The following is a 49,794-nucleotide window of genomic DNA, read 5'->3' as shown; positions in this document are numbered from 1 at the left end:
CAGGCCGTCCGCGAAGCCGTCGACGCCATCAACCACGCCCTCGACAACGCCGACCACACCGCCCTGTACGGCCACCGCGCCACCCGGATCCCCCGCAGCCCGCACACACCCCGGCTGACCACCCGCCAGACACAGAAGGCAACACAGCGTCGCCAGAAATCAACCAAGCCGACCCGCCGGGACCACACTGCGACCACCAGATGACGGAACAACAGAAAGGCCGCCCCCACCTCTCGGTGGAAACGACCTCCGACCTGCGTAAACGCTGGTCGGGACGACAGGATTTGAACCTGCGACCCCTTGACCCCCAGTCAAGTGCGCTACCAAGCTGCGCCACGTCCCGTGGTCTCGGTGCCCGGTAGCGGGGCCTGGGGGGCTCTGCTGTGGGCTTCTCGACCTTGTCTCCGGTTGTCCCGGCGACGTGGAAAACAATACAGCACGTGGAGGGGTGCTCGCTGCCGGGTTGGGCGTGGGTGGGTCGGGGGCGGGTCGGGGTGGGTCAGGGGGTGGGGTGGCGGGCGTCGTAGGTGAGGAAGGCGGGGCGGCGGGCGGCGAGGAGGAGGACGGCGGCGACGCAGGCGAGGCCGCCGGTGATCACGGAGGTGGCGGGGTTGGTGAGGGCGGCGACGGCACCGGACTCGAAGTCGCCGAGGCGGGGCCCGCCGGCGACGACGACGATGAAGATGCCCTGGAGGCGGCCGCGCATCTCGTCGGGGGCGGCGACCTGCATCATCGTGTTGCGGAAGATCATGCTGACGGTGTCGGCGCAGCCGGCGACCGCGAGCAGGAGGAGACCGAGCCAGAGGTTGTGGAGGGCGCCGAAGGCGGCGATGGCGAGGCCCCAGGCGGCGACGGCGACGAGGACGGCGGCGCCCTGGCGGTGGATGCGGCCGACCCAGCCGGAGAAGAGGGCGCCGGTGAGGGCGCCGACGGCGGGGGCGGCGACCAGGAGGCCGACGGTGCGGGCGTCGCCGCCGTAGAAGGTGACCGCGATGGCGGGGAAGAGGGCGCGCGGCATGCCGAAGATCATCGCGGCCAGGTCGGCGAGGAAGCTGGTGCGCAGGTTGGGCTGCTCGCGCAGGAAGCGGAGGCCGTCGAGGACGGAGGCGCGGCCCTTGCGGTCGCCGAGCGGGCGCATGGCGGGCAGGCGCCACATCGCGTAGAGGGTGCCGGCGAAGGCGACGGTGTCGACCAGGTAGGCGGCCTGGGTGCCGTAGGCGCCGATGAGGACGCCGCCGAGCATCGGTCCGATGGTGAGGCCGAGGTTCATGCTGACGGTGTTCAGCGCGTTCGCCGCGGGGAGCTGGTGGCTGGGGACCAGCCTGGGGATCATCGCGGAGCGGGCGGGCGAGCTGAGGGCGAAGAAGCCGGCCTGGGCGGCGACGGCGGCGTAGAGGACGGCGACCTGGCCGAGGCCGGCCAGGGCCTGTACGGCGAGGACGGCGGAGACGGCGGCGAGCCCGGCCGAACCGATCAGGCCGAGCTTGCGCCGGTCGACGGTGTCGGCGATCGCGCCGCCGTAGAGGCCGAAGGCGACGAGCGGGAAGAAGGAGAAGAGGCCGACCAGGCCGGTCGCGAAGGCGGAGCCGGTCTCGTCGTAGACCTGGACGGAGACGGCGACGGCCGTCATCTGCTGGCCTATGGAGGAGACCGCCTGCCCGAACCAGACCCGGCGGTAGTCGGGGTGGTCGCGCAGCGGGCTGAGGTCGGCGAAGGCCCGCCGGTACCAGGGGAGGGCCTCGGTTCCGGCCGGCGGGGAGGAGGCGTCGGAGGGTGGCTCCTCCGCCGAAGAGGCGGCAGCGGCCTCGGCGGCATCGGGCGCCGGGGCAGGGGCAGGCGTCGGGGCGGGGTCGGACGCCGGGGCTGGATTGGCAGGATGATTGGTCGACACAACCCTCCATGGTCCGCCCCGGCCTCCCCGCTCCCCGCACCGGGGCCGGGCAGCGGCCCGTCCTACCTGGTCAGGACCTGCTTCTCCCCCGCCTCCACCGCGAAGTCGAGCCGGTTGCCCGGCGGCGGGAACGGGCAGATGAAGTGGTCCGCGAAGGCGCACGGCGGCAGGTAGGCCCGGTTGAGGTCGAGGACGGTGCGGCCGTCCGCGTCCGGTGCGGGGAGGGTGATGAAGCGGAACCGGTAGGTGTCGGTGCCGCTGGTCGCGTCCGCGATGACGCCGGTGAGGCGGTCGCCGGAGCGGGTGACGGTCAGCGTGCGGTGCTCGCCGGCGACGGTGAAGGCGATCTGCCCGGTGACGGCGAGCGGGCGCTCCTTGCCGTCCGCGTTGGGGACGAGCACGGACTGGGCGCCGTCCTCCTCGAACGGGGTGAAGACGGCGGGGACGGCCCACTCCGGCGAGTACGGGTAGGCGGAGATGCCCGCGAAGGCCGTCCGGCGCGGCGCGGCCGGGTCGAAGACCCGCAGGGCGAGCTCGCCCTCGCGCTCGATCGGGACGAGCAGGACGTCGCCGAGGGTGGCGGTGTCGGCGGCCGGATCGGTGTCGGGGCGGAGCAGCGCCTCGCCGTCGACCGGGCCGTCGGCGCCGCCGACGGTGATGCCGTCCGCGGCCACCGCCCGGACCCGGACGCCCTCGGCGTCGGCCCACCAGCGCCCGGGCAGGCCGACGATCTCGGCGGGCTCGGGCTCCAACCAGTGCGTGCCGGTGAGTGCGAGCTGGCCGTGTGGCGCGCTCACCGACGCCGCCCGGCCGTCACTCCAGTGCTTCCAGTCCTCCGCGGCCGTCGCCGTCATCGGTACACCCTCCCACTGCGGTTCTCGGACGGCTCGCTGTTCGGGCCGTCCCACTCGGTCACCCACCACAACGCCGCACGCCCGGACGGATCATTCCCGCCTGCCGGAACCGCCACGGAGCGGCCACAGGACGGCAACACGGCGTCACGACGGCAACACCACGGACACGACGCCCGCCCTGTCAGCTGCCGCCGCCCAGCGGCCGGAACAGCCCCTCCTGCATCACGGACACCACCAGCCGTCCGCTCCGGTCGAAGATCTGCCCGCGCGCGAGGCCGCGCCCGCCGTGGGCGATCGGGGACTCCTGCTGGTACAGCAGCCAGTCGTCCGTACGGAACGGGCGGTGGAACCACATCGCGTGGTCCAGCGAGGCCATGTCGAAGTGCCGGGTGCCCCAGAGCGGCTCGACGGGGGCGCGGACGGCGTCGAGCAGCGTCATGTCGCTGGCGTAGGTGAGGGCACAGACGTGGATCAGCGGGTCGTCCGGCAGCGGGCCGTCCGTCCGCAGCCAGACGCCGCTGCGCGCCTCGACCCCGGCCAGCTCCTCCTTCGTCCAGCGCAGCCGGTCGACGTAGCGGATGTCGAAGGGCTGGCGGCGGCTGATGAACGGGGGGAGTTCGCCGAGCCGGGAGCCGACCTCCTCCAGCGCGCTGGGCAGGTCCTCGGGCGCGGGGACGTCCGGTATGGGGTGCTGGTGCTCGATGCCGCCCTCTTCGGGGCGGTGGAAGTCGGCGGTGAGGGCGAAGATCGGCCGACCGCCCTGGATGGCGAGCACCCGGCGCGTGGTGAAGGAGCGGCCGTCGCGGATCCGGTCGACCTGGTAGACGATCGGCACGCCGGGCACCCCGGGGCGCAGGAAGTAGGCGTGCAGCGAGTGGACCGGGCGGTCGCCGTCCACCGTGCGCCCGGCCGCGACCAGCGCCTGCCCGGCGACCTGGCCGCCGAACGTCCGCTGCAGCGCCTCCTCGGGACTGCGCCCGCGGAAGATGTTCAGTTCGATCTGCTCCAGGTCGAGCAGGTCGACAAGGTCGTCGACGGGGGTACCCATGCGTGCGCTTCCTCTCCAGGCCCACGGCCCCGGCGGAGGTCTTCCGCCCGGCTCCGGCGCCCGTCCTGATCGAATTCTCCAACCCACTCGAATTCTCCGGCGACCGGGGTCATTCCCACTCACCGGGCCGAAGGAGCCGATTCACTCGAACGAGTAAGCGATCGGCGATCGAGCAGTAACGGAGAGGAGCGGTCACCAGGCGGACGAACGCCCGCCCGGGCTCAGGCCTCCCCCGCCGCCAGCCCCGACTGCCGCACGGTGATGTTGAGCCGGCCGACCAGACCCAGCGCCGGATCCGCCGTGCCGGGCAGCGTGCGCACCACACCGTGGTACGCGAACCGGGCCGGGCCGCCGAACACCAGCAGGTCTCCGCTGCGCAGCTCCAGGTCGGTCCACGGGCGGGTCCGGGTCTCGGTGTTCCCGAGCCGGAACACGCAGGCGTCGCCGAGCGAGAGCGAGACCACGGGCGCGTCGGTCCGCTCGTCGCGGTCCTGGTGGAGGCCCATCTTCGCGCCGTGCGGGTAGTGGTTGACGAGCGCGATGTCGGGTTCGTACGACGCGGCACCGGCGATCTGCCGGGCGTCCGTCCCGTAGGCGTCGGCGACGGCCCGGCGGGCGAGGAGGTCGAGTTCGGGCGGGAACGGCTTGACGGGCGTGCCGTCCTCCGCGTCCCTCCGATAACCGTACGGATACCAGTGCCATCCGAGACTGACCATCCGTACGGACATCATCCCGCCGGTGGGCATCCGCACGGCGTGCAGACCGGCCGGTGGGCGGGCCCACTCCCGGCAGGCGGCGACCAGGCGCAGCTGGGCATCGGCGTCCAGCCAGCCGGGGAGGAGGACGGCACCGGGGGCGGGCTCCACGCGCCCGCGCGCGGCAGCGGACCCCGACCGGCCGCCCGGGGCGGCACCGGGCAGGTCACCGAACAGTTCGCCCTGGATCACCCCACCATCCTCCCGCACCGCCACGGCCGAAGCCCGGCCGGCCTCAGGAACCCGGACCGCCCCCGGAGGTCGGACGGCCACCGGAGGTCGGGCTGCCACCGGGGCTCGGGCTGCCACCAGGGGCCGGCGATCCGCCGATCAACCCCAGCTCCCGCGCGCAGTCCGGCCACGCCTCCCAGCCCTGCCGTCGGAGGATCTCCTCGCCGACCGTCGTCTGCTCCCCGCGGCTCGCGTGGTCCGGCCGGTCGGCGAAGCGCAAGCCGCCCGCGAGCTCCCAGGTGGGCGGCCAGATCTGCAGGCCGCCGTAGTAGCCGTTGCCGGTGTCGGCCTGCCAGTCGCCGCCGCTCTCGCACTCGGCGAGGCCGTCCCACACGACGTCCGCGACCCGGACCGCCGCACCGGCCCGCTCCCAGGGGATCGCCGCCGACCCCGCCAGCAGCACCACGGCGACGCCCAGCCGAAGTACGACCCGGCACATACGCTCATCACACGGAGGCGGCACAGCAGCCGACCCTAGGCCGGCCGCCGCATGACCCTCCCCAACGACACTCCGAACGCGCCGAACGGGCCAGAATCACCAGAACGCCAGAAACGCCAGAAGCACCGGAAACGCCAACGGCCGCTCCCCCGCACAGCGGAGAAGCGGCCGTGGTACCAGCACAGCGCCGGGGCCGGGAGGCCCGCTGAACCGACCTCAGGCCGGGGACCTCGGACAGCCGACATCAGGCGGCAGACCCCGGAGAGCCGGTGTCAAACCCTCAGCTGCCCGAACACTCAGCGACTCAGAGGCTCAGCTGCTCAGAGGCTCAACTGATCAGACGCTCAGGGTCTGGCCCGGGAGGATCAGGTCGGGGTTGCCACCGATGACCTTGGCGTTGTTCTTGTACAGGTCGTGCCAGTCCAGGCCCTGCGCGGCGGCGATCGAGCTCAGGGTGTCACCGGACTTGACGGTGTAGCTGTCGCCCTTGGCCGGCTTGGCGTCGTTCGAGCCGTTCCAGCCCTTGGCGCCCTTGGCGGCGTCGTTCTTCGGCGCGGCCTTCGGCGCGACGTCAGCCTTCGGCGCAGCGGCGGCCTTCGGGGCGGCGGCCTTCGGCGCGACATCGGCCTTCGGCGCAGCGGCGGCCTTCGGGGCCTGGGTCTGCGCCGGCTTGGCGGCCGGGGCAGCCGGCTTGGCGGCGGTCGAACCGGCAGCCGAACCGGCCGAGGTGTCGACGGCCGCCGGGGCGCCGCCCTTGGTCAGGCCGGCCTTGACGGAGCACACGGGCCAGGCGCCCGGGCCCTGCGAGGCGAGGACCTTCTCGGCAACGGCGATCTGCTGCGCCTTGGTGGCCTGGTTGGCCTGCGAGGCGTAGGCGGTGCCGCCGAAGGCGGCCCAGGTGCTGGAGGTGAACTGCAGTCCGCCGTAGAAACCGTTGCCGGTGTTGATGGCCCAGTTGCCGCCGCTCTCGCACTGGGCGACGGAGTCCCAGGTGGAGACGGAGGCGGCGGAGGCCGAGGTGGCCGTGACGAGGCCGGCCACCGGCAGGGCCGCGACAGCGGCGCCCGCCACGACGGCCATCCGGACGCGGTTGCGCTTGGTGGCCGTGGAGGTGGTGGCAGCGGCGGTCTCGTGACGGAAGGTCATGGGGTTCCTCTCGAAAGCCCCGGGCGGGCATGCGGAACCAGGCCCTGGAGAGGGCCGCGTTCACTTGCCGCGTCCGTCGGGCGACCGTGCACGTGTCGGACGTGCCGCTTGCCGCCCCGGCCACCCAGCCGCTCACCGGCGACCTGTTCGAGCGATCGCATCGGCGGGCACCTGCCGCATCCGGCGGGAAACCGGAGGGGCGGTGCGTCGGGGGTGAACCCGGGTGGCGCTCGTTGCGCCGCCAATGAAGCTACGAGCCGGTCGGCGGGGAAACCAAAACTCCACCGGTCTGCCCAGCTCAGCCAAGGGTTACCGGCGGTAATGACCACACAATCCCGCCCGAAATGCCCGTTTTAGCCATCGATTCGTAGATCAAACATCACGGCGGCGTGACTCACCTCACCGTTTCATTCCGGCAGGCCTGCCACCGACATCGACACATTGCGACCACGAGAACACGCGGCGCGGTCGGATCAGAGGCAATTCCCGTCAGCCTCGTCGACCACCCGTGACGCCTGACACAAGGGCCCGTTGGTCATGGCGACCTCCCCGTATCCGCCCCCCGACCGCCAACCGCACCCACCAAGAGGAGAACCCGTGCCGCGCATGCTCGACGTCAGCGACGAGGTCCGGTCCGAGATCGGCGACGACGAGGCGGACCGCCTCCTCGGCGGCGACCGCGCACCCGACAGCTACGAATGCACCTCCTGCCGCACCTCCGGCGACACCCACGCGGAGCCCACCAGCACCGTCCTGTTCGTCGGCGAGGAGACCGCCGTACTCGCCTTCGCCCACGCCCGCTGCATCCCGTCCCAGGTGGTGCCGGTGGCCGAGGAGCAGTTGGTCGGCGCCGTCCGCAGCATCAGCCAGGCCCAGACCAGCGCCCCGGCCGGCGCCCCGGCCGCGCCCGCGCACCCGCTGGTGCCCATTCCCGCGCCGACCCCGGCGACCGCCCCCACCGCCCAGCCCAGCGCACCGGGCCAGGCCGCCATCCTCGGCATCACCTGCGGGCTGGTGCTGCACGGCAAGGTCGGGCACGCCTCGCTGGTCGTCGAGCCGACCGGCCCGGTCGGGCGCCCCGGCAGCACCTCGGGCGAGGACGAGTTCCTCGACCTGCTCCAGGACGCCGGCTTCCAGGCCGTCACCGACCTCGACGAGACCCCGGACCAACTGGGCGGCTGGTCGGTCCTGGTGGCGATGGGCAAGCTGCACGCGATCCTGCAGCCCGCCGCCGCCGGCGGCAGCACCGGCTGGTGGCAGGCGCACCAGCCGCTCCAGGTCACCGACGCCTGGCGGATGGCCGCGAGCCAGCTCTCCGAGGTCACCATGTACGCCGTCCCGGCCGGGATGGTGGGCCGTCAGCCGCGCGAGGACCTGCTCCGCCAGGCGCTGGAGCGGGCGGTGGCACTGGGCCAGGTGGTCGCCGCCTCCCTCCCCCTCGCCGGCACCTGAGCCCCTCCGCACCCAGCCCCAGCCCCAGCCCCAGCCCCAGCGGCGCGCGCCCGACCCAGCCGCGCCCCCGCCCCCGCAGCACCCAGCCTCAGCCCCGCCCCAACCCATCGGCACCCAGCCCCAAGCCGCGCCCGACCCGCCGGCCCCCGGGCTCCACGCCCCGGCTCCGCACCCGCCGGAAGGCGGCCTCCCCCTCGGCACAAGCCGCCTTCCGGCCGGGCCCCGGCACCCCGCATCCCCCTGCCCCCTCACTCGTTGGCCCCTGTGTGTACAGCTACGACGTCTCCGCGTCCCCCGGCCGGTCCACCACCGCCCCCCGCTCGATCCCCGGCATGCGCCCGTCGTACGACGCGGAGCACCCGCACTCGACGACGCCGATCTACGACGAGCTGTACTCCGAGTACCGACGGCTGTTCCGCGCGCTCCCGGGCGACCGCTCGGGCGAGGAGGACCTGAAGTTCACCGGCTTCGCGGTCCGCGACGGCTACCCGGTGCTCGGCGAACCGCGCCCGTACCCGCCCCAGCACCAGGCCTTCCACAGCTACGGGGGCCAGGCGCCCGGCCTGCCGCAGTACATGCCGAACCAGCAGCACGGCCACTCCTCAGGGCACACCGCCAACCACACCACCAACCACGGCGCCACCGGCCACACCCACCACAACGCCGTCGGCCACACCCACCACGGCGTGATGGGACACACCGGCCACAACGCCCCTCAGCCTCAGCCCCACCCCCACGCCGAGCCCGCCGCCCCGACCAGCGACGGCTTCGGCCAGGCCACCTCAGCGGCCACCACCCCTCAGCACACCCCGCCCCCGCCGCCCCAGTTCACCAACGGCCAGGGCTGGGTGGCCGCCGGCTACCTCGGCCCGCTCCCGCACACGATGCCCGCGCCGCCCCCGGCCCCCGCCCCGGCCATGGGCACCGCCACCGGCGTCGCCACCGCCGCGCCCACCGGCGGCCGCCACCGCCAGATGCTCTCCCTCCCCCCGGGCCGCAACGGCGACCACCACTGAACCGCCCGCCGCGCACCACCCGCAGGGCGCCCGCACGCCCCCGTACACGCGCCTCCGTACACACGACGAGGGCCCCGCCACCACCGTGACGGGGCCCTCGCCCACACCTGCTGCCGGCACCCACCGACTACTGCCGGTGGATCACGACGTCCTACTTCCGCTTGCGCTTCTCCCGGACCCGCACCGAGATCGAGATCGGCGTCCCGACGAAACCGAACTCCTCACGCAGCCGGCGCTCGATGAAGCGCCGGTAGCCGGCCTCCAGGAAGCCCGAGGCGAACAGCACGAACCGCGGCGGACGGATGCCCGCCTGGGTGCCGAACAGGACGCGCGGCTGCTTGCCACCGCGGATCGGGTGCGGGTGGGCGGCCACCAGCTCGCCGAGGAAGGCGTTCAGCCGCGCGGTCGGGATGCGGGTCTCCCAGCCCTCCAGCGCGGTCTCGATCGCCGGGACGAGCTTCTCCATGTGCCGGCCGGTCTTGGCCGAGACGTTGACCCGGGGGGCCCACTGCACCTGGACGAGGTCGCGCTCGATCTCGCGCTCCAGGTAGAAGCGGCGCTCCTCGTCCATCTGGTCCCACTTGTTGTAGGCGATGACGACGGCGCGCCCGGCCTCGACGGCCATCGAGATGATCCGGGTGTCCTGCTCGGCGAGGGTCTCGCTGGCGTCGACCAGGACGACCGCGACCTCGGCCTTCTCCAGCGCGGAGGAGGTGCGCAGCGAGGCGTAGAAGTCGGCGCCGGCGGTCAGGTGGACGCGACGGCGGATGCCGGCGGTGTCGACGAACTTCCAGGTCTTGCCGGCGAGTTCGATCATCTCGTCGACCGGGTCACGGGTGGTGCCGGCCAGCTCGTTGACGACCACCCGCTCCTCGCCGGCGACCTTGTTCAGCAGGCTGGACTTGCCGACGTTCGGGCGGCCGATCAGCGCGATGCGGCGCGGGCCGCCGGGGGCGGCGTCGCCGAAGGTCTGCGGCGGGGCCTCGGGCAGCGCGTCCATGACGGCGTCGAGCAGGTCGCCCGAGCCTCGGCCGTGCAGCGCGGAGACGGGGAACGGCTCGCCCAGGCCCAGCGACCACAGGTAGGCGGCCTCGGCCTCGGTGGACGGGCCGTCGACCTTGTTGGCGCACAGCACGGTCGGCTTGCCGGCCCGGCGGATGAGCTTGATCAGGGCTTCGTCGGTGTCGGTGGCGCCGACGGTGGCGTCGACCACGAACAGCACCGCGTCGGCCTGCTCGATGCCGAGCTCGGCCTGCGCGGCCACCATCGCGTCGATGCCGAGGACGTCGATCTCCCAGCCGCCGGTGTCGACGACCTTGAAGCGGCGGCCGTTCCAGCTGGCCTCGTAGGTGACCCGGTCGCGGGTGACGCCCGGCTTGTCCTCGACGACGGCCTCACGGCGGCCGATGATGCGGTTCACCAGGGTCGACTTGCCGACGTTCGGGCGGCCGACGACGGCCAGCACCGGCAGCGGTACGTGCTCGGCGCCGTCGAAGCCGTCCACGCCGTCGACGTCGAAGCCTTCCTCGGCGGCGATGGCCATGAACTCGGCGTAGTCGGCGGCGTCCAGTTCACCGTGGCCGGTGTCGGAGTGCTCTGCGGTCATGTTCGTCTGTTCCGTTTCCCGGCGCGGCCCTTCCCAGGGGCGCGCCGTGCGTACCTGCCCCGCTCGGGGCAGCGCGATGGTTTTCTCCGCGGCACCTCGGCGGCACCGCAGCTCATTCGGCCGTTCCGGCCGTTCCGGCCGTTGTGGCCGTCCGGACCGGTCCGTCCTTCAGACCGGTCAGTCCTTTCAGACCGACGACATCCCGGCCCGCTCCTCCACCAGCGCGGCGATCCGGTCGATCACCTGCTCCAGGGTGAGCTCGCTGGTGTCCACCAGGACGGCGTCCGCGGCCTGGGCCAGCGGGGCCGTCTTCCGGGAGGAGTCGGCGGCGTCGCGGCGGGCGAGGTCGGCGGCCATCGTGGTGATGGTCGCCTCGTCGACGCCCTTGGCGCGCAGCTCGGCCGCCCGGCGCTCGGCCCTGGCCCGCTCGGAGGCGGTCAGGAACACCTTGACGGTGGCGTTCGGGAACACCACCGTCCCCATGTCCCGGCCCTCGGCGACGATGCCGCGCTCGGCGACCTCGGCGCAGCCGCGCTGCAGCTCCACCAGCCGGGAGCGCACCGCCGGCACCGCGGAGACGGCGCTGACCTGCGCCGTCACCTCGGGGCCGCGGATCGGTCCGGAGACGTCCCGGCCGTCCACCGTGATGGTGGGACCGTCCGCGTCCGTGCCCGACACGATCACCGGCTTGCCGCACGCGACGGCCACCGCCTCCGGGTCGGCCACGTCGACGTCGTTGGCCAGCATCCACCAGGTCATCGCCCGGTACATGGCGCCGGTGTCCAGGAAGCTCAGGCCCAGCCGGGCCGCCACCGCCCGTGAGACGGTCGACTTGCCCGAACCGGAGGGTCCGTCGATCGCGACGACGACCGGGGCGTGCGCTCGGTCGGCAGTGTCCACGGGGCCGAACCTCTCTCTGGGCGTGAAAGCCGGGGCCTGGGGAGGCAGACGGCAGGGGGTTGTCTCCCTCAAGGTTAATGGACCGCCGCCCTACCGACTCCGCCACCCGATCAGCCCAGCACCAGCCCCCTGCCGATCCCCCTCGGCTCCGGTGACGGCTCCGGTATCAACCCTGGTCGAGGCCCTGGTCGAGGCCCTGGCCGGAGCCCTGGCCGGAGCCCTGGTCGAGGCCCTGGTCGGGGCCCAGGATCCGCAGGACGGCGTTGCCCAGCCGGGGCCGCAGGTACTCCCCGTCCCACGCGATGCCGAGTATGCCGGCGGTGAAGGCCATCGGGATCTCGCGCCCGAGGTGGTCCCAGACGAACGGCACCTTGGAGACGTGCGAGGGGAAGTCGTTCACCGCGAAGGAGTCCCGGTGGTACGGGTTGGCGTCCGCCTCCCGCCAGCCGAAGGACTGGCGCAGCCGGGGCCCGTCGGGGGTCTGGGTGTGCGCGAGGAAGGCGGTGAGCCAGCCGGTCACCCGCGGGCCGCCGGACATCGACCGCCACTTGAAGAGCGAGCGCCAGAACTCGTCGTCGACCGCCCCGCCCGCCGCGGTCGCCGCGATCTCGTCGAGCACCGGGCGCAACTCGGCGAACCACGGCGCCAGCCAGTCGAAGCGCTCCGCCAGCCCGGCGACCCGCGCCGCCAGCAGCGCCCAGTCCTCGGCCGTGCCCTCCAGCCGGATCCGCGGGATGCCGCAGCGGGTCTCCCAGCGGAAGGCGTAGTAGGGGCTGACCACGTCCATCAACGCCACCAGCGCGGAGGAGGCGTCGTCGGGCGTGGTCGTCGAGAACGCCGGCCGGAACAGTTCCACCAGCTCGGCCCCGACCGCCGCCGCCAGCGGCTCCCGCACCAGCCGGATCGACCGCGACCAGTCCGGGCCGGGCGTCGCCAGGGCGTCATCGCGGACCACGATCACTTCCCGGCGCCCCTCGGCACCGCCGAACAGCGCCCGGTACCTCGGCGCGTACATCCGCGCGTGCACGGCCACCTCGTGCACCACCGCGTACCAGAGCACGTCCGGCGACAGGCTGAGCGGCAGGTGCTCCGCGAAGGCGGCGTGGACCGCCCGCACCAGCAGGCTGCAGGTCGGCTCCGGCTCGGCGGACTCCGGGTCCGGCGGCGTCGGCCGGGGCAGTTCGACCAGCGCTTCGACGCTGCGGTGGTGGATCCGGAAGTCCCCGCCCACCACCGCCCGCAGGAACCGTTCGTTCCCCAGGTCCACCGGCCGGCCGTAGGACCCGTGCCGGGTCTCGCCCAGCGGCAACTCGATGATCATCCCTGCTCCCCCTCAACCGAACCGCTCGACCGAACCGCCCAACCGAAGTCCCGGAAGCCGACCGGCTCCGGAAGCCGCCCCCGGCCCGATCAGTCCCGGACGCTCCACCCGCTCGCCCGCAGCGCCACCGTGAGCGGCTTGACCGCCCCGGGCGCCACCGACAGCTGGACGAAGCCCACCTGCTGGCCGGTCGAGTGCTCGATGACGACGTCCTCGATGTTGACCCCGGCCGCGCCGACCTCGCCGAACAGCCGGCCCAGCTCGCCGGGCTGGTCACCGAGCACCACGGCCACCGTCTCGTACCGGGTGGGCGGCGCGCCGTGCTTGCCGGGGATGCGGGCCTGGCCGGTGTTGCCGCGCCGCATGACCGCCTCGATCCCGGCCGCGCCCGCCCGGCGCTCGCCCTCCTCGGAGGCGTCCAGGGCGCGCAGGGCGCTGACGGTCTCCCCGAGGTCGGAGGCGACCTCCTCCAGGATGTCGGCGACCGCGCCGGCGTTGGCGGAGAGGATGTCGACCCACATGCCGGGGTTGGAGGCGGCGATCCTGGTGACGTCCCGGACACCCTGCCCGGAGAGCCTTATGGCGGTCTCGTCGGCGTGCTCCAGCCGGGCGGCGACCAGCGAGGACACCAGCTGCGGGGCGTGCGAGACCAGGGCGACGGCCCGGTCGTGGGCGGCCGCGTCCATCACGATCGGCATCGCACCGCAGAGCGCGACCAGTTCCAGGGCGGCGTTGAGCGTCTCGGTGTCGGTGTCGTCGGTGGGGGTGAGCACCCAGGGGCGGCCCTCGAACAGGTCGGCGCGGGCGGCCAGCGGGCCGGAGCGCTCGCGGCCGGCCATCGGGTGGCTGCCGATGTAGTGGACGGTGTCGCAGCCGAGCGCGGCGACCTCGACGCGCGGGCCGTCCTTGACGCTGGCGACGTCGGTGTACCAGCGGGCCAGGTTGCGGCGCTGGCAGTCGGCGAGCACCTTGCCGACCAGGGCGGGCGGTACGGCGATGATCGCCAGGTCGACCGGGCCGTCGGCCGGCTCGGTGGTGCCGGCGCCGAGCGAGGCGGCGGTCCGGGCGGCGTCCGGGTCGGCGTCCTCCAGATGGACGGTCAGCCCGCGGTCGGCCAGGGCGAGCGCGGCGGAGGTGCCGATCAGTCCGGTACCGACGACGACGGCAGTGCGCATGGCGGGTCGCGCTCCTTCTCGAATTCTCGGGCTTCGCGTTCCGGGCTGCCCGGCCTCGCCGGTTCTCGGTCCGGTCGGCGCCCCGGCACGGGTCGGGAGCACCCGCGCCCCATCCTCTCGCATCCGCCCCACCCACGCCCCCACCGCCCACCCGCTGGGCAACCGCGGCGGCCCCGCCCCCGTCCCACACCATGTGGACGCACGCCGGGCACGGCGGGCACCACAGGACCGCGAACGCGCCAGGCCACCAGGCCACCAGGCCACCAGGCCCGCCAACGGGCACACACGCCGCACCCCGCGAAATCCGGCGACGCCCGCACCGAAGCGGGGCAGACTGGCCGCCCGGGCACGGCGCGGGCGACACGCGGAACACGGCACGCGAACGAAGGGGTTGCGCATGGACGATCAGCACAGCGGCGACGATCAGCAGAACGGCGAGGCCCGACACGTCGGCGAGGCCGGGCCCCCGGAACCCCCCGCCGTCCCCGCCCACCCGTCCGTCCTGGACTCCGTCGTGGTCTACGCCGAGGGCGCGGTGTGCCGCCGCCGGGCCAGCGTCCCGCTCCCGGCCGACGGCCGGCTCCGGCTGACCGGTCTGCCCTCCTCCCTGGACGGCCGCTCGCTGCGCGCCCGGGTGCTCGACGGCCCGAGCGGGACGGCGGTCACCGAGGCCCGACTGGAGCTGCTCGCCGAGTTCCACGAGCCGACCGAACTCCCCCGGCTACGCCGCGAGTTGGACGATGCCATGGAGCGCCAGGGCGTACTCACCGAGCGCCGCCGACTGGTCCTGACCGCGATCGCCGAGACCTCCGCCCTGCGCGCCGTACCGCCGCAGCGGCGACCCGAGGAGCCGCTGCGGCGGACGCCCGCCGACGCCTGGCTGGAGCTGGCCGACTTCGTCGACGAGCGCCTGACCCGGCTCCAGCAGCGCGCCGAGGAGCTCACCAAGGAAGTCGAACTGGCGGACCACGAGCGCGAGTTGGCCGCCGACCGGCTGGACCGCGCGTCCACCGCCGGCCCCGCCCACCCGGTCGGGACCGCCGCCACCGTCCTGCTCACCCTCACCACCGCGCCGGCCTCCGCACTCACCGCACGGCCCGCCCCGGAACCCGCCGGGGAGCCCGTCGCCCCAGCCCCCGAGCAGCCCTCCGCCCGGCTCGACATCGAGCTGGAGTACGGCGTCCCCGCCGCCCGCTGGGTGCCCGCCTACCGCCTCTCCTACCGCCACGGCGCCGACACCGGCCGACTCGTCCTGCGCGCCTCCGTCGCCCAGCAGACCGGCGAGGACTGGACCGGCGTCCGGCTCGCCCTCTCCACCGCCGACCTCGACCGCCGCACCGACCTGCCCCGGCTCCGCTCGCTGCGGATCGGCCGCAGCGAGCCCGCCCCGCCGCCGTCCGGCTGGCGCGAGCCCCCGGCCGGCCTGGCCGACCTCTTCACCGGCTACGACGACGCCGGAGCCGGAGCCCACCCGGCCCCGCGCCGCAAGGCCCCGCTCGCCGTCTCGGCCCCCGGCCCGTACGGATCCGCCGCCCGGCTCAACCGCCTCGGCGGCGCCCGGCCCGCCGGTGCGCGGCCCGCCGACGCCGACCTGGTGGCCGACGCCGCCCGGCTGGCCGCCCCCGCCGGGCGCGGCGGCACCCTGGACATCGACGAGCCCGTCCCGTCGCCCCCGCCCGCCCCGAGCGGCTTCGCCGGATACGGCGGTGCGCCCGCCGCCGCCCCGATGCCCCAAGCCCCCCTGCCGCAAGCCTCGATGTACCAGGCCGCGCCGCCCCAGGCCTCGATGCCCCAGACTCCCGCGCCGCCGCCCGCCCCCGTGGCACCGGGCGGCCCGCCCCCGCCGGACCTGTACCCGCTCGCCCGCCGCTCCCGCCGAAGCGGCGGCGGCACCGAGGCCCCCGGCACCGGCTTCGCCCCGGACGCCTCCCTGCTCGACTACCCCGGCCTCGTCCTGGCCGGCCCCGACGCACCCACCGCCCACCGCGGCACCCTGCGCCCCCAGGCCGAACAAGCCGACCGCGCCGCCCGGGCCGACCACTACGGACCGTCGGCGGTGCCCCCGGGCGACACCGGCGGCGAGCGGGTCCGCCAGCTGGCACTCCCCCGGCACGCCGTCCCGCCCCGCGAGTCGGCGGGCTCCTTCGACCACCGCTTCGACTCCGCCGCCCCCGCCGACATCCCGTCCGACGGCACCTGGCACACCGTCACGATCGACGAGATCCCGGTGTCCGTCCGCCCGGAGTACGTCACCGTCCCCGCCGTCGAGGAGAAGGTGTACGCCACCCTGGTGCTCGCCAACCGGACCGACCGCGCCGTGCTGGCCGGCCCGGTCGAGGTCACCGTCGACGACGAGTTCCTGCTCACCGCCGCCCTGCCCACCCTCGCCCCGGGCGGTCTGCGGAGCCTGGGCATCGGGGTCACCGAGAGCATCGAGGTGGCGCGCCGCACCGAGCTGCACGAGTCCACCGCGGGCATGCTGAGCAGCAGCACCGTGCTCGACCACCGGGTGCACGTCCAGCTCGCGAACCGGCTCGGCCGCACCGTCACCGTGGAGGTCCGCGAGCGCGTGCCGGTCACCTCCGACGCCGAGATCCGGATCGAGGAGCGGGCCGACTGGCAGGCCCCGGCGGTCTCCACGCCGGACTGCCCGCCCAGCACCCGGCTCTGGCGGGTCGAGCTGCCGCCCGGCGGCCGCACCGAGCTGGACGGCGGCTACCAGATCAAGATCCCGGCCGGAAAGGCCATCGTCGGTGGAAACCGGAGGAACTGAACGATGACCGGAACGACCATCCCCCTCCCCGTCACCGCCGTCACCTGCCTGGAGGACCGCAGCCAGGTCGAACGCACCACCACCGTCGACCTCGCCGCGGGCGTCCAGCGGCTGCGCCTGGGCCCGCTCACCGCGCTCGCCGTCGACCGCACCCTGCGCGCCGAGACCACCGCCCCCGGCACCCGCGTGCTGGACGCCCGGATCGTCCGCGACTGGATCCCGCGCGCGCCGCTGCCGCCCGGCCCGGAGGACTCCCGGCTGCGCCACCGGCTGCACGAGCTGGAGACGGCGAGCCGCCTCGCCGACCAGACCCGCGCCCGGCTGGAGGCCCGGCTGGCACTGCTCGCCCAGCTCTCCGCCGACCTGCTGCGCGAGATCGGCGAGGGCGCCGGGATCGGCGAGCTCGAACGCACCCGCTGGGCCCGCGAACTGGACCGGGTGGACGCCGAACGCGAGCGCCACGGCGAGGAGCTGCGGACGACCCACTCCCGGCTGCGCCGCCTGGACCAGGAGCGCTCGCAGGCCCTGATCGCCCTCGACCAGGCCGAGGAGGAGCCGGCCGAACTGGTCGCCCACCTGGAGCTCACCGTCGAGGCGGCGCAGCCCGGCCCGAGCGGGCTGGCCGTCACCCACCTGGTGCCGTGCGCCCTCTGGCGCCCCTCGTACCGGGCCACCCTGGACGGCGGGAGCCTGCGGCTGGAGTCGGAGGCGGTGGTCTGGCAGCGCACCGGCGAGGACTGGACCGGCGTCCGGCTCACCTTCTCCACCGCCCGCTCGGCCCTCGCCACCGACCCGCCCGCCGTCGCCGAGGACGTCCTGATGCTGCGCGAGCGCACCGCGGAGGAGCGCCGCACGGTCGAGGTGGAGCTGCGCGAGGAGGCGATCAGCGCACTCGGCCCGGCCGCCGGGGTCCCGGGGGTGGACGACGGCGGGGAGGTCCGGGTGCTGCCCGCGCCCGCCCCGGCCACCGTGCCCTCCGACGGCCGGGCGCACCGGGTGCCGCTCGGCGCCTTCACCGGGCAGGCGAGCAGCGAGTACGCGTGCGCGCCGGAGCTGTCCCCGCTGGTGACCCAGGTGGTCCGGTTCCGCAACGCGGCCGGGCACCCGCTGCTGGCGGGTCCGGTCGAACTGGTCCGCGGCAGCGGCTTCACCGGCCGGGGCGAGCTGGGCTTCACCGCCGCCGGGGCCGACGCCGAGCTGGCGTTCGGCAGTTCGGACGGCTACCGGGTGGTCCGCGAGGCCGAGGAACGCCAGGCCACCGCCGGGCTCACCGGCCGCCAGACGACCACCCGGACGGTGCGGCTGCACCTCTCCCGCTTCTCCGGCCCGGAGGAGCGGGACGAGCAGGTCGTCGCGGTCCGCGAGCGGGTGCCGGTCTCCGAGGTGTCGGCGGTGGAGGTGCGGCTGCGCAAGGAGGAGTGCTCCCCGTCGCCGGACGACTTCGACGCCGAGGGCATCCTCCGCTGGGACGTCCCGCTCGGGCCCGGCGCCCGTCGGACGGTCACGCTGGTCTACGAGGTCTCCGCCACCGCCAAGGTCGCCGGGCTCTGAGCAGCCCGGCCTCCGCCGCCGTCCGGACACCGGTCCGCTCGTGACGACCGCTCAGGACCAAACCGGGTAGAACAGGAACATGATCCTCCACCTCGCACCCCTGGACGACTGGCTGTCCGACCCCGGTCGGCCGTACACCACCGCGTCGCTGCTCACCGACGGGTTCATCCACTGCTCGGCGGACGAACAGACGGCACTCGCGGTGGCCAACGCCTTCTTCGCCGACACTCCCGACCCGCTGATGGCACTGCTGATCGAGGAGTCACAGGTGGAACCGATGGTCAAGTGGGAGGCCCCGCACGGCGCACCGCCGCCCGGGGCCACCCCCGGCCTGCTGTTCCCGCACGTCTACGGACGGCTCAACCGCTCCGCCGTCAAGGGCCTGCTGAAGCTCGAACGCGGCCCGGACGGCCGCTGGGCCACCCTCACCCCCTGGAGCTGACGCCCGCCCCCGACGGCCGCCCTGCCCGCTGCACAGCCGGCTCCTGTCACAACCAGCCCCGCTCCCGGGCCGCCATACCGGCCTGGAAGCGGGTGGTGGCGCCCAGCGAGCGCATCAGGCTCTGCAGCCGGCGCTGGGTGGTGCGGGCGCTCCAGCCGAGCGACCGGGCGATCGACTCGTCGGTGAGGCCGGCCGCCAGCAGGCCCAGCAGCTTGCGGTGGTCGGCCTCCGGCTCCAGCGTCGCGTCCGCGGTGCCGATCGCGGCCTGCAACTGGACGGCGCGCTCCCACTCCGCCTCGAACAGCGTGTCCAGCGCCTGGAGCAGCGCGGAGGGGTGGATGACGTACGCGGCGTCGAGGACGCTGTCGCCCACGCTGATCGGGATGATCGCCATCCGGTCGTCCGAAATGATCATCTTCATCGGCAGCGACGGCCGGACCCGGGCCTCCTCGCCGTCCGCGACCCCGGCCAGGATGTTCCGCTCCAGCCGGCCCGGCCAGGCCACCGCGTCCCGGTCGTAGACGGTCCGCAGCCGCAGGCCCTCCCGCAACCGCCGCCGCTGCAACGGGATCGGGGTCACCGGATCCTGGATGTACGGCGGGCGGTCGAAGCCGCGGACCTGGTACTGGCTGGTCTCGGTGATGTGCTCCAGCCGCTGCGCGATCGCCTCGCCACCGGTCAGCACCTCCACCGAGTGCGCCGGATCGGTGTACCGCGAGGCCTCCCGGAAGGCGTCCATCAGGCGGTGCATCTCGGCCCGGGCGTGCCGCAGTTCGGACTCGCGGTGGCCGATCAGGGTGCCGATCGCGACGTCGGGGGCGACCGGCAGGTAGCGCTGCCGGTCCACCGGCGCCCGGGTCGCCATGCCCTGCTGCGCCAGGCGGTCCAGGGCGCGCACGCTCTGCTGGAGCGTCAGGCCGCAGCCCTCGGCCAGTTCCTCCGCGGTGGACTGCGGATTGGCCACCAGCGCCGCGTAGACCTGTCCGTCCGGCTCGGCCAGTCCCAGTGCGCTGAGTGGTGCATCCGACACGACGCCGTCTCCCCCGTTCGCCCCCCACCGGCGCCGGCCCTGGCGCAGTCCCGCCACTGGGCGGGTGGTGGTCCGGTGGCAATCCTCTGCCACGGATCATGGCGCTGACAAGGCCGTGACCAGGGGTTGCGGCCCGCCTCGCACCCCGACCGCCCCCACCGAACGACCGAGGGCCTCCCCGCCTTTCGATGGGGAGGCCCTCAACAGAAGCCCGAATATACCGACCGGTCTACCGACTTCGGCGGAAATATATCGACCGGTCTACATAACCCAACCGGAATATACCGACCGGTCTATAGAAATATACCGACCGGTCTACAGACCGACCTCGCGCATCAGCTGACCGACCTCGGGGTTGGTCAGACGGCGCAGCCAGCCCGACTTCTGGTCGCCCAGCGCGATCGGACCGAAGTGCGTGCGCACCAGCTTCTCGACCGGGAAGCCGGCCTCGGCCAGCATCCGGCGGACGATGTGCTTGCGACCCTCGTGCAGGGTCACCTCGACCAGGTAGTTCTTGCCGACGTTGGAGATCACCTTGAAGCTGTCGGCGCGCGCGAAGCCGTCCTCCAGCTCGATGCCCTGCGCCAGCTGCTTGCCCAGGTCACGCGGGATCGGGCCCTGGATCGCGGCCAGGTAGGTCTTGGTCACGCCGTACCGGGGGTGGGTGAGACGGTGGGCCAGCTCGCCGTGGTTGGTGAGCAGGATGATGCCCTCGGTCTCGGTGTCCAGACGGCCGACGTGGAACAGCCGGGTCTCCCGGTTGGTCACGTAGTCGCCGAGGCACTGGCGCCCGTCCGGGTCCTCCATGGTGGAGACCACGCCGGCCGGCTTGTTGAGCGCGAAGAACAGGTACGACTGGGTGGCGACGGTCAGGCCGTCCACCTTGATCTCGTCGTTCTGCGGGTCGACCCGCTTGCCCTGCTCGGTCACGAGCTTGCCGTTGACCTCGACCCGGCCCTGCTCGATCAGCTCCTCGCAGGCGCGGCGGCTGCCGATGCCCGCCCGGGCCAGCACCTTCTGCAGGCGCTCGCCCTCGGGCTCGCCGAAGGTCTTGGGCAGCTTGACGGCCGGCTTGTCGTGCCGGGCGAGGACGGCGTCCTCGATCTTGGCCTGCAGCTCGCGCGAGCGCTGCGGCTGGCGGCGCGGGTCGCCCGGGGCGCCCTGGCCCTCACGGCGCGGGCGCGGGGCCGGGCTGGGGCGCCGACCGGAGTAGCCGCCGCGGGCCGGGGTGGCGTTGGGGCCGCCGCCGTACTCGGGGCGGTCGTAGCGCCGCTCCTCGGGCCGCAGCGGGCGGTCCGGGTACCGGTTGTCGTCGCGCCGGTCGTCCCGGCGGCTGTCCCGCCCGTACGAGCCGGAGCCGCCGCGCGAACCGGCGCCGCTGCCGCCGCCGTACGAGCCACCGCGCGAGCCCGAACCGGACCCGCCACCGTACGAACCCCCGCGCGAGCCGGAGCCCGAGCCGGATCCACCGCCGTACGAGCCGCCGCGCGAACCGGCGCCGCTGCCGCCGCCGTACGAGCCACCGCGCGAGCCCGAACCGGACCCACCGCCGTACGAACCCCCGCGCGAGCCGGAGCCGCCCGAGCCGCTGCGGCCGCTGCCGCTGCCGCCGTAGGAGCCGCCGCCCCGGCCCCCGCCCTGTCCGCTGCGACCGCTGCCGCCGCCGCTGCCGTTCCTGCCGTTGCCACTGCTACGCATCAAAGTGTCCGTACGTCGTTACCGTCTGGGATGTGCGGTCGTTTCGGCCGACCTCACCGCCCCCTGCCGATCAGGCGCAGCCCGACCGGCCTCGCCACTGCCGTCCGCGGCCTCCACGGCAGCGGCGGCGACCGCCTCCGCGATCATCGTGCCCTCCAGGGACTCCGCTTCCACGTCGTCGACCTCGGGCAGGAAGGGAGCGAGCTCCGGCAGCTCGTCCAGGCCGCGGAGCCCCATCCGTTCCAGGAAGTAGTTCGTCGTCCGATACAGGATCGCACCTGTTTCGGGCTCGGATCCGGCCTCTTCCACCAGTCCTCGCTGTACCAGGGTACGCATCACGCCGTCACAGTTCACACCGCGGACGGCGGAAACCCTCGATCTGGACACCGGCTGCCGGTAGGCGACGACCGCCAGGGTCTCCAATGCGGCCTGTGTGAGCCGGGCCTGCTGGCCGTCCAGCAGGAAGCGGTCGACGGCCGGAGCGCAGGTGTCCCGGCTGTAGAACCGCCACCCGCCGGCGACCAGCCGCAGGTCGAATCCGCGGCCGTGGGCGGTGTATTCGGCGGCCAGTTCGCGCAGCGCCGCGGCCACCCGCGCCCGGGGCCGCTCCAGCACGCCGGCCAGCCGTTCCTCCCCGGCAGGCTCGTCGACGACCATCAGGATCGCCTCCAGCTCGGCCTTCAACCCGGCTCCGGCCGCTTCCTCGCCCCCGGCCGGATCAGCGACGCCGACCACATCGGTGACGCCGGAAGTCGACGGGGCCGACTTCTGGTGCACGACCCGGGCCTCGCCCTCCGCCGACACACCCACGGCCGCCACCACCGGCCCCGCCGCCGGCCCGGCCGACACCGCCGACACCGCCGACCCGGCCGCCACCGAATCCATCACGGGCCCCGCCACCGGCTCCGGCAGCAGCTCGAAGGCCGGCTCCAGCCACTCCCCGGCCCGCGGCCGCCCCGGCAGCCCGAGCGGGCGCCGCACCGGCCGCCCGCCGACCCCGCTCCCACTCCCACTCCCGCTCCCACTCGGGCTCCCGCTCCCACCACTCATCGACTCTCCTCCCGTTCCCGCTCACCCACTGGCCGGTCGAACTCGTCCGTCACCTCGACCGCGCCCCGGTCCGCCTCCGCCACCCAGCGCACCAGCAGTTCGCCCAGCGCCTCCGGCTGCTCGAAGGCCAGCACCCGCTCCCGGTACAGCTCCAGCAGCGCCAGGAAGCGGGCGACGACCACCAGCTCGTCCGGCGCGTCCGCGACCAGCCGCTGGAACGACGCCTCGCCGAGCTCGGTGAGCAGCCCGACCACCAGCCCGGCCTGCTCGCGCACGCTGACCGGCGGGCTGTGGATGTGGTCGACGTACACGACGGGCTTCGGCTTGGGTTCCATGGCCCTGGCCGCCAGCTGCGCGAGCCGCTCCGGGCCGACGGTGATGACCACCTCGGGCAGCAGCCCGGCGTGCCGGGGCTCCAGCCCGACGGTGCGCGGGCGTCGGGCCAGCTCGGCGGCCCAGCGCTCGCCGAAGAGGGCCGCCGCCCGCTTGTACGCCCGGTACTGCAGCAACCGGGCGAACAGCAGGTCACGGGCCTCCAGCAGCGCCAGGTCCTCCTCGTCCTCGACGTCGGCGACGGGCAGCAGCCGGGCGGCCTTGAGGTCGAGCAGGGTCGCGGCGACGACCAGGAACTCGGTCGCCGCGTCCAGGTCCCAGTCCGGGCCCATCGCCCGGATGTGTGCCATGAACTCGTCGGTGACGGTGGCCAGCGCCACTTCGGTGACGTCGAGCTTGTGCTTGGCGATCAGGCCGAGCAGCAGGTCGAAGGGTCCTTCGAAGTTGTCCAGCCGCACCCGGAAGCCGCCCCGCGGCTGTTCCTCGGTCGCGTTCACGGCGGTGGTGGGTGGTTCGGCGGTGCTCGGCATGACGGTCCATCTTCACCCGGCCCGGCCGCCCGCCCCGCCCCCGGGGCCGTCGACACGCCGTCGACACCGCGCTACGCCGTCGACACCGCACTGCGCCGGCACGCCGCACCAGGGATGCCCCTCCGGGACCGTCGCACCGGAGGCACCGCACCAGCGGCACCAGAGGCACCACCGACGTCCAGGAAGGGGCCTAGCGGCCGCGCAACCGCCGGACCAGGATGGAGGCCTCGCCGCGCTGCTCCAGGTCCGCCAGGACGACCGCGATGGCCTCCCGGACGATCCGCCCGCGGTCCACGGCCAGGCCGTGCTCACCGCGCAGCACCAGCCGGGCGTGCTCCAGGTCCATGAGCTCCTCGGCGGACACGTACACGGTGATCTTCTCGTCGTGCCGCTCGCGCCCGCTGGGGCGGCGCGGCGCGCGGCCGCGCGGCCGGGCTCGCCCGGTGCCGCCGGCCTGCTCCTCGGCGGCGCCGGGGTGCTGGCGGCCGGCCGGCACGGTGCCCTGGGGCCCGGCGGACGAGGCGGAGCGCTGGGCGGGCGGCTGGGTGCCCGCCGGTGCGCCGGCGGCCGGCTGCTGGTCCTGGGACGGCTGCCGCCCGGCCTCGCCGCTGCGCTGGGTGTCCTGAGCGTCCTCGGCGCCTTCGGCGCCGTCCGTGCCGTGGACGGTCCGCGCGGTCTCCGCTCTGGCTGCCTCGGCGGCCGGACGCGGCGCGAGGGACGGCGACAGCGCCATCCCGCCGGTGGTCCGGAACAGCTCGTCGGCCCCCGGGAGACTCACTCGGCGGGGCGGCACCGGTCGAGCACCTCCCTGGCGAGCTGGCGGTAGGCGGCGGCACCGACCGAGTTGGTCGCGTACGTGGTGATGGGCTCGCCGGCGACGGTGGTCTCCGGGAAGCGCACGGTCCGCCCGATGACGGTGTGGAAGACGTGCTCGCCGAACGCCTCGACGACCCGCGCCAGCACCTCGCGGCTGTGCACGGTGCGCGAGTCGTACATGGTCGCGAGAATGCCGTCCAGGCGCAGCTCGGGGTTGAGCCGCTCGCACACCTTCTCGATGGTCTCGGTCAGCAGCGCGACGCCGCGCAGCGCGAAGAACTCGCACTCCAGCGGGACGATGACGCTGTGAGCGGCGGTCAGCGCATTGACCGTCAGCAGGCCCAGCGAGGGCTGGCAGTCGATGATGACGTAGTCGTAGTCGGGCAGCAGCGGCTTCAGCGCGCGGGCCAGCGCGGACTCCCGGGCCACCTCGCTGACCAGCTGCACCTCGGCGGCGGAGAGGTCGATGTTGGACGGCAGCAGGTCCATGCCCGGCACGGCCGTCTTGAGCAGCACTTCATCGGCCGTCAGGCCCCGCTCCATGAGCAGGTTGTAGACGGTGACGTCGAGCTCCATCGGGTTGACGCCGAGGCCGACCGAGAGCGCGCCCTGCGGGTCGAAGTCGACGAGCAGCACCCGGCGGCCGTACTCGGCCAGCGCGGCGCCCAGGTTGATGGTCGACGTGGTCTTGCCGACGCCGCCCTTCTGGTTGCACATGGCGATGATCTGCGCGGGGCCGTGCTCGGCGACCGGGGCGGGGATCGGGAAGTACGGCAGCGGGCGGCCGGTCGGACCAACCCGCTCGCGGCGCTGGCGCGCGGCGTCGGGGGCCAGCGTGGCGGCGTACTCCGGGTCCGGCTCGTACTCGGCGTCCGGGTCGTCGTAGGCGCCGTAGGCGAACTCGCCGTAGGCCAGGCCGTAGGCCGCCAAGTCGGCGTCGTGATCGGTCACCGTGGTCACCTGCGCTGTGTTCTGGCGTGCTTCGAAGGTACGGAGTGCGACCGAGCCGACCTCGGCCGAGCCCACGGAGGGCTGCCGGGCCCCGGGCTCCTCACTCGGCTGGCCGGCGGTGCGCTCCGCCAGTCCTGGCTGACCACCCCCGGGAGCAAATGTCGACTCATTCACAAGTCGTCTTACCTCCTTGGGCATCCAGGACTCTATGTCGATTCGTCAGCGTGGCAGCATGCCGACGGTTTGCGACTCTAGGCCGTTCAAGGCGTTCGCAGCAACACAATCCACGGTAGTGGGCCGGATGTGTCGACTATCGGGCGGGCCGATGTCAAGGGATGAGTAGGCCGTTGACCCTAACGTTTCTGCGGTGGGGTGACACGACCGACAGAAATTGACGACAGAGCGACCCGCCCGCTCCACCATCCGTTCACGGGCATGGCGAAGCCCCCGGCCCGAGGGGATCGGGTCGGGGGCGAACGACCGCCGGGCGGTCCACCGGATCACCTGATCAAAAGATCAATGGATCACCGGATCGCAGGATCACCAGCTCGCTGGATCACCGAATCGCAGGATCACCGGATCAGGCGAGCACGCTCTCCAGCGAGACCGACTCCAGGCCGAAGGCCTCGGCCACGGCCGGGAAGGTGATCTGGCCCTCGTGCACGTTCAGGCCCTTGGCGAGCGCCGGGTCACGGCGCAGCGCCTCCTTCCAACCGCGGTTGGCCAGCTCGACGACGTACGGCATCGTCGCGTTGGTCAGCGCGTAGGTGGAGGTGTTCGGGACGGCGCCCGGCATGTTGGCCACGCAGTAGAAGACCGAGTTGTGGACCTGGAAGGTCGGCTCGGCGTGCGTGGTGGCGTGCGAGTCCTCGAAGCAGCCGCCCTGGTCGATGGCGATGTCGACGAGCACGGAGCCCGGCTTCATGCGGGAGACCAGCTCGTTGGTGACGAGCTTCGGGGCCTTGGCGCCCGGGATCAGCACCGCGCCGATGACCAGGTCGGCCTCGATGACGGCCTTCTCCAGCTCGAAGGTGTTGGAGACGATGGCCTTGATCTTCGTGCCGAAGATGCGGTCGGCCTCGCGCAGCTTGTTGATGTCGCGGTCGAGCAGGGTCACGTCGTAGCCCATGCCGATGGCGATGGTGGCCGCGTGCCAGCCGGAGACGCCACCGCCGATGACGACGGCCTTGGCCGGGTGGGTGCCGGGCACGCCGCCGGGCAGCACGCCGCGGCCGCCGGCCGGGCGCATCAGGTGGTACGAGCCGACCTGCGGGGCGAGACGGCCCGCGACCTCGGACATCGGGGCGAGCAGCGGCAGCGCGCCGTTGCCGAGCTGCACGGTCTCGTACGCGATGGCGGTGGTGCCCGAGGCGATCAGCGCGTCGGTGCCGGCGCGGTCGGCCGCCAGGTGCAGGTACGTGAAGACGGTCTGGCCCTTGCGCAGCCGGTGGTACTCGGAGGCGATGGGCTCCTTGACCTTCAGCAGCAGGTCAGCGGTGGCCCACACCTCGTCGGCGGTGGGGAGGATGGTGGCGCCGGCGGCCACGTACTCCTCGTTGGGGATCGAGGAGCCGACACCGGCGTTGTCCTCGATGTAGACCTCGTGTCCGTTGCGGACCAGCTCATGCACGCCGGCGGGCGTGATGGCCACGCGGTACTCGTGGTTCTTGACCTCGCGGGGGATGCCGACCTTCACGGCTAAACACGTCCTCTTGCCATGGGGGTCCCTACCGGAGAAGACCGGCGGGCGACGCGCACGTGGGGAAGCCTCCGGGACAGCCCGGGGCGGGGATCGCTGCGCGACTGAGTTCGAGTGTAATGAAGCCCAGTCGGCGTGTCAGCCTTCCAAAGTGAATAAATCTGCCGAACACATTGGCAGGTTCGTAGGCTTCCCTTGCGATCTTCCCACCAAAGGTGTGTTAACCGGGCATCTTCGACAATACCTCCGAAATACCCCTCACCACCCGGCGTCGACGCGTTCCCGCAGGTCCGCGAGGGCGGCCCCGACGGCCTCCCGGCCGCGCTCGTCGCCGAGCCTGCGCAGCACCGCCAGCGCGGCCCGGTACTCGCGGTCCGCCTCGTCGAAACGGCGCTGCGCGGTGTGCGCCTCGGCCACCCGGGCGAGCAGCCGGGCCTCGGCGGCGGGCTCCCCCATCGACTGCCGCAGGCCGAGCGCCCGCCCGTACCAGTCGGCGGCGCGCACCGCGTCGCCGAGCGCCCGGTGGCAGCCGGCCGCACCCTCCAGGGCCCGGGCGCAGAGCGGTTCGTCCCCGGCCGTGCGGGCGTGTTCCAGGGCGGCCCGGTAGTGCGCGACGGCCTGCTCCCAGCGGCCCGCGGCGGCCTGCAGGTCGCCCAGGTTGAGCAGCGCGGCCGAGGCCCGGCGGGGTCTGCCGTGCCGCTCGGCGACGGTCAGCACCAGTTCGTGCAGCCGGTAGAGGTCGGCGGGGGCGGCGGCGCCGGTCAGCGGCAGCGCCCGCAGCAGCGCGGTGACCAGCCGGCCCGCCGAGCCGTCCAGGTCGCCCTGGCCGATCGCGTCGGCCACCGCCCCGAGCAGCAGGTCCCGCTCGCCGAGCAGCCACTCCCGGGCGTGCTCCGCCGAGCCCAGCCGCAGGGCGGCGGGCAGCGGGTCCGGCCCGGGGCCTCCGCCCGCCGGGTCCAGCAGGGCGCGGGCCGACTCGGTGAGCCGGACCAGCCGCTCCAGCAGCCGGGCCCGGGCGAGCTCGGTCTCGGCGGGCCGGTCCTCCTGCTCGCGCAGCCGGACCAGCCTCGGGTAGAGGCGCCCGGGCACCCGGTAGCGCGGGCTGCCGTCGGCGGCCGGCGCCTCCTGGCCGAGCAGCTCCCGTTCGGCCAGTGCGGCGAGCGTCACAGCCGCCTCCGGTGCCGGGCAGCCGACCAGGGCGGAGGCGGTGCGCGGATCGGCGGTCTGCGCCGGGGCCAGGGTGAGGGTGCGCAGCATCCGCGCCTGGGCGGCCGGCAGGGTGCCGTAGAGCAGGGTGAACGCGCCGATCAGCGGGTCGCTGTCGGGAACGGGCACCGGCTCGGCCGGCTCCGGTCCGGGCTTCACCCAGGCCGTCTGCTCCCCGGCCGTCTCGCCGGCGGCGGGCTCCGGCGCCGGGCCCTCGGCCGGCTTCTCCCCCGGCGGTGGGGGCGTCGCGGCCTTCCCGGGCGTCGACACCTGGGCCGCCTTCGGCCCCTGTCCGGGCTTCGCGGTCTTCCCCGACGCCTCGCCCTGTACGGGCTTCGCCGCCTTCCCCGGGGCCGCCCCCTGTACCGGCTTCGCGGCCTTCCCGGGCGTCGGCGCCTGGGCGGTCTTCGGCCCCTGGACGGGCTTCTCCGCCTTCTCCCCCTCCCCCTTCGGCGCCGCCGACCGCGTCGACTCCTCGCCCACCACCCGGGTGAGCTCGCGCGCCGCCTCGGTGACGGCCGCCTTCGGGTCGCCGCGCAGCCACCCGGCCATCAGCCGCAGGGCGGCCGGCCGGGCCGCGCAGGCCTCCGCCAGGTCGGCACCGCCGACCGGGTCGCAGGAGATCCGGGTGCCGCCGACCAGGTCGGCGAGCAGTTCGCCGGAGGCCTGCCGGTCGAGCCCGCCGAGGATCACCGGGTCGATGTCCTCGATACCGGTGAGCGGCCCGGCGGTGGTGGCGAGCACCAGGCAGCCCGGTTCGTCGGCGAGCAGCGGCCACAGCTGCCCGGCGTCCCGGACGTCGTCCAGCACCAGCAGGACCCGGCGACCCACGAGCGCCTCGCGCAGCGCGACGCAGGCGGGCTCGTCCCGCCCGTCCCCGGTGGCGCCGGGCAGCGGCACGGGGGCCTCGGGGTCGAGCTGCTCCAGCAGCAGGCGGGCGGCCCGGGCGGGCGTCACCCGGCCGCCGTCGGGGGCGGACAGGCGCGCGAACAGCACACCGTCGGGGTGGTCCGCGGCGGCGGTGCGGGCGAAGCGGACCGCCAGCGTGGTGCGGCCGGAGCCGGGGCGACCGGCCAGGACCAGCACCGGGCTGCGGCCGGTGGCCGGGCGCGCGGCGGCCGCCCGCAGCGCGGCCAGTTCGGTGCGCCGCCCGACGAACAGCGCGGGCCCGGCCGGCAGCCGGTCGAGGCCCGGAACGGCCCCGACGGGCACGTCGGGGCCGGGATCCATCGTCGCCGTCTTCCTCGCCACCCGTGCCACTCCCGACGTCATCCGGCCTCAGCGGAGGCGGCCCGGGACGGGCGCCCTGTCTGCGAAGCGTAGTTCGACCGTCCGGCTCAGCCGAGGTGACATCCGGTCGTACGAACCGGTAAATCACCCTCGCGGATCAACAGCAGGGTGTTCAGGAGGCGTACGGGCCGTTCGCTCACCCCTCGAAGGGCCGGGCCGGCCAGGGCGAGTCCGCCGGGCGCAGCCCGTCCAGCCCGTCCGGTCCGGTGAGCGCGGCGTGCACGGCGAGCGTGCCGGTGACCAGGGTCGGGTTGTGCAGCCGCCCGGCGTGGATCAGCCGGATCAGGTCGGACACCGGCACCCAGGCGACCTCGATCTCCTGCTCCTCGCCCTCCGCCGCGTAGCGCTCGCCCTCGGCCTCCGCGAGGTCGGTGGCGAGGAACATCCGCAGCGCCTCGTCGGTGCCGCCCGGGGAGGTGTAGTAGTCGGCGAGGACGCGCCAGGTGTCGGCCTTGCAGTGCGCCTCCTCGTACAGCTCGCGCTGCGCGGCGTGCCACGGGTTCTCGCCGGGCACGTCGAGCAGGCCGGCCGGCAGCTCCCACAGGCGCTGGCGGACGGGGTGGCGGTACTGCCGCAGGATCAGCACCCGCTGCTTGTCGTCCAGGGCGAGCACGGAGACCGAGCCGGGGTGGGTCTGGTAGTCACGGCGGGCCCAGCTGCCGTCGGGCATCCGGACCTCCTCGCTGCGCACGCCGGTGACCTTGCCCTGGAACGGCGTCCGGCTCTCCCGGACCTCCCACTCCTCGGCCACGTCGGCGATCCCCTGGTCGCGCTGCTCGTCCATCGCTCTCCCCTTTTCGTCAGTACGACACAATCTAACGCCGAACGGCGGCCCCGCGGGAATCGCGGGGCCGCCGTCCGGTGAACGACCGACGACTTACTCGGCCGCGGTGGTCTTGATCTCGATGGCGGCCTTGACCAGGCCCGCGAACAGCGGGTGCGGGCGGGTCGGGCGGGACTTCAGCTCCGGGTGGGCCTGGGTGGCCACCAGGTACGGGTGCACCTCGCGCGGGTACTCGACGTACTCGACCAGGTCGCCCTTGGGGGAGAGGCCGGAGAACTGCAGGCCGGTCTTCTCCAGGTCCGCGCGGTAGGCGTTGTTGACCTCGTAGCGGTGGCGGTGGCGCTCCTCGACGTACTGCTCGCCGCCGTAGACCTCACGGACGATCGAGCCCTCGGCGAGCTTGGCCGGGTACAGGCCCAGACGCATGGTGCCGCCCAGGTCGCCCTTGCCGTCGACGATGGCCAGCTGCTCGGCCATCGTCGAGACGACCGGGTGCTTGGCGGCGGCGTCGAACTCGGTGGAGTTGGCCTCGGGCAGGCCGGCCAGGTTGCGGGCCGCCTCGATGACCACGCACTGCAGGCCCAGGCACAGGCCGAGCAGCGGGACGCGGTTCTCGCGGGCGAAGGTGATGGCGCCGACCTTGCCGTTGACGCCGCGGTCGCCGAAGCCGCCTGGGATGCAGATCGCGTCCACGTCGCCGAGCTGCGCCTGGGCGCCCTCGGGGGTCTCGCAGTCGTCCGAGGTCACCCACTTGATCTCGACCCGGGCGTTGTTGGCGAAGCCGCCGGCGCGCAGCGCCTCGGTCACCGACAGGTAGGCGTCCGGCAGGTCGATGTACTTGCCGACCAGGGCGACCTTGACGATGTGCTGCGGCTCGTGGACGCGGCGCAGCAGGTCGTCCCAGGTCGTCCAGTCCACGTCGCGGAACGGCAGGTCGAGCCGGCGCACCACGTAGGCGTCCAGGCCCTCGCCGTGCAGGACCTTGGGGATGTCGTAGATCGACTTGGCGTCGATGGCCGCGACCACGGCCTCCTCGTCCACGTCGCACATCAGCGAGATCTTGCGCTTGATGGCCTGCGGGACCTCGCGGTCCGCGCGCAGCACGATCGCGTCGGGCTGGATGCCGATGTTGCGCAGCGCGGCGACGGAGTGCTGGGTGGGCTTGGTCTTCAGCTCGCCCGAGGGGCCGATGTACGGCAGCAGGGAGACGTGCACGAAGAACACGTTGTCCCGGCCGACCTCGTGGCGGACCTGGCGGACGGCCTCCAGGAACGGCAGCGACTCGATGTCGCCGACGGTCCCGCCGACCTCGGTGATCACCACGTCGACGTCCTCGGTCGCCATCCGGCGGATCCGGGACTTGATCTCGTTGGTGATGTGGGGGATGACCTGGACGGTGTCGCCCAGGTACTCGCCGCGTCGCTCCTTGGCGATGACGGTGGAGTAGACCTGGCCGGTGGTGACGTTCGCCGAACCGTGCAGGTTGGTGTCCAGGAACCGCTCGTAGTGGCCGATGTCCAGGTCAGTCTCGGCGCCGTCGTCCGTGACGAAGACCTCACCGTGCTGGAACGGGTTCATGGTGCCCGGGTCCACGTTGAGGTACGGGTCGAGCTTCTGCATGGTGACGCGCAGGCCGCGGGCCTTGAGGAGCGCGCCGAGGCTGGAGGCGGTGAGGCCCTTGCCGAGCGAAGAGGCGACACCCCCGGTGACGAAGAGGTGCTTGGTCGTCACGGCGCGGCCGTTCGCTGCCTTGCCGGAATGGGGCTGTGCCAAGAGGGGGCTCCCGTGGGTCGCGTGTCGAAGGTGACGTGGGCGGGATGCTCTCGACTCGCCGAACGACGGGAGGCGGTGCGGTGCACGGCACTCGGGGGGTCGTCGATTCGGCTGGTCCGGGGCGTTTGATCCCACCGGTCCACGGGATACCAGGGTATCAGTGACGCGACCCGGACGCCTTCCGGCCCGCTCGCGGCACCCCGGGGGCGTGCGCGGGGCGCACCACCGGCGCATCATCCGGCGCAGCAGTCACACCGGTCGCACCACGGCCGGACCGGGCCACTTCGGAGCACTCCGTTCGGGCCATGACAGCCCCTCCACTGGGACCAGCCGGAACTGATCCGTCCGGACCATCCTGTCCGGCGTCCTCGCGATGCACGGCATTTCCGCCGAATTGTGGCGCCACACGAGGCTGCGCCCGCGTGCTTCGCCCCTTTCGTCCGTCGTAAGCTGCACGGACGCATCGCCGACAGCACGAGCACGCGGAGGGCGTGGGAGGTCAGGACACTCCCGGTCCCCGATGCGCGACCGGACCTCCCCGTATTCCAGCTCCTCCCCTCCCACCCCAGGGGCTCGACCGAGCCCCGCGCGGACACTCCAGCAAGGCCCGCCACCACCCCTCGGCGGGCCGGACGTCCCGGGGTGGGCTCCGGCCCCGCAGACCGCTCGCTCCCCCAGATCGCCGATGCGTCGTGACCACATTGCGAACTGGAGATCCACGTGGCCGGCCGTATCGAGGACTACGCACTCATCGGGGACATGCAGACCGCTGCCCTGGTCAGCAGGGACGGGGCGGTGGACTGGCTCTGCCTGCCCCGCTTCGACTCTCCGGCCGTGTTCGCCGGCCTGCTCGGCACCGATGAACACGGCTTCTGGCGGATCGGTCCGGCCGAAGCCGTCGCGACCGAAGTCCCCACCCCCGCGGCACCCCCCACCCCGGCCGCCCCCGCACTCGGCCTCCCCCGCTTCACCGACACCGCCGAGCTGAGGGTCCCGCCGCCCACCGCGGCCGCCCCCGCGGTGCCCGCCGACCGCCGCCGCTACCGGGGCGACTCGCTGGTCCTGGAACAGGAGTGGGACACCCAGGGCGGCACCGTCCGGGTGATCGACTTCATGCCGCCGCGCCCGCTGGCCGGCCGCGACGCCGTCCCCCAGGTGATCCGGATCGTCGAGGGCGTGGCCGGCACCGTCCGGATGCGCTCGGCGGTGCGGATGCGCTTCTCGTACGGGCGCATCGTGCCCTGGGTGCACCGGGTCGAGCAGGCCGGCGGCGGCCACCGCACCGTCGCCGTGGCCGGGCCCGACTCGGTGTGGCTGGACGGCGAGTCCGAGACCTACGGCCGCGACCTGACCACCTACGCCGACTTCACCGTCACCGCCGGCGAGCGGATCGCCTTCGCCCTGACCTGGCAGGCCTCCCACCTGGACGCGCCGAAGGCCCCGGACGCCGAGGAGATGCTCGACGCCACCACCGACTTCTGGCACGAGTGGGCCGCCCAGTGCACCTACCAGGGCCCCTACCGCGAGGCCGTGATCCGCTCCCTGATCACCCTCAAGGGCCTCACCTACGCCCCCACCGGCGGCATCGTCGCCGCCCCCACCACCTCGCTGCCCGAGGACATCGGCGGTGAGCGCAACTGGGACTACCGCTACACCTGGCTGCGCGACGCCGCGATCACCCTCTCCTCGCTGCTGCGCACCGGCTACCGCGACGAGGCCAAGGCCTGGCGCGAGTGGCTGCTGCGCGCCGTCGCCGGCGACCCGGAGAACCTCCAGATCATGTACGGCATCGCCGGCGAGCGCGAGCTCACCGAGTCCTCGCTGGACTGGCTGCCCGGCTACGAGGGCTCGCAGCCCGTCCGGGTCGGCAACGGCGCGGCCGGCCAGCTCCAGCTCGACGTCTACGGCGAGGTCGTCGAGGCCCTGCACCTGGCCCACATGACCGGCCTGGTCCGCAACGACCACGCCCACCACCTCCAGCTGCGCCTGATCGAGTACCTGGAGGACCACTGGCAGGAGCCGGACGAGGGCATCTGGGAGGTCCGCGGCCCGCGCCGGCACTTCGTCCACTCCAAGGTGATGGCCTGGGTCGCCGTCGACCGGACGATCAAGCTGCTGGAGCAGACCCCCGAGGACGCCCCCTCCGACGGCCACCTGGAGCGCTGGCGCGAGCTGCGCGAGACCATCCACCGGGACGTCTGCGAGAAGGGCTACGACCCGGAGCGCAACACCTTCACCCAGTACTACGGCGGCAAGGAGCTGGACGCCTCGCTGCTGCTCATCCCCCAGGTCGGCTTCCTGCCGCCGGACGACAAGCGCGTCATCGGCACCATCGAGGCGATCCAGCGCGAGCTGTCCACCGAGGACGGCTTCGTGCTGCGCTACCCGACCCACGACGAGAGCGGCAACAACGTCGACGGCCTCTCCGGCCACGAGGGCGCCTTCCTGGCCTGCTCGTTCTGGCTGGCCGACGACCTCGCCATGATCGGCCGGGTGCAGGAGGCGCGCGAGCTGTTCGACCGGCTGCTCTCGCTGCGCAACGACCTCGGCCTGCTCGCCGAGGAGTGGGACCCGCGGCTCAAGCGCCAGGTCGGCAACTTCCCGCAGGCCTTCAGCCACGTCCCGCTGATCGACACCGCACTGCGGCTGACCGCCTGCGGCGGCGCCTACCTGTCCGCCCAGCCGGACGGCCTGGCGGCCGAGCGGGTCGAGCAGGCGACGGTCTAGCGGCCCGGCGGTCCGGCGGCCTGGCGGTCTAGGGCCGCTGGACCAGCTCGTCGTAGGTGCTGAGCACCTGGGCGACGGTGGCGGCCTCGTCCGGCCAGGTCTCGGCCTGCTGCCGGCCCGCCGCCACCAGCCGCTCGCGGCCCGCCGGGTCGACCAGCAGCCCGCGCACCGCCCGGCCGATCGCGATCGGGTCGCCGGCCGGCACCAGCACGGCCGCGTCGCCGACCAGCTCGGGGATCCCGCCGACGGCGGTGGCGACCACCGGCACGCCGGCCCGCATCGACTCCTGCACCACCAGCGAGCGGGCCTCCCAGCGACTGGCGACCACCACCACGTCGGCGGCCGCCAGCAGGTCGGGCACGTCGGTGCGGAAGCCGAGCAGCCGCACCGGCAGCTTCTCGGCGGCGATCCGCTCGCGCAGCCCGGCCGCCTCCGGGCCGTCCCCGGCGACCAGCAGCAGCGGCTCCGGGTCCAGCACGGACAGCTCGCGGGTGGCGTCCAGCAGCAGCCCGAAGGCCTTCTGCGGGACGAGCCGGCCGACCGCCAGCACCAGCGGCCGGTCCGGGCCGTCGCCGAGCAACGCGGCGCGCGCCGCGGCCCGGTCGAGCCGGCCCTCGGGCATCGGCGGGGCGGCCACCGGGCCGAGCCGGGCGTCGGTGGCGCCCAGCTCGCGGGCCCGGGCGACCAGGTCGGAGGAGGCGCCGAGGACGAGGTCGGCGGCGCGCGCGACCCGGCGCTCCATCAGCCGCTGCAGGCGGCGTTCCAGGCCGGTGGCCAGCAGCGCGTGGTGGGAGGTGACCACCAGCGGGGTCTCCGGGCGCAGGCCCGGGAAGCGGCCGGCGGTGCGCAGGGCGAGGTCGGCGAGCAGTCCGGCGCGCAGCCCGTGCGCGTGCACGACGTCGGCGCCGGTGAAGGCCCGGCGCAGCTCACCGATCGCGGTGGCGTCACTGCGGGCGCCGGCGGTGGGGGTGATGTCGACGGTGTGGAACCTGGCGCCGGTGCGGGAGAAGCCGAACAGCGCGTCCGTGCCGGCCGGGGCGCACACCGTGACGATCACGCCGTGCGCGACGAGGCCCTGCGCCAGGGAGCGCACGTGGGCACCGATGCCGCCGGTGCTGGCGGCCAGGACGAGTACCACGTGCAGCTGCCCCGGTTCTGGGGTGGCAGCGGCGGCCCGGGCGGCGGAATGGTCCACGTTCTCTCGCATCCGACTCGATCAGGTTCGCGCGCCGCTTCGCGAGGGTTGCCCGTCGGCGGCGCTCGGGACTGGAAAGCCAGTGTCCAGCCGCCACCATGCCAGGTCGGCGGCCCTCTTGGACAGTCGGCGCCACCAGGGGCGCGTCGCCTTCCGTCCGCAAGGGCCACCCGACCCTGTCAGTGGGTCGGACGCCCCGGCCAGGGCGTGTCGCAGCAGGTCCGGCCGGGCGTTCGACGGACCCGCGTCAGCGGTGGCGCGGGGCCCGGGCGGCGGCCAGCAGTTCCTCGGCGTGGGCCCGGCCGAGCTCGGAGTCCTCCAGTCCGGCCAGCATCCTGGAGAGTTCGCGCACCCGCTCCTCGTCGTTCAGCACCTTGACGCCGCTGCGGGTCACGGTGCCGTCGTTGGTCTTCTCCACCACCAGGTGCCGGTCCGCGAAGGCGGCGACCTGCGGCAGGTGGGTGACCACCACGACCTGGGCGGATTCGGCCAGTTTGGCCAGCCGGCGGCCGATCTCGACCGCGGCCTTGCCGCCGACGCCCGCGTCCACCTCGTCGAACAGGTAGGTGGGGACGGGGTCGGCGCCCGCGAAGACCACCTCGACGGCGAGCATCACCCGGGACAGCTCACCGCCCGAGGCGCCCTTGGCGATCGGGCGGGGCTGGGCGCCGGGGTGCGGCGCGAGCAGCACCTCGACCTCGTCCACGCCGTGCGGGCCGTAGGCGACGGTGCGGCCGTCGACCTCGATCCCCGACAGGTCGTCGACCTGGGCGATCGAGAAGGTCACCCGGGCGTGCGGCATCGCCAGTTCGGCGAGTTCGGCGGAGACGGCCTCGGCGAAACGCCCGGCCGCGGCCTGCCGGGCGCCCGAGACCTCGGCCGCCAGCTCGGCCAACTCGGCCCGCAGCGCGGTCTCCTGGGCGCCGAGCTGGTCGATCCGGTCGTCGTCGCCGTCGAGTTCGGCGAGCCGGGCGGAGCCGGCCTCGGCCCAGGCGAGCACCTCGGCGAGGGAGTTCTCCGGGCCGCCGTACTTGCGCAGCAGCTGGGCCAGGACGGCCCGGCGGTCCTCGACGGCAGCGAGCCGGACGGGGTCGGCGTCCAGGTCGTCCGCGTAGCCGGCCAGGTCGCCGGCCACGTCGGCGAGCAGGTAGCCGACCTCGTTGAGGCGGTCGGCGAGACCGGCGAGGCGCTCGTCGTGGTGGCGCACGGCGTCCAGCGCGCGGCGGGACTGCGCGAGCAGGGTGCCCGCGTCCAGTGCCTCCGGGTCGGCCGGGTCGCCGGCCAGGGCGGCGTGGGCGAGGGTCGCGGCGGAGGACAGCGCGTCGGCGTGGCCCAGCCGCTCGGCCTCGGCGGCCAGCTCCGTGTCCTCGTCGGCCACCGGCTCGGCGGCGGCGATCTCGTCCAGGCCGAAGCGCAGCAGATCGGCCTCCTGGGCGCGCTCGCGGGCCCGGGTGGTCAGCTCCTCCAGGGTGGCCGAGACCTCGCGCAGGCTCCGGTAGGTCTCCCGGTAGCGGGCCAGCGGCTCGGCCACCGCCTCGCCCGCGTACCGGTCCAGCGCGCCGCGCTGGCGGGCCGGGCGCAGCAGCCGCTGCTGGTCGGTCTGGCCGTGCACGGCGATCAGTTCCTCGCCGAGTTCGGTGAGCAGCCCGACCGGGACGGCCCGGCCGCCGACGTACGCCCGGGAGCGGCCCTCGGCGGAGACGGTCCGGCTGATCAGCAGGGCGCCCTCGTCCAGTTCGGCCCCGGCCTCGGCCGCGCGGATCGCCGCCGGGGAGCCCGCGGGCAGCTCCAGCCGGCCCTCGACGACGGCGCGTCCGGTCCCGTTGCGCACCAGGCCCGGGTCGGCGCGGCCGCCGAGCAGCAGGCCGAGGCTGGTCACGACCATGGTCTTTCCGGCGCCGGTCTCACCGGTCACGGCGGTGAAGCCGGGGGCGAGTTCGACCACCGCGTCGTCGATGACCCCAAGATCCCGTATCCGCATCTCGTCCAACACGGAGACGACCTTACGAGGTTCCACCCCCGGCGCGCGACGAGCGGCAACGCCGCACGGCAACTCCGCGCCCGGAAGTTCACCCCTTCCGGGGCGTTTGCCCAGGTCCCGGCACCGTGCACCACGGCAGGAAGATCTGCACCAGCGGTCCGATCGCCAGTGCGTACGCAACCGTGCCGACCCCGGCGGTGCCACCCAGCAGGACGCCGGCGACCAGCACCGTCACCTCGATGCCGGTGCGGATCAGCCGCAGCGAACGCCCGGTGCGCCGGTGCAGGCCGGTCATCAGGCCGTCGCGCGGGCCGGGGCCCAGGCGGGCACCGATGTAGAGGCCGGTGGCCAGGCCGTTGAGCAGGATCGCGGCGACCATCAGCGCGATCCGGGCGGGCAGCCCGTGCGGGCCGTCGACCAGACGCAGCGTGAAGTCCATCGAGGCGCCCAGCACCAGCACGTTGGCGACGGTGCCGACGCCCGGGCGCTGGCGGATCGGGATCCACAGCAGCAGGACCAGGGCGCCGCAGATGGTCACCCAGGTGCCCACCGAGAGGCCGGCGACGCGTTGCAGGCCCTGGTGGAAGACGTCCCACGGGTCGAGGCCGAGGCCGGAGCGCAGCATCAGCGCCATGCTCGCGCCGTACAGGTAGAGGCCGACGGCGAGCTGCGGGATCCGGCGGCCCAGGGCGTGGGTGTCACCGAGCACCCGGGCGGCGAGCGGGGGCCGGGCGGCCTCCGGGGCGGGTCCGGACGTGGTCGTGGGCGTGGTCGTGGTGGCCATCGGGCGCTCCTGCGGGTGGTGCTGCACCCCGGGCGGCCCCGGCGGTGGCGGACTCGACGGCCGCACTGCCATGATGGTCAGGCCAATAGAGCCCGCTCCAGGGCCAATTTCGAGCAAGTGGACTGATCAAGCCTTGGCCGACTGGCACACCACCGTCACCCCGCCCGCGCTCGCCCGACTGCTCGCCGCCGCCCGGCTGCCCGAACCGGCCACCGCCCGCCGCCCCGCCTACCGGACCCTCGCCGGGCAGATCCGGCTGCTGGTCACCGAGGGCCGCCTGCCGGTCGGCGCCCGGCTGCCCGCCGAACGCGAACTCGCCGGCGCCCTGGAGCTGAGCCGCACCACCGTCGCCACCGCCTACGAGACCCTGCGCGCCGACGGCTACCTGCTCAGCCGCCGCGGCGCCGGCAGCTGGACCGCCCTGCCCGAGGGCGCCCCGCCGCCCAGCGACGCGCTGCACCCCGTCCCCCCGGACGAGCAGGGCCGCACCCTGGACCTCGGCGTCGCCGCCCTGCCGGCCCCGCAGCCCTTCCTCGGCGAGGCCACCGTCCGGGCCGTCGAGCAGCTGCCCTGCTACGCCTCCGGACACGGCCACTACCCCACCGGCGTCCCGGTGCTGCGCGAGGCCCTCGCCCGCCGCTACACCCAGCGCGGCCTGCCCACCACCCCCGACCAGATCCTCGTCACCACCGGCGCGATGGGCGGGCTGCACCTCGTCCAACGGGCGCTGATCGGCCGCGGCGACCGGGTCGCCGTCGAGGCCCCCAGCTACGCCCACACCCTTCAGGCGCTCCGGATCACCGGCGCCCGCCTGGTGCCGGTGCCGTACGGCTACCGCCCCCAGCCCGAGTGGGACCTCGCCGAGTGGCGCGGGGTGCTGCGCGGGGCCGCGCCCAAGGTCGCCTACGTGATCCCCGACTTCCACAACCCGACCGGCGCGCTGATCGGCGAGGAGCAGCGCCGCGAGCTGCTGGCCGCCGCCCGGGCCGCCGGCAGCGTCGTGCTGGCCGACGAGACCACCGCCGAACTCGGCTGGGGCGTACCGGAGTCCGTCCCGCTGCCGCGCCCGATGGCGGCGCTGGACCGGTCCGCCCAGGTGGTCACCGTCGGTTCGGCCAGCAAGCTGCTCTGGGGCGGCCTGCGGATCGGCTGGGTCCGGGCCGCGCCCGCGCTGGTGCGCCGGCTGGCCGCCGACCGGGTCTACAGCGACGTCGGCACGCCGGTCCTGGAACAGCTGATCGCCGCCGAACTGCTGGGCGAGCCGCTGCCCGCCGTCCGGGCGCACCAGCTGGACCGGCTGCGGGCGACGGCGCACGCCTTCGCCGCCGCACTGCCCGAGCACCTGCCGGGCTGGTCGTTCACGCCGCCGCCGGGCGGGCTCTCGCTCTGGGTGTCCACCGGCGGGCTGTCCGGCGCGGCGCTGGCCCGGGCCGGGGAACGCGCCGGGGTGCGGATCGCCTCGGGCAACCGGTTCGGCTCGGACGGCGCGTTCGAGCACCACATCCGGATCCCGCTCACCGTGCCGGCCCCGGCCGTCCCCGCCGCCGTGCAGCGGCTCGCCGAGACCGCCGCCCGGGCGACGGCGGGCGGCCGCTACGGGCCGCCCGGCGACACCCCGCCGCTGGCGATCTGACCGGCGAACCGACGGACGGTCAGCAGTGGGTGTTCGCCCGCCCGCGCCAACCCGTCACCGGCAGCGCGAACTTGGCCACCAGCCGGTCGGTGAACGGCGCCCGGTGCAGTCTGGCCAGGCGCACCGGGGTCTGCCCCCGGCGGACCTCCACCCGTGCGCCGGCGGGCAGTTCGACCGTGCGCCGCCCGTCGCACCAGAGCACGCCGTGCGGGGTCTTGGGCTGCACCTCGACGGCCAGCACCGAGTCCGGCGAGGTCACCAGCGGGCGGGCGAACAGCGCGTGCGCGGAGATCGGCACCATCAGCAGCGCCTCCACCTCCGGCCACACCACCGGCCCGCCGCCGGAGAACGCGTACGCGGTGGAACCGGTCGGCGTCGCGCACACCACGCCGTCGCAGCCGAAGTTGGAGACCGGGCGGCCGTCCACCTCGGTCACCACCTCCAGCATCCGCTCCCGCGACGCCTTCTCTATCGACGCCTCGTTCAACGCCCAGTCCTGGTGCACCACATCGCCGTTGGTGCGGACGATGACGTCGATCGTCATCCGCTCCTCGACCTCGTAGTCGGCGTCGACCACCCGCTCGACCACCACGGCCAGATCGTCCCGCTCGGCCTCGGCGAGGAACCCGACCCGGCCCAGGTTGATCCCGAGCATCGGCAGCCCGTGCTCACGGGCCAGCTCCGCGCCGCGCAGCAGCGTCCCGTCCCCGCCGGCGACCAGGATCAGCTCGCAGCCGTCCGCCGCGCCCGGGCCCCCGGCCACCTTCTCGACCCCGTCCGGCAGGTCCAGGTCCAGCGCCTCGGAGGCGAGCAGTCTGATCCGGATGCCCGCCTTCAGCAGCCCGTGCACCAGGGCCTCGACGCTGCGCAGCGCCGCCGCCCGGCCGGTGTGCGCGATCAGGAAGACCGTACGTTCTTCATCGCTCATGCCGCTGCCCTCTCCCTCACGCCTGCCGGGTCGCCTTCGGCCCCGGTACGGCCGCGTCACACAGCATGACGGACCGGACGCCCCCACAGCACCCTATCGGGGCCCCTCCGCGACGGCCCGGTCCGCCTCGGCGGGATCCAGCCGCGGGGCGTCCCGGCGCAGCCACAGGAAGTACTCCACGTTCCCGGACGGGCCCGGCAGGGGGCTCGCGGTGACGGCGCGCACGCCCAGCCCGAGCTCCCACGCCTGCCCGGCGACCTGGCGCACCATCTCGGCACGCAGCTGGGGGCTGCGCACCACCCCGCCGCTGCCCAGGCGCTCCTTGCCGATCTCGAACTGCGGCTTGACCATCAGCACCAGGTCCGCGTCCCCGGCCGCGCAGGCGGCCAGCGCGGGCAGCACCAGGCCCAGCGAGATGAACGACAGGTCGCCGACCACCAGGTCGACCGGGGTGCCGCCGATCAGCTCCAGGGTCAGCTCCCGGACGTTGGTGCGGTCCATCACCGTCACCCGCTCGTCGCTCTGCAGCGACCAGGCGAGCTGCCCGTAGCCGACGTCCACCGCCAGCACGCCGGCCGCACCGGCCCGCAGCAGGACGTCGGTGAAGCCGCCGGTGGAGGCGCCCGCGTCCAGCGCCCGGCGGCCCTCGACCACCAGGCCCTGCGGGACGAAGGCGGCGAACGCCCCGGCCAGCTTGTGCCCGCCGCGCGAGACGTAGTCGGGGTCGTTGTCGTCCTTGGCCACCACGACCGCCGCCGAGGTCTCCACCTGGGTGGCCGGCTTGGTCGCGGTGGTGCCTCCGACGGTCACCCGGCCGGCCGCGATCAGCTCGGACGCGTGCTCACGCGACCGGGCCAGCTTGCGGCGGACCAGCTCCGCGTCGAGTCGGCGTCGTGCCACTGCCACTGGTGTTTCAGCTCCTACGGGTCCTGCGGGTCGTTCCAGGGTCATTCCTGGTCGAGCGCGGCCAGCGTGTCGGCCAGCCGCTGGTGAACATCTTCGTACACCTCGACGTGTGCCTCGGCCGGGACCCCGTCCAGGGCCTCCAGCCGGGCCAGCCCGGCGTCCACGGCGGGGTGGCCGGTCGGGGTCCGTTCCACGCCGAGCGGTTCGACGGCTTCAGCTGGTCCGGTCATCGGGCTTCTTCGTGCTGGTGGCCTTGCGGACGGTGGTCTTCTTCGTCGCCGTGCGCTTCGCGGGCGCCTTGGGCTGCGCGGGCGGCTCGGCGGCCGCCTGCTGCCCGGTGGCGGTCTTCTTGACGGCCGTCTTGCGCACGGTCGTCTTCTTCGCGGCCGTCTTCTTGGCCACCGGCTTCTCGGCCGCCGCCTTCTTCGCCGGGGACTTCTTCGCCCCGGCCCGGCCCGCCGCCGGGGCCTTCTCCGTCCGAGCCTTCTCCGCCGAGGTCTGCTCCGCCGCCGTGGGCTTCTTCGCCGGGGTCCGCTTCGCGGCGGCCTTGCCCGGTACCGACGGGCGCACCGGCGGGACGGGCGGGTCGACCTCGACCGGCTCGTCCACCTCCACCCGTTCGGCCACTATCGGCTCCCCCGCCGCCGGGGCCACCGACTGCTCGTCCGCCCGCTCCCAGCCGCGCCCGAACAGGTCGTCCGCCCGGGGCGCCGGCGCCGGCTCCGCCGCCTCGTCGGCCCCGGCCGACCGCGCCGCAGGCTCGGCCTCCTCCTCGACCTCGCGCAGCTTGCTCTCCAGGTAGGCGAGCACCACGCCGACCTTCATCACCTGGTCGCCGACCTTCTCGAAGGCCTTCTCCACCTCGCCGCGCGCCACCCCGACGGCCAGGTCCACCCCGGCCCGCCCCGCGGTGACCGCCTCCTCCGCCAGCGTCTGCAGCGTCTTCGCCGACGGCGGGAACTGCCCGCCGAGCCGGCGCTCGACCTCGGTGACGTCGACCCCGGTCCGCTCCAGGATCACGGCCGCCGTCCCGACGACCCGCTTGCCGACCTCCTCCGCCAGCCCGGCGGCGACCTCCACCACTCCCCGCACCGTCCTCGGCAGCATCCGGGTGCCTCCTTAGCGCCTGCGCGCATCGCTCCGTCGCCGTCGGTGCCCGGGCCGATCCGGGCACCCCACCGACGACGCTACCGCCAAAACCCGCCTGCGGTACCGTGGCCCGGCAGGGACCATCGCCGTCACCTGCCGCAACCACCAGGCAACCCAGGGAGGGGAACCGCCGCCATGGCCAACGCCGAGGAGTGCCGCGAGGCACTGGAACAGCTCAGCCGGAACATGGCGAAGTCCACCGGTGACGTCCGCAAGGCGGCCGCTCTCGACCGCTCGCTCAGCTGCCGGATCACCGACCTCGACCTGACCTTCACCGGCCGACTGCGCGACGGCCGGATCCACGACATCGCCTCGGCCCCCGGCGCCCCGGCCGAGAAGGCCGCGATCCGGCTCACCATGAGCAGCGACGACCTGGTCGCCGTGGTCTTCGGCGGGCTCAACTTCGCGTCCGCCTGGGCGGGCGGCCGGATCCGGCTGGAGGCGAGCTTCCGCGACCTGCTGCGGCTGCGCACCCTGCTCTGAACCCGGCCACCCGGACCTGAGCGCCCCGGACCCAAGTGCTCCGGACCGGACCGGACCGCCCTCGCCTTGAGCCCCGTACGGCGGCTCAGAACCCCAGTTCGGCCAGGGCCTTGCGCCCGTCGGCCGGTGCGCCGTCCGCGTCCAGCACCGTCCACGCCGCCGCGCACAGCGCCCGCAGACCGTCCCAGCGGTCCCCGCCGCCGTCCAGCCGCAGCACGCCACCGGCCGCCGACGCGACCCAGCCGCCGCAACCGAAGCCGTCCGCCCCGGTCGTGACCGCCGGGTGCGGCTCCAGCAGCCCGCGCAGGTCCGCCGACAGGTAGGTCGGCCGGTGCTCGGCCGGGGCCGTCAGCAGCTGCGCCGGGGTGGTCACCCCGGTGAAGACCAGCAGGCTGTCCACCCCGCCGTTGAACGCGCCCTCGATGTCGGTGTCCAGCCGGTCGCCGACGACCAGGGGCCGCCGCGCGCCGGTCCGCAGCACGGTCTCCCGGTGCATCGGCGGCTGCGGCTTGCCCGCCACCACCGGGTCCACCCCGGCGGCCGCGCGCACCGCCGCCACCAGCGTCCCGTTGCCGGGCGCGATGCCGCGCGCGGTCGGGATGGTCAGGTCGGTGTTGGAGGCCACCCACGGCAGCCCCTGCTGCACCGCGTACGCGGCCTCCGCCAGCTGCGCCCAGCCGACCGACGGGTCGTAGCCCTGGACCACCGCGAGCGGCTCCTCGGCCAGCGAGCGGACGGCGACCAGCCCGCGCTCGGCCAGTGCCTCCTCCAGCCCCGGGCCGCCCACGACCAGCACCTTCGCCCCGGCCGGCACCTGCTCGGCGACCACCCGGGCGGCCGCCTGTGCCGAGTTGATCACGTCGGACGGCTCGGCCGGCACGCCCAGCCCGGTCAGGTGCTCGGCCACCACCCGCGGCGGGCGGGAGGCGTTGTTGGTCACGTACGCGAGCCGCATCCCGGCCGTCCGGGCGGCGGCCAGCGCGTCCACGGCGTGCTCGATCGCGTGCGGGCCCGCGTAGACCACGCCGTCCAGGTCCAGCAGCGCCGTGTCGTACGCCTCGGTCAGCGGCTGCTCGCTGCCGCCGGGGGCGGTCCGTCGCACGGTGGTGGCCGTCTCGGTCATGGCTGCGCTACCTCATTCACTGCGTCGTTCGCTTCCTCGGGTGCCCCCGAGCGGGTGGCCCTTGAGCCGGTGGGCCCTGGAGCGGGTGGGCCCCGAGCCGGTCAGACCTCGTCGTCCGCACCGGCGTCGCCCGTCGGCGCCCCGTCCGGGTCCGGCGGGGGCGCCAGGTACCCGGGTGCCCCGGGCAGCAGCGGGCCGAACGCCCCGGCGCGGGCCGCCAGGGTCGCCCTGGTCTGCCGCAGCGCCGCCTGGTAGTGCTCGGTGCCCGGCCGCATGGCCACGGCCAGCGCCAGGTGCTCGGCGGACGTCTCGAAGTCGCCCAGCCGGGCCGCCGCGACGCCCCACCCGAACTGAGCGTAGTCGTCCGACGGATCGGCCAGCGCGACGGCCCGGAAGTTCTCCAGCGCCGCCGCGTACGAACCGGTGTCGAACTGGGCCCGCGCCAGCGTCTCGCGGATGCTGCGCGACTGCGGCTCGGCCGCCGCCGCCCGGACCAGCAGTTGCTCGGCGGCGGCCGGATTGCCCTGGGCCAGCAGCCTGCCGCCGCGCCGGAACCAGTCGTACACGTCCCCGGTCGGCTCGCCGGAACGCCCCTGCGCCGGCACGCCGCCGTGCGCCGTAGCGCCCCCGCCGCCGGCGCCGTCCGGCCCGCCCTGCTCGGCCGGGCCGCTGCCGTCCAGCCGTTCCTGCCTGTCGTCCATGCGGTACCTCGCCCTCGGTCGCACACCCGTCCCACAGGTCAGCACGGGTATTCCGATCTCTCAACAACGCGTACCCGGTTACGATGCCCAGAATGAGCACACCCAGTGCAGAAGACGGAGTCGAGACTCCCGAGGGCGGCCCCGGCGATCCCGGGCACGTCGCCACCGCAGGCCTGTCCCTGTCACCCTTCCGAGGCCTGCGCTACGTCCCCGATCGGGTCGGCGCCCTGGCCGCGGTCATGTCACCGCCGTACGACGTCGTCGACCCCGGCCGTCGGCTCGACCTGGAGACCGCCGACCCGCACAACGTGGTCCGGCTGATCCTGCCCAGGCCCGAGCCCGAGGACGCCGGCGACCGGCCCGACCGCGACACCAAGTACCGGCACGCCGCCCGGCTCCTGGCCGCCTGGCAGCGCGAGGGGATCCTCGCCGCCGACCCGGCGCCCGCGCTCTACGTCTACGAGCAGCGCGTGCCCGCCACCGGCGACTCCCCCGAACTGCTCCAACGCGGGCTGATCGGCGCCCTCGCGGTGAGCGGTCGCGAGGCCGGCGTGGTCCTCCCCCACGAGGACGTGATGCCGCGGCCGGTCGCCGACCGGGTCGGCCTGATGCGCACCACCCGGGCCAACCTCGAACCGCTGCTGCTCACCTACCGCGGCAACGGCGGCGCCTCCGGCGTCATCGAGCGGACCGTCCAGGGCGAGCCGCTGCTCTCCACGGCCACCAGCGACGGCACCCACCACCGCCTCTGGGCCGTCGCCGACCCCGCCGAGATCGCCGAGATCAGCCGCGACCTCGCCACCTGCCGGGCCCTGATCGCCGACGGCCACCACCGCTGGGAGATGTACCTCCGCCTCCAGCGCGAGCACCGCCACCTGCCGCGCAGCCCGTGGGACCGCGGCCTGGTGCTCCTGGTGGACACCGCCCGCTACCCGCTGCGGGTCCGGGCCATCCACCGGGTGCTGTACCGGCTGCCGGTGGCCGAGGCGCTGGAGAGGCTCGGCGACCAGTGGAAGGTCAAGGAGGTCCCCGGCCCCCTGACCGCCGCCCTCCAGGCGCTCGCCGAACAGAAACGGCACGGCGGCAACGGCTTCATACTGACCGGCGGGGACGGCGTGTACTGGCTGCTCGGCGAGCCCGAGGAGGCACTGCTCGACGCCACCGTGCCGCACGACCGGCCCGAGGAGTGGCGCCACCTGGACGCCACCGTCCTGCACGCCACCCTGCTCGACCGCACCTGGCACGTCCCCGACGGCCCGGACGACATCGGCTACCTGCACACCGCCGCGGCGGCCGAGCAGGAGGCCGCGCGCACCGGCGGCACCGCCGTCCTGCTGCACCCGGTCCGGGAGAGCGTGGTCCGCAGACTCGCCGAACAGGGCGTCACCATGCCGCGCAAGTCCACCTCCTTCGGACCGAAGCCGGCCACCGGACTGGTCCTGCGCAACCTCGAACTGGGCTAGGTTCCCCCGCCGAAACGCGAAGAGGCCCTGCCCGCTTCCCCCTGGAATTCCAGGGGGAAGCGGGCAGGGCCTCACTCGTCGGTCGAAACCGCTCAGCTGCGGGCGTCGCCCTTGGCCTCGGCGTCAGCCTTGGCCTCGTCCTTGGCCTCGTGCTTGGCCTCGGTGGCGCGCGCGGGCACCACGCCGTCGAACTCCTCGTCGATCTCGAGGTCGTCCTCGTCGTAGTACTCCTCGACGTCCTCCTCGTCCTCGAAGATCACGCGGTCGTCGGAGGCCTCGCCGCCGCGCTTCTTCGCCGGGGCGTCGGCCTGCTCGGACTCCTCCTCGGCCATCTCCGGGTCGAGCGCGTCCACGAACTCCACGCCGTCGATCTCGGCCAGGCGCTCAGCAGCGTTGGTCGTGCCGTCGGTGTCGGCCTCGGCCGCCTTCGCGAACCAGTCACGGGCCTCGTCGCCACGGCCGGCCGCGATCAGCGCCTCGCCGTAGGCGTACCGGAGACGCGCGGTCCACGGGTGCACGGCGCTGGAGGCCAGCTCCGGGCTCTGCAGGGTCACCACGGCCGCGTCGAACTGCTCCATGTCGGAGCGGGCGCCGGCGGAGACCAGGCGCATCTCGACCTGGCCGGCCTTGTCCAGCTGCTTCACCTCGGGCTCACCGGCCATCGCCAGTGCCCGCTCCGGACGGCCCAGACCGCGCTCGCAGTCGGCCATCACGGGCCACAGGTCCGCGCGGCCGGTCATCCGACGGGCGGCACGGAACTCGGTCAGCGCCTCGGAGTACCGCTGCGTCATGTACGAGGCGAAACCGGCCGCCTCACGGACGGCGGCCACGCGGGAGGCCAGACGGAGCGCGACGCGGGAGAACTGGTAGGCCTCCTCCGGCTCGGTGTCGAGCAGGCGGGCCACCATCACCAGGTTGCGGGCGACGTCGTCCGCGAGCGTCTTGGGAAGGCTCTTGAGCTCCTGGCGCACGTCCCCGTCCAGCTCGAAGCCGGTGACGTCCTCCGGGATCGGCAGGCGCTTGACGGGCTCGTAGTTGCCACGACGGTCGTCGTAGCCACCCCGGTCGTCACGGCGGTCGTCGCGGTTGCCGCGGTAGCCGCCGCGGTCGTCCCGACGGTCACCACGGTCGCGGTTGAAGCCGCCACCGGAGGGGCGGTCGTCGCGGCGGAAGCCGCCACGGTCGCCGCCACGGTCATCGCGGTTGAAACCACCCGAGGGACGGTCACCACGGTCACGGTTGAAGCCACCACCGGAGGGGCGGTCGTCACGACGGAAGCCACCGCGGTCGCCGCCACGGTCGTCGCGGTTGAAACCACCGGACGGACGGTCGTCACGACGCGGACGGTCGTCACGGTCACGGTTGAAACCGCTCGGACGGTCATCGCGACGGAAACCGCCACCACCGGACGGGCGGTCGCCACGGTCACGGTTGAAGCCGCCACCGGAGGGGCGGTCGTCGCGACGGAAACCGCCACGGTCGCCGCCACGGTCGTCGCGGTTGAAACCACCCGAGGGGCGGTCGCCACGGTCACGGTTGAAGCCACCGCCCGAGGGGCGGTCGTCACGACGGAAGCCACCGCGGTCGCCACCGCGGTCATCGCGGTTGAAACCACCGGACGGGCGGTCGTCACGACGCGGACGGTCGTCACGGTCACGGTTGAAACCGCTCGGACGGTCATCGCGACGGAAACCGCCACCACCGGACGGGCGGTCGCCACGGTCACGGTTGAAGCCGCCACCGGAGGGGCGGTCGTCACGACGGAAGCCGCCACGGTCGCCGCCACGGTCATCGCGGTTGAAACCACCCGAGGGGCGGTCGCCACGGTCACGGTTGAAGCCACCGCCCGAGGGGCGGTCGTCACGACGGAAGCCACCGCGGTCGCCACCGCGGTCATCGCGGTTGAAACCACCGGACGGGCGGTCGTCACGACGCGGACGGTCGTCACGGTCACGGTTGAAACCGCTCGGACGGTCATCGCGACGGAAACCGCCACCACCGGACGGACGGTCGCCACGGTCACGGTTGAAACCACCACCGGACGGACGGTCGTCACGACGGAAACCGCCACGGTCGCCACCACGGTCATCGCGGTTGAAACCACCCGAGGGACGGTCACCACGGTCACGGTTGAAGCCACCGCCCGAGGGACGGTCGTCACGACGGAAACCACCGCGGTCGCCACCACGGTCATCGCGGTTGAAACCACCGGACGGACGGTCGTCACGACGCGGACGCTCGTCACGGTTGAAGCCGCCACCGGAGGGGCGGTCGTCGCGACGGAAGCCACCGCCGCCCTGACGGTCGTCCCGACGGGCGCCGCCACGGTCGTTCGACCAGCCCCCACGGGACCGGGGCTCGTAGCCTCGGCCGTCGTCCGATCGACGCTCGGGACGGTCCTGGGGCTGGTTCGACATCGTGGTGACTCCTTCTGCTGCTTCAGCTCCACCGCGGACTGAGCAACTCCGCTGCCGTCACGCGGTTTCGGCGCCGGCCTCCTGGCCGCGCACCATCTCCATTGTCCGACATCCCGGAACACTCCGCCTGGGCGAAGGTCCCGGCCTGCCGGGGTACTACTCGTTCGCAAAACACAAAAAGGCCGCGGCCCCAGCGAATCGCTGGGGCCGCGGCCTTGAATAATTGTTCGGCGGCGTCCTACTCTCCCACAGGGTCCCCCCTGCAGTACCATCGGCGCTGTGAGGCTTAGCTTCCGGGTTCGGAATGTAACCGGGCGTTTCCCTCACGCTATGACCACCGAAACCCTATCGGGTATTCAGCGAAACACACTTTTTAATTGATAAGTGTTTTTCTTGTTCGCCGGCGATAGCTGTTCGCTACCCGGGAACCACACAGTGAACGCGAGCGTCTGAGGACAAGCCCTCGGCCTATTAGTACCGGTCAACTCCACCCCTCACAGGGCTTCCATATCCGGCCTATCAACCCAGTCGTCTACTGGGAGCC

At 74.1% G+C, this 49,794-nt stretch carries 40 protein-coding genes, 1 tRNA gene, 2 rRNA genes and 1 pseudogene; 10 read left to right on the top strand and 34 right to left on the bottom strand.

Annotation, left to right across the window (positions count from 1 at the left end; all coding sequences use genetic code 11):
* A partial coding sequence (locus ACFVTF_RS21790) for a hypothetical protein (RefSeq protein WP_387815663.1) occupies positions 1 to 204 on the top strand: 204 nt, incomplete at its 5' end.
* A gap of 62 nt (positions 205 to 266) precedes the next feature.
* On the opposite strand, the gene ACFVTF_RS21785 is transcribed toward ACFVTF_RS21790, so the two are convergent.
* The 7 genes from ACFVTF_RS21785 to ACFVTF_RS21755 all read right to left on the bottom strand — a co-directional run bounded on the left by ACFVTF_RS21785 (position 267) and on the right by ACFVTF_RS21755 (position 6,364).
* Positions 267 to 343, bottom strand: a tRNA-Pro gene (locus ACFVTF_RS21785).
* Between the two features lie 156 nt (positions 344 to 499).
* A complete protein-coding gene (locus ACFVTF_RS21780) occupies positions 500 to 1,891 on the bottom strand; it encodes an MFS transporter (protein WP_387815661.1) in 1,392 nt (463 codons plus the stop codon).
* 62 nt (positions 1,892 to 1,953) lie between these two features.
* Positions 1,954 to 2,745: a DUF1684 domain-containing protein gene (locus ACFVTF_RS21775; RefSeq protein ID WP_371519623.1), complete on the bottom strand. Its 792-nt coding sequence runs from the start codon at positions 2,743 to 2,745 to the stop codon at positions 1,954 to 1,956.
* A gap of 181 nt (positions 2,746 to 2,926) precedes the next feature.
* The gene (locus tag ACFVTF_RS21770; protein ID WP_387815659.1) at positions 2,927 to 3,793 is read right to left on the bottom strand and encodes an acyl-CoA thioesterase; all 867 of its coding nucleotides are present in this window, start codon (positions 3,791 to 3,793) and stop codon (positions 2,927 to 2,929) included.
* Between the two features lie 221 nt (positions 3,794 to 4,014).
* A complete protein-coding gene (locus ACFVTF_RS21765; RefSeq protein ID WP_371522883.1) occupies positions 4,015 to 4,659 on the bottom strand; it encodes an alpha-ketoglutarate-dependent dioxygenase AlkB in 645 nt (214 codons plus the stop codon).
* A gap of 124 nt (positions 4,660 to 4,783) precedes the next feature.
* Positions 4,784 to 5,218 carry a transglycosylase family protein gene (locus ACFVTF_RS21760; protein WP_387815657.1) on the bottom strand — a complete coding sequence of 145 codons (435 nt, stop codon included), beginning with the start codon at positions 5,216 to 5,218 and terminating at the stop codon, positions 4,784 to 4,786.
* Between the two features lie 336 nt (positions 5,219 to 5,554).
* Entirely contained in the window at positions 5,555 to 6,364 is an 810-nt protein-coding gene (locus ACFVTF_RS21755) for a transglycosylase family protein (RefSeq protein WP_387815655.1), read from the bottom strand.
* 597 nt (positions 6,365 to 6,961) lie between these two features.
* On the opposite strand from ACFVTF_RS21755, the gene ACFVTF_RS21750 reads away from it, so the two are divergent.
* A complete protein-coding gene (locus ACFVTF_RS21750) occupies positions 6,962 to 7,816 on the top strand; it encodes a hypothetical protein (RefSeq protein ID WP_371519611.1) in 855 nt (284 codons plus the stop codon).
* Between the two features lie 266 nt (positions 7,817 to 8,082).
* Entirely contained in the window at positions 8,083 to 8,832 is a 750-nt protein-coding gene (locus tag ACFVTF_RS21745; protein ID WP_387815653.1) for a hypothetical protein, read from the top strand.
* 151 nt (positions 8,833 to 8,983) lie between these two features.
* On the opposite strand, the gene der is transcribed toward ACFVTF_RS21745, so the two are convergent.
* The 4 genes from der to ACFVTF_RS21725 form a co-directional block, all read right to left on the bottom strand.
* Positions 8,984 to 10,438: a ribosome biogenesis GTPase Der gene (gene der, locus ACFVTF_RS21740; RefSeq protein WP_387815651.1), complete on the bottom strand. Its 1,455-nt coding sequence runs from the start codon at positions 10,436 to 10,438 to the stop codon at positions 8,984 to 8,986.
* 186 nt (positions 10,439 to 10,624) lie between these two features.
* A complete protein-coding gene (gene cmk / locus ACFVTF_RS21735; protein ID WP_387815649.1) occupies positions 10,625 to 11,338 on the bottom strand; it encodes a (d)CMP kinase in 714 nt (237 codons plus the stop codon).
* 166 nt (positions 11,339 to 11,504) lie between these two features.
* A complete protein-coding gene (locus ACFVTF_RS21730; RefSeq protein ID WP_387815647.1) occupies positions 11,505 to 12,659 on the bottom strand; it encodes a DUF4419 domain-containing protein in 1,155 nt (384 codons plus the stop codon).
* Between the two features lie 89 nt (positions 12,660 to 12,748).
* Complete coding sequence (locus tag ACFVTF_RS21725) at positions 12,749 to 13,834, bottom strand: prephenate dehydrogenase (RefSeq protein ID WP_371519598.1); 1,086 nt, start codon at positions 13,832 to 13,834, stop codon at positions 12,749 to 12,751.
* Positions 13,835 to 14,231: 397 nt separating this feature from the next.
* On the opposite strand from ACFVTF_RS21725, the gene ACFVTF_RS21720 reads away from it, so the two are divergent.
* The 3 genes from ACFVTF_RS21720 to ACFVTF_RS21710 all read left to right on the top strand — a co-directional run bounded on the left by ACFVTF_RS21720 (position 14,232) and on the right by ACFVTF_RS21710 (position 18,600).
* A complete protein-coding gene (locus tag ACFVTF_RS21720; protein WP_387815645.1) occupies positions 14,232 to 16,607 on the top strand; it encodes a DUF4139 domain-containing protein in 2,376 nt (791 codons plus the stop codon).
* A gap of 3 nt (positions 16,608 to 16,610) precedes the next feature.
* Positions 16,611 to 18,158, top strand: coding sequence for a mucoidy inhibitor MuiA family protein (locus tag ACFVTF_RS21715; RefSeq protein ID WP_387815643.1), 1,548 nt, complete (start codon positions 16,611 to 16,613; stop codon positions 18,156 to 18,158).
* A gap of 79 nt (positions 18,159 to 18,237) precedes the next feature.
* Complete coding sequence (locus tag ACFVTF_RS21710) at positions 18,238 to 18,600, top strand: DUF952 domain-containing protein (protein ID WP_387815641.1); 363 nt, start codon at positions 18,238 to 18,240, stop codon at positions 18,598 to 18,600.
* Positions 18,601 to 18,646: 46 nt separating this feature from the next.
* Here the strand turns inward: ACFVTF_RS21710 and ACFVTF_RS21705 are convergent, their stop codons facing one another.
* The 10 genes from ACFVTF_RS21705 to ACFVTF_RS21660 all read right to left on the bottom strand — a co-directional run bounded on the left by ACFVTF_RS21705 (position 18,647) and on the right by ACFVTF_RS21660 (position 31,760).
* Complete coding sequence (locus ACFVTF_RS21705; protein ID WP_387815639.1) at positions 18,647 to 19,630, bottom strand: helix-turn-helix domain-containing protein; 984 nt, start codon at positions 19,628 to 19,630, stop codon at positions 18,647 to 18,649.
* A 315-nt stretch (positions 19,631 to 19,945) separates the two neighbouring features.
* A complete protein-coding gene (locus ACFVTF_RS21700) occupies positions 19,946 to 21,328 on the bottom strand; it encodes a pseudouridine synthase (protein ID WP_387815637.1) in 1,383 nt (460 codons plus the stop codon).
* Between the two features lie 18 nt (positions 21,329 to 21,346).
* Positions 21,347 to 21,985, bottom strand: coding sequence for an SMC-Scp complex subunit ScpB (locus ACFVTF_RS21695; protein ID WP_387815806.1), 639 nt, complete (start codon positions 21,983 to 21,985; stop codon positions 21,347 to 21,349).
* A 389-nt stretch (positions 21,986 to 22,374) separates the two neighbouring features.
* Positions 22,375 to 23,241, bottom strand: coding sequence for a segregation and condensation protein A (locus ACFVTF_RS21690; protein ID WP_387815635.1), 867 nt, complete (start codon positions 23,239 to 23,241; stop codon positions 22,375 to 22,377).
* 190 nt (positions 23,242 to 23,431) lie between these two features.
* On the bottom strand, positions 23,432 to 24,019 hold the full coding sequence (locus ACFVTF_RS21685; RefSeq protein WP_371519580.1) for a hypothetical protein: 588 nt from the start codon (positions 24,017 to 24,019) through the stop codon (positions 23,432 to 23,434).
* Positions 24,016 to 25,083 carry a ParA family protein gene (locus ACFVTF_RS21680; RefSeq protein ID WP_030245868.1) on the bottom strand — a complete coding sequence of 356 codons (1,068 nt, stop codon included), beginning with the start codon at positions 25,081 to 25,083 and terminating at the stop codon, positions 24,016 to 24,018. The genes ACFVTF_RS21685 and ACFVTF_RS21680 overlap by 4 nt, the downstream gene beginning before the upstream one ends.
* 505 nt (positions 25,084 to 25,588) lie before the next feature.
* Positions 25,589 to 26,704, bottom strand: coding sequence for an alanine dehydrogenase (gene ald, locus ACFVTF_RS21675; protein WP_350883703.1), 1,116 nt, complete (start codon positions 26,702 to 26,704; stop codon positions 25,589 to 25,591).
* A 261-nt stretch (positions 26,705 to 26,965) separates the two neighbouring features.
* A complete protein-coding gene (locus ACFVTF_RS21670; protein WP_387815633.1) occupies positions 26,966 to 29,143 on the bottom strand; it encodes an AAA family ATPase in 2,178 nt (725 codons plus the stop codon).
* Between the two features lie 196 nt (positions 29,144 to 29,339).
* Positions 29,340 to 29,987 (bottom strand): NUDIX domain-containing protein, encoded by a 648-nt coding sequence (locus ACFVTF_RS21665; RefSeq protein ID WP_387815631.1) that lies wholly within the window; start codon positions 29,985 to 29,987, stop codon positions 29,340 to 29,342.
* 93 nt (positions 29,988 to 30,080) lie between these two features.
* Entirely contained in the window at positions 30,081 to 31,760 is a 1,680-nt protein-coding gene (locus tag ACFVTF_RS21660; RefSeq protein ID WP_371519571.1) for a CTP synthase, read from the bottom strand.
* A gap of 720 nt (positions 31,761 to 32,480) precedes the next feature.
* Between ACFVTF_RS21660 and ACFVTF_RS21655 the strand changes: the two genes are divergently transcribed.
* Positions 32,481 to 34,487, top strand: coding sequence for a glycoside hydrolase family 15 protein (locus ACFVTF_RS21655; protein WP_387815629.1), 2,007 nt, complete (start codon positions 32,481 to 32,483; stop codon positions 34,485 to 34,487).
* Between the two features lie 28 nt (positions 34,488 to 34,515).
* On the opposite strand, the gene ACFVTF_RS21650 is transcribed toward ACFVTF_RS21655, so the two are convergent.
* From ACFVTF_RS21650 to ACFVTF_RS21640, 3 genes are all read right to left on the bottom strand, one after another.
* Complete coding sequence (locus ACFVTF_RS21650) at positions 34,516 to 35,694, bottom strand: glycosyltransferase family 4 protein (RefSeq protein WP_387815627.1); 1,179 nt, start codon at positions 35,692 to 35,694, stop codon at positions 34,516 to 34,518.
* A 235-nt stretch (positions 35,695 to 35,929) separates the two neighbouring features.
* Positions 35,930 to 37,663 (bottom strand): DNA repair protein RecN, encoded by a 1,734-nt coding sequence (recN, locus tag ACFVTF_RS21645; protein ID WP_387815804.1) that lies wholly within the window; start codon positions 37,661 to 37,663, stop codon positions 35,930 to 35,932.
* Positions 37,664 to 37,751: 88 nt separating this feature from the next.
* Complete coding sequence (locus ACFVTF_RS21640; protein WP_371519562.1) at positions 37,752 to 38,447, bottom strand: YitT family protein; 696 nt, start codon at positions 38,445 to 38,447, stop codon at positions 37,752 to 37,754.
* Between the two features lie 133 nt (positions 38,448 to 38,580).
* Between ACFVTF_RS21640 and ACFVTF_RS21635 the strand changes: the two genes are divergently transcribed.
* Positions 38,581 to 40,080, top strand: coding sequence for a PLP-dependent aminotransferase family protein (locus tag ACFVTF_RS21635; RefSeq protein WP_387815625.1), 1,500 nt, complete (start codon positions 38,581 to 38,583; stop codon positions 40,078 to 40,080).
* Positions 40,081 to 40,099: 19 nt separating this feature from the next.
* Here ACFVTF_RS21635 and ACFVTF_RS21630 read toward each other — a convergent pair whose 3' ends face one another.
* The 4 genes from ACFVTF_RS21630 to ACFVTF_RS21615 all read right to left on the bottom strand — a co-directional run bounded on the left by ACFVTF_RS21630 (position 40,100) and on the right by ACFVTF_RS21615 (position 43,021).
* Positions 40,100 to 41,008 carry an NAD kinase gene (locus ACFVTF_RS21630; protein WP_063349647.1) on the bottom strand — a complete coding sequence of 303 codons (909 nt, stop codon included), beginning with the start codon at positions 41,006 to 41,008 and terminating at the stop codon, positions 40,100 to 40,102.
* 93 nt (positions 41,009 to 41,101) lie between these two features.
* The gene (locus ACFVTF_RS21625) at positions 41,102 to 41,959 is read right to left on the bottom strand and encodes a TlyA family RNA methyltransferase (RefSeq protein WP_387815623.1); all 858 of its coding nucleotides are present in this window, start codon (positions 41,957 to 41,959) and stop codon (positions 41,102 to 41,104) included.
* Positions 41,956 to 42,144 carry a hypothetical protein gene (locus tag ACFVTF_RS21620; protein ID WP_387815621.1) on the bottom strand — a complete coding sequence of 63 codons (189 nt, stop codon included), beginning with the start codon at positions 42,142 to 42,144 and terminating at the stop codon, positions 41,956 to 41,958. The genes ACFVTF_RS21625 and ACFVTF_RS21620 overlap by 4 nt, the downstream gene beginning before the upstream one ends.
* Positions 42,128 to 43,021, bottom strand: a complete 894-nt coding sequence (locus ACFVTF_RS21615; RefSeq protein ID WP_387815619.1) for a histone H1-like repetitive region-containing protein — start codon at positions 43,019 to 43,021, stop codon at positions 42,128 to 42,130. Before ACFVTF_RS21615 ends, ACFVTF_RS21620 begins: the two co-directional genes overlap by 17 nt.
* Before the next feature lie 177 nt (positions 43,022 to 43,198).
* Here ACFVTF_RS21615 and ACFVTF_RS21610 point away from each other — a divergent pair, with 177 nt between their 5' ends.
* Complete coding sequence (locus tag ACFVTF_RS21610; protein ID WP_387815617.1) at positions 43,199 to 43,546, top strand: alkyl sulfatase C-terminal domain-containing protein; 348 nt, start codon at positions 43,199 to 43,201, stop codon at positions 43,544 to 43,546.
* A gap of 85 nt (positions 43,547 to 43,631) precedes the next feature.
* On the opposite strand, the gene ACFVTF_RS21605 is transcribed toward ACFVTF_RS21610, so the two are convergent.
* Both ACFVTF_RS21605 and ACFVTF_RS21600 read right to left on the bottom strand, forming a co-directional pair.
* A complete protein-coding gene (locus ACFVTF_RS21605; RefSeq protein WP_387815615.1) occupies positions 43,632 to 44,669 on the bottom strand; it encodes an HAD-IIA family hydrolase in 1,038 nt (345 codons plus the stop codon).
* Between the two features lie 101 nt (positions 44,670 to 44,770).
* A complete protein-coding gene (locus ACFVTF_RS21600; protein ID WP_387815613.1) occupies positions 44,771 to 45,370 on the bottom strand; it encodes a tetratricopeptide repeat protein in 600 nt (199 codons plus the stop codon).
* A 92-nt stretch (positions 45,371 to 45,462) separates the two neighbouring features.
* Between ACFVTF_RS21600 and ACFVTF_RS21595 the strand changes: the two genes are divergently transcribed.
* On the top strand, positions 45,463 to 46,833 hold the full coding sequence (locus ACFVTF_RS21595) for a DUF1015 family protein (protein ID WP_371519540.1): 1,371 nt from the start codon (positions 45,463 to 45,465) through the stop codon (positions 46,831 to 46,833).
* A 92-nt stretch (positions 46,834 to 46,925) separates the two neighbouring features.
* On the opposite strand, the gene ACFVTF_RS21590 is transcribed toward ACFVTF_RS21595, so the two are convergent.
* The 4 genes and pseudogenes from ACFVTF_RS21590 to ACFVTF_RS21575 form a co-directional block, all read right to left on the bottom strand.
* Entirely contained in the window at positions 46,926 to 47,804 is an 879-nt protein-coding gene (locus ACFVTF_RS21590; protein WP_387815802.1) for a tetratricopeptide repeat protein, read from the bottom strand.
* Positions 47,805 to 47,984: 180 nt separating this feature from the next.
* Positions 47,985 to 48,851: pseudogene (locus tag ACFVTF_RS21585) on the bottom strand (hypothetical protein); the annotation flags it as partial.
* 624 nt (positions 48,852 to 49,475) lie between these two features.
* Positions 49,476 to 49,592 (bottom strand): 5S ribosomal RNA (gene rrf / locus ACFVTF_RS21580).
* 109 nt (positions 49,593 to 49,701) lie between these two features.
* Positions 49,702 to 49,794 (bottom strand): 23S ribosomal RNA (locus ACFVTF_RS21575); the annotation flags it as partial.

Source organism: Kitasatospora sp. NPDC057940, from assembly GCF_042887425.1.
In the GTDB taxonomy this organism is placed as follows: Bacteria; Actinomycetota; Actinomycetes; order Streptomycetales; family Streptomycetaceae; genus Kitasatospora.
Note: the sequence above shows the minus strand (reverse complement) of the source record. Positions and strands in the feature narration are given on the sequence as shown.

Bases quoted from the DNA above. Each gene is read 5' to 3' on its own strand.
- ACFVTF_RS21615 (WP_387815619.1), bottom strand. From the start codon at position 43,021: ATGCTGCCGAGGACGGTGCGGGGAGTGGTGGAGGTCGCCGCCGGGCTG.
- ACFVTF_RS21625 (WP_387815623.1), bottom strand. From the start codon at position 41,959: ATGACCCTGGAACGACCCGCAGGACCCGTAGGAGCTGAAACACCAGTG.
- ACFVTF_RS21650 (WP_387815627.1), bottom strand. From the start codon at position 35,694: ATGCGAGAGAACGTGGACCATTCCGCCGCCCGGGCCGCCGCTGCCACC.
- ACFVTF_RS21730 (WP_387815647.1), bottom strand. From the start codon at position 12,659: ATGATCATCGAGTTGCCGCTGGGCGAGACCCGGCACGGGTCCTACGGC.
- ACFVTF_RS21670 (WP_387815633.1), bottom strand. From the start codon at position 29,143: ATGGATCCCGGCCCCGACGTGCCCGTCGGGGCCGTTCCGGGCCTCGAC.
- ACFVTF_RS21695 (WP_387815806.1), bottom strand. From the start codon at position 21,985: ATGGTCGTCGACGAGCCTGCCGGGGAGGAACGGCTGGCCGGCGTGCTG.
- ACFVTF_RS21760 (WP_387815657.1), bottom strand. From the start codon at position 5,218: ATGTGCCGGGTCGTACTTCGGCTGGGCGTCGCCGTGGTGCTGCTGGCG.
- der (WP_387815651.1), bottom strand. From the start codon at position 10,438: ATGACCGCAGAGCACTCCGACACCGGCCACGGTGAACTGGACGCCGCC.
- ACFVTF_RS21770 (WP_387815659.1), bottom strand. From the start codon at position 3,793: ATGGGTACCCCCGTCGACGACCTTGTCGACCTGCTCGACCTGGAGCAG.
- ACFVTF_RS21755 (WP_387815655.1), bottom strand. From the start codon at position 6,364: ATGACCTTCCGTCACGAGACCGCCGCTGCCACCACCTCCACGGCCACC.
- ACFVTF_RS21610 (WP_387815617.1), top strand. From the start codon at position 43,199: ATGGCCAACGCCGAGGAGTGCCGCGAGGCACTGGAACAGCTCAGCCGG.
- ACFVTF_RS21690 (WP_387815635.1), bottom strand. From the start codon at position 23,241: ATGCCGAGCACCGCCGAACCACCCACCACCGCCGTGAACGCGACCGAG.
- ACFVTF_RS21605 (WP_387815615.1), bottom strand. From the start codon at position 44,669: ATGACCGAGACGGCCACCACCGTGCGACGGACCGCCCCCGGCGGCAGC.
- recN (WP_387815804.1), bottom strand. From the start codon at position 37,663: ATGCGGATACGGGATCTTGGGGTCATCGACGACGCGGTGGTCGAACTC.
- ACFVTF_RS21665 (WP_387815631.1), bottom strand. From the start codon at position 29,987: ATGGACGAGCAGCGCGACCAGGGGATCGCCGACGTGGCCGAGGAGTGG.
- ACFVTF_RS21720 (WP_387815645.1), top strand. From the start codon at position 14,232: ATGGACGATCAGCACAGCGGCGACGATCAGCAGAACGGCGAGGCCCGA.
- ACFVTF_RS21725 (WP_371519598.1), bottom strand. From the start codon at position 13,834: ATGCGCACTGCCGTCGTCGTCGGTACCGGACTGATCGGCACCTCCGCC.
- ACFVTF_RS21710 (WP_387815641.1), top strand. From the start codon at position 18,238: ATGATCCTCCACCTCGCACCCCTGGACGACTGGCTGTCCGACCCCGGT.
- ACFVTF_RS21595 (WP_371519540.1), top strand. From the start codon at position 45,463: ATGAGCACACCCAGTGCAGAAGACGGAGTCGAGACTCCCGAGGGCGGC.
- ACFVTF_RS21600 (WP_387815613.1), bottom strand. From the start codon at position 45,370: ATGGACGACAGGCAGGAACGGCTGGACGGCAGCGGCCCGGCCGAGCAG.
- ACFVTF_RS21630 (WP_063349647.1), bottom strand. From the start codon at position 41,008: ATGAGCGATGAAGAACGTACGGTCTTCCTGATCGCGCACACCGGCCGG.
- ACFVTF_RS21700 (WP_387815637.1), bottom strand. From the start codon at position 21,328: ATGCGTAGCAGTGGCAACGGCAGGAACGGCAGCGGCGGCGGCAGCGGT.
- ACFVTF_RS21620 (WP_387815621.1), bottom strand. From the start codon at position 42,144: ATGACCGGACCAGCTGAAGCCGTCGAACCGCTCGGCGTGGAACGGACC.
- ACFVTF_RS21775 (WP_371519623.1), bottom strand. From the start codon at position 2,745: ATGACGGCGACGGCCGCGGAGGACTGGAAGCACTGGAGTGACGGCCGG.
- ACFVTF_RS21640 (WP_371519562.1), bottom strand. From the start codon at position 38,447: ATGGCCACCACGACCACGCCCACGACCACGTCCGGACCCGCCCCGGAG.
- ACFVTF_RS21715 (WP_387815643.1), top strand. From the start codon at position 16,611: ATGACCGGAACGACCATCCCCCTCCCCGTCACCGCCGTCACCTGCCTG.